The 54,224-nt window shown below is 67.7% G+C and carries 55 protein-coding genes and 1 pseudogene (2 of these 56 running past the window's edge); 26 read left to right on the forward strand and 30 right to left on the reverse strand.

Features of this window, described 5'->3' with window-relative positions:
- The 5 genes from BMZ17_RS17570 to BMZ17_RS17590 all read right to left on the reverse strand — a co-directional run.
- Positions 1-620, reverse strand: partial view of an alpha/beta hydrolase gene (locus BMZ17_RS17570; protein WP_093141847.1) — the beginning only. The gene continues 841 nt to the left of window position 1, outside the view; only the first 620 of its 1,461 coding nucleotides appear in the window; the start codon lies at positions 618-620; the stop codon falls past the left edge of the window.
- A 92-nt stretch (positions 621-712) separates the two neighbouring features.
- The gene (locus tag BMZ17_RS17575; RefSeq protein ID WP_093141852.1) at positions 713-907 is read right to left on the reverse strand and encodes a helix-turn-helix transcriptional regulator; all 195 of its coding nucleotides are present in this window, start codon (positions 905-907) and stop codon (positions 713-715) included.
- Complete coding sequence (locus BMZ17_RS17580; RefSeq protein ID WP_139202998.1) at positions 904-1,539, reverse strand: hypothetical protein; 636 nt, start codon at positions 1,537-1,539, stop codon at positions 904-906. The genes BMZ17_RS17575 and BMZ17_RS17580 overlap by 4 nt, the downstream gene beginning before the upstream one ends.
- A gap of 19 nt (positions 1,540-1,558) precedes the next feature.
- Positions 1,559-1,921 (reverse strand): hypothetical protein, encoded by a 363-nt coding sequence (locus BMZ17_RS17585; protein ID WP_093141861.1) that lies wholly within the window; start codon positions 1,919-1,921, stop codon positions 1,559-1,561.
- Between the two features lie 96 nt (positions 1,922-2,017).
- Positions 2,018-2,728, reverse strand: a complete 711-nt coding sequence (locus BMZ17_RS17590) for a ferredoxin--NADP reductase (protein WP_093142381.1) — start codon at positions 2,726-2,728, stop codon at positions 2,018-2,020.
- Positions 2,729-2,868: 140 nt separating this feature from the next.
- Between BMZ17_RS17590 and BMZ17_RS17595 the strand changes: the two genes are divergently transcribed.
- From BMZ17_RS17595 to BMZ17_RS17610, 4 genes are all read left to right on the forward strand, one after another.
- Complete coding sequence (locus BMZ17_RS17595) at positions 2,869-3,840, forward strand: ABC transporter ATP-binding protein (RefSeq protein WP_093141865.1); 972 nt, start codon at positions 2,869-2,871, stop codon at positions 3,838-3,840.
- Positions 3,837-4,640 carry an ABC transporter permease gene (locus BMZ17_RS17600; RefSeq protein WP_093141869.1) on the forward strand — a complete coding sequence of 268 codons (804 nt, stop codon included), beginning with the start codon at positions 3,837-3,839 and terminating at the stop codon, positions 4,638-4,640. The genes BMZ17_RS17595 and BMZ17_RS17600 overlap by 4 nt, the downstream gene beginning before the upstream one ends.
- A gap of 25 nt (positions 4,641-4,665) precedes the next feature.
- Positions 4,666-5,604: a 2-dehydropantoate 2-reductase gene (gene panE / locus BMZ17_RS17605; protein ID WP_093141874.1), complete on the forward strand. Its 939-nt coding sequence runs from the start codon at positions 4,666-4,668 to the stop codon at positions 5,602-5,604.
- A gap of 65 nt (positions 5,605-5,669) precedes the next feature.
- Complete coding sequence (locus BMZ17_RS17610) at positions 5,670-6,179, forward strand: hypothetical protein (RefSeq protein WP_093141878.1); 510 nt, start codon at positions 5,670-5,672, stop codon at positions 6,177-6,179.
- 20 nt (positions 6,180-6,199) lie between these two features.
- On the opposite strand, the gene BMZ17_RS17615 is transcribed toward BMZ17_RS17610, so the two are convergent.
- The gene (locus tag BMZ17_RS17615) at positions 6,200-6,991 is read right to left on the reverse strand and encodes a TatD family hydrolase (RefSeq protein WP_093141883.1); all 792 of its coding nucleotides are present in this window, start codon (positions 6,989-6,991) and stop codon (positions 6,200-6,202) included.
- 70 nt (positions 6,992-7,061) lie between these two features.
- Between BMZ17_RS17615 and hrpB the strand changes: the two genes are divergently transcribed.
- Positions 7,062-9,566 carry an ATP-dependent helicase HrpB gene (gene hrpB / locus BMZ17_RS17620; RefSeq protein ID WP_175485659.1) on the forward strand — a complete coding sequence of 835 codons (2,505 nt, stop codon included), beginning with the start codon at positions 7,062-7,064 and terminating at the stop codon, positions 9,564-9,566.
- Positions 9,567-9,765: 199 nt separating this feature from the next.
- Positions 9,766-10,185 carry a hypothetical protein gene (locus BMZ17_RS17625; protein WP_093141892.1) on the forward strand — a complete coding sequence of 140 codons (420 nt, stop codon included), beginning with the start codon at positions 9,766-9,768 and terminating at the stop codon, positions 10,183-10,185.
- Between the two features lie 145 nt (positions 10,186-10,330).
- Here BMZ17_RS17625 and BMZ17_RS17630 read toward each other — a convergent pair whose 3' ends face one another.
- On the reverse strand, positions 10,331-10,873 hold the full coding sequence (locus BMZ17_RS17630; RefSeq protein WP_093142386.1) for a pseudouridine synthase: 543 nt from the start codon (positions 10,871-10,873) through the stop codon (positions 10,331-10,333).
- Positions 10,874-11,217: 344 nt separating this feature from the next.
- On the opposite strand from BMZ17_RS17630, the gene BMZ17_RS17635 reads away from it, so the two are divergent.
- Positions 11,218-11,733, forward strand: coding sequence for a hypothetical protein (locus tag BMZ17_RS17635; protein WP_093141896.1), 516 nt, complete (start codon positions 11,218-11,220; stop codon positions 11,731-11,733).
- 32 nt (positions 11,734-11,765) lie between these two features.
- Positions 11,766-13,313, forward strand: coding sequence for a phospholipase effector Tle1 domain-containing protein (locus BMZ17_RS17640; RefSeq protein WP_093141901.1), 1,548 nt, complete (start codon positions 11,766-11,768; stop codon positions 13,311-13,313).
- A gap of 17 nt (positions 13,314-13,330) precedes the next feature.
- On the opposite strand, the gene BMZ17_RS17645 is transcribed toward BMZ17_RS17640, so the two are convergent.
- Positions 13,331-13,585 (reverse strand): DUF2164 domain-containing protein, encoded by a 255-nt coding sequence (locus tag BMZ17_RS17645; protein WP_093141906.1) that lies wholly within the window; start codon positions 13,583-13,585, stop codon positions 13,331-13,333.
- Between the two features lie 11 nt (positions 13,586-13,596).
- Positions 13,597-14,430, reverse strand: coding sequence for a class I SAM-dependent methyltransferase (locus tag BMZ17_RS17650; protein WP_093141911.1), 834 nt, complete (start codon positions 14,428-14,430; stop codon positions 13,597-13,599).
- A 140-nt stretch (positions 14,431-14,570) separates the two neighbouring features.
- Between BMZ17_RS17650 and BMZ17_RS17655 the strand changes: the two genes are divergently transcribed.
- Positions 14,571-15,533, forward strand: coding sequence for an aldo/keto reductase (locus tag BMZ17_RS17655; protein WP_093141915.1), 963 nt, complete (start codon positions 14,571-14,573; stop codon positions 15,531-15,533).
- A gap of 420 nt (positions 15,534-15,953) precedes the next feature.
- Positions 15,954-18,140 carry a glycoside hydrolase family 3 N-terminal domain-containing protein gene (locus tag BMZ17_RS17660; protein WP_093141920.1) on the forward strand — a complete coding sequence of 729 codons (2,187 nt, stop codon included), beginning with the start codon at positions 15,954-15,956 and terminating at the stop codon, positions 18,138-18,140.
- A gap of 60 nt (positions 18,141-18,200) precedes the next feature.
- Here the strand turns inward: BMZ17_RS17660 and BMZ17_RS17665 are convergent, their stop codons facing one another.
- The gene (locus BMZ17_RS17665; RefSeq protein WP_093141923.1) at positions 18,201-19,103 is read right to left on the reverse strand and encodes a LysR family transcriptional regulator; all 903 of its coding nucleotides are present in this window, start codon (positions 19,101-19,103) and stop codon (positions 18,201-18,203) included.
- Between the two features lie 123 nt (positions 19,104-19,226).
- On the opposite strand from BMZ17_RS17665, the gene BMZ17_RS17670 reads away from it, so the two are divergent.
- Together BMZ17_RS17670 and BMZ17_RS17675 are read left to right on the forward strand one after the other, a co-directional pair.
- Positions 19,227-20,441 carry an MFS transporter gene (locus BMZ17_RS17670; RefSeq protein WP_093141926.1) on the forward strand — a complete coding sequence of 405 codons (1,215 nt, stop codon included), beginning with the start codon at positions 19,227-19,229 and terminating at the stop codon, positions 20,439-20,441.
- A 374-nt stretch (positions 20,442-20,815) separates the two neighbouring features.
- Positions 20,816-21,718 carry an NAD-dependent epimerase/dehydratase family protein gene (locus BMZ17_RS17675; protein WP_093141929.1) on the forward strand — a complete coding sequence of 301 codons (903 nt, stop codon included), beginning with the start codon at positions 20,816-20,818 and terminating at the stop codon, positions 21,716-21,718.
- 10 nt (positions 21,719-21,728) lie between these two features.
- On the opposite strand, the gene BMZ17_RS17680 is transcribed toward BMZ17_RS17675, so the two are convergent.
- Entirely contained in the window at positions 21,729-22,118 is a 390-nt protein-coding gene (locus tag BMZ17_RS17680) for a MerR family transcriptional regulator (protein ID WP_093141933.1), read from the reverse strand.
- A 40-nt stretch (positions 22,119-22,158) separates the two neighbouring features.
- Here BMZ17_RS17680 and BMZ17_RS17685 point away from each other — a divergent pair, with 40 nt between their 5' ends.
- Positions 22,159-22,815 carry a cation efflux transmembrane domain-containing protein gene (locus BMZ17_RS17685; RefSeq protein ID WP_093141938.1) on the forward strand — a complete coding sequence of 219 codons (657 nt, stop codon included), beginning with the start codon at positions 22,159-22,161 and terminating at the stop codon, positions 22,813-22,815.
- A gap of 143 nt (positions 22,816-22,958) precedes the next feature.
- Here the strand turns inward: BMZ17_RS17685 and BMZ17_RS17690 are convergent, their stop codons facing one another.
- From BMZ17_RS17690 to BMZ17_RS17710, 5 genes are all read right to left on the reverse strand, one after another.
- Positions 22,959-23,657, reverse strand: a complete 699-nt coding sequence (locus tag BMZ17_RS17690; protein WP_093141942.1) for an alpha/beta fold hydrolase — start codon at positions 23,655-23,657, stop codon at positions 22,959-22,961.
- Entirely contained in the window at positions 23,654-24,043 is a 390-nt protein-coding gene (locus tag BMZ17_RS17695) for a tautomerase family protein (RefSeq protein WP_093141946.1), read from the reverse strand. Before BMZ17_RS17695 ends, BMZ17_RS17690 begins: the two co-directional genes overlap by 4 nt.
- A gap of 112 nt (positions 24,044-24,155) precedes the next feature.
- Positions 24,156-24,779, reverse strand: a complete 624-nt coding sequence (locus BMZ17_RS17700; RefSeq protein WP_254775420.1) for a flavin reductase family protein — start codon at positions 24,777-24,779, stop codon at positions 24,156-24,158.
- A gap of 229 nt (positions 24,780-25,008) precedes the next feature.
- The gene (locus BMZ17_RS17705) at positions 25,009-25,755 is read right to left on the reverse strand and encodes an anti-sigma factor family protein (protein WP_093141952.1); all 747 of its coding nucleotides are present in this window, start codon (positions 25,753-25,755) and stop codon (positions 25,009-25,011) included.
- Positions 25,752-26,282, reverse strand: a complete 531-nt coding sequence (locus tag BMZ17_RS17710) for an RNA polymerase sigma factor (protein ID WP_093141957.1) — start codon at positions 26,280-26,282, stop codon at positions 25,752-25,754. Before BMZ17_RS17710 ends, BMZ17_RS17705 begins: the two co-directional genes overlap by 4 nt.
- A 164-nt stretch (positions 26,283-26,446) precedes the next feature.
- Between BMZ17_RS17710 and BMZ17_RS17715 the strand changes: the two genes are divergently transcribed.
- A complete protein-coding gene (locus BMZ17_RS17715) occupies positions 26,447-27,544 on the forward strand; it encodes a catalase family peroxidase (RefSeq protein WP_093141962.1) in 1,098 nt (365 codons plus the stop codon).
- Positions 27,541-28,083 carry a cytochrome b gene (locus BMZ17_RS17720; RefSeq protein ID WP_093141967.1) on the forward strand — a complete coding sequence of 181 codons (543 nt, stop codon included), beginning with the start codon at positions 27,541-27,543 and terminating at the stop codon, positions 28,081-28,083. The genes BMZ17_RS17715 and BMZ17_RS17720 overlap by 4 nt, the downstream gene beginning before the upstream one ends.
- Before the next feature lie 110 nt (positions 28,084-28,193).
- Here BMZ17_RS17720 and queF read toward each other — a convergent pair whose 3' ends face one another.
- From queF to BMZ17_RS17745, 5 genes and pseudogenes are all read right to left on the reverse strand, one after another.
- Positions 28,194-29,012 (reverse strand): NADPH-dependent 7-cyano-7-deazaguanine reductase QueF, encoded by an 819-nt coding sequence (gene queF / locus BMZ17_RS17725; RefSeq protein ID WP_093141971.1) that lies wholly within the window; start codon positions 29,010-29,012, stop codon positions 28,194-28,196.
- 76 nt (positions 29,013-29,088) lie between these two features.
- The gene (locus BMZ17_RS17730) at positions 29,089-29,793 is read right to left on the reverse strand and encodes a DUF6624 domain-containing protein (RefSeq protein ID WP_093141975.1); all 705 of its coding nucleotides are present in this window, start codon (positions 29,791-29,793) and stop codon (positions 29,089-29,091) included.
- Between the two features lie 275 nt (positions 29,794-30,068).
- Positions 30,069-30,458: pseudogene (locus BMZ17_RS21345) on the reverse strand (glyoxalase superfamily protein).
- Positions 30,459-30,593: 135 nt separating this feature from the next.
- On the reverse strand, positions 30,594-31,589 hold the full coding sequence (locus tag BMZ17_RS17740) for an aldo/keto reductase (RefSeq protein WP_093141978.1): 996 nt from the start codon (positions 31,587-31,589) through the stop codon (positions 30,594-30,596).
- A gap of 126 nt (positions 31,590-31,715) precedes the next feature.
- Positions 31,716-32,438, reverse strand: coding sequence for an IclR family transcriptional regulator (locus BMZ17_RS17745; RefSeq protein ID WP_254775423.1), 723 nt, complete (start codon positions 32,436-32,438; stop codon positions 31,716-31,718).
- A 139-nt stretch (positions 32,439-32,577) separates the two neighbouring features.
- On the opposite strand from BMZ17_RS17745, the gene BMZ17_RS17750 reads away from it, so the two are divergent.
- Positions 32,578-33,330: an SDR family NAD(P)-dependent oxidoreductase gene (locus BMZ17_RS17750; protein ID WP_093141982.1), complete on the forward strand. Its 753-nt coding sequence runs from the start codon at positions 32,578-32,580 to the stop codon at positions 33,328-33,330.
- A 39-nt stretch (positions 33,331-33,369) separates the two neighbouring features.
- On the opposite strand, the gene BMZ17_RS17755 is transcribed toward BMZ17_RS17750, so the two are convergent.
- Positions 33,370-34,626: an aldo/keto reductase gene (locus BMZ17_RS17755; RefSeq protein WP_343124186.1), complete on the reverse strand. Its 1,257-nt coding sequence runs from the start codon at positions 34,624-34,626 to the stop codon at positions 33,370-33,372.
- A complete protein-coding gene (locus BMZ17_RS17760; RefSeq protein WP_093141992.1) occupies positions 34,509-35,570 on the reverse strand; it encodes an aldo/keto reductase in 1,062 nt (353 codons plus the stop codon). The genes BMZ17_RS17755 and BMZ17_RS17760 overlap by 118 nt, the downstream gene beginning before the upstream one ends.
- A 97-nt stretch (positions 35,571-35,667) precedes the next feature.
- On the opposite strand from BMZ17_RS17760, the gene BMZ17_RS17765 reads away from it, so the two are divergent.
- The gene (locus tag BMZ17_RS17765) at positions 35,668-36,558 is read left to right on the forward strand and encodes a LysR family transcriptional regulator (protein WP_175485660.1); all 891 of its coding nucleotides are present in this window, start codon (positions 35,668-35,670) and stop codon (positions 36,556-36,558) included.
- Positions 36,559-37,326: 768 nt separating this feature from the next.
- On the opposite strand, the gene BMZ17_RS17775 is transcribed toward BMZ17_RS17765, so the two are convergent.
- Genes BMZ17_RS17775 through BMZ17_RS17790 form a run of 4 tightly spaced genes read right to left on the reverse strand, consistent with a single transcriptional unit; the run spans position 37,327 to position 44,365 of the window.
- Positions 37,327-38,538 carry a multidrug effflux MFS transporter gene (locus BMZ17_RS17775; protein WP_093142000.1) on the reverse strand — a complete coding sequence of 404 codons (1,212 nt, stop codon included), beginning with the start codon at positions 38,536-38,538 and terminating at the stop codon, positions 37,327-37,329.
- Positions 38,535-39,995, reverse strand: a complete 1,461-nt coding sequence (locus tag BMZ17_RS17780) for an efflux transporter outer membrane subunit (RefSeq protein WP_093142004.1) — start codon at positions 39,993-39,995, stop codon at positions 38,535-38,537. The genes BMZ17_RS17775 and BMZ17_RS17780 overlap by 4 nt, the downstream gene beginning before the upstream one ends.
- Positions 39,992-43,129: an efflux RND transporter permease subunit gene (locus tag BMZ17_RS17785; RefSeq protein WP_093142008.1), complete on the reverse strand. Its 3,138-nt coding sequence runs from the start codon at positions 43,127-43,129 to the stop codon at positions 39,992-39,994. Before BMZ17_RS17785 ends, BMZ17_RS17780 begins: the two co-directional genes overlap by 4 nt.
- Positions 43,130-43,138: 9 nt before the next feature.
- Positions 43,139-44,365, reverse strand: a complete 1,227-nt coding sequence (locus BMZ17_RS17790) for an efflux RND transporter periplasmic adaptor subunit (protein ID WP_139203000.1) — start codon at positions 44,363-44,365, stop codon at positions 43,139-43,141.
- A gap of 148 nt (positions 44,366-44,513) precedes the next feature.
- Between BMZ17_RS17790 and baeS the strand changes: the two genes are divergently transcribed.
- The 3 genes from baeS to BMZ17_RS17805 are packed head-to-tail and all read left to right on the forward strand — an operon-like array spanning position 44,514 to position 47,977.
- A complete protein-coding gene (gene baeS / locus BMZ17_RS17795) occupies positions 44,514-45,896 on the forward strand; it encodes a sensor histidine kinase efflux regulator BaeS (protein WP_093142013.1) in 1,383 nt (460 codons plus the stop codon).
- Positions 45,893-46,582 (forward strand): response regulator, encoded by a 690-nt coding sequence (locus tag BMZ17_RS17800; RefSeq protein ID WP_093142018.1) that lies wholly within the window; start codon positions 45,893-45,895, stop codon positions 46,580-46,582. Before baeS ends, BMZ17_RS17800 begins: the two co-directional genes overlap by 4 nt.
- Before the next feature lie 60 nt (positions 46,583-46,642).
- The gene (locus tag BMZ17_RS17805; RefSeq protein ID WP_093142022.1) at positions 46,643-47,977 is read left to right on the forward strand and encodes an APC family permease; all 1,335 of its coding nucleotides are present in this window, start codon (positions 46,643-46,645) and stop codon (positions 47,975-47,977) included.
- A gap of 31 nt (positions 47,978-48,008) precedes the next feature.
- Here the strand turns inward: BMZ17_RS17805 and BMZ17_RS17810 are convergent, their stop codons facing one another.
- The gene (locus BMZ17_RS17810) at positions 48,009-48,539 is read right to left on the reverse strand and encodes a CGNR zinc finger domain-containing protein (RefSeq protein WP_217645839.1); all 531 of its coding nucleotides are present in this window, start codon (positions 48,537-48,539) and stop codon (positions 48,009-48,011) included.
- Between the two features lie 182 nt (positions 48,540-48,721).
- Between BMZ17_RS17810 and BMZ17_RS17815 the strand changes: the two genes are divergently transcribed.
- Entirely contained in the window at positions 48,722-49,657 is a 936-nt protein-coding gene (locus BMZ17_RS17815) for an alpha/beta fold hydrolase (protein WP_093142030.1), read from the forward strand.
- A gap of 64 nt (positions 49,658-49,721) precedes the next feature.
- Here BMZ17_RS17815 and BMZ17_RS17820 read toward each other — a convergent pair whose 3' ends face one another.
- A complete protein-coding gene (locus BMZ17_RS17820) occupies positions 49,722-50,618 on the reverse strand; it encodes a LysR family transcriptional regulator (protein ID WP_093142034.1) in 897 nt (298 codons plus the stop codon).
- A gap of 122 nt (positions 50,619-50,740) precedes the next feature.
- Here BMZ17_RS17820 and BMZ17_RS17825 point away from each other — a divergent pair, with 122 nt between their 5' ends.
- The 4 genes from BMZ17_RS17825 (at position 50,741) to BMZ17_RS17840 (ending at position 53,453) form a co-directional block, all read left to right on the forward strand.
- Positions 50,741-51,478 carry an SDR family oxidoreductase gene (locus BMZ17_RS17825; RefSeq protein ID WP_093142038.1) on the forward strand — a complete coding sequence of 246 codons (738 nt, stop codon included), beginning with the start codon at positions 50,741-50,743 and terminating at the stop codon, positions 51,476-51,478.
- A gap of 72 nt (positions 51,479-51,550) precedes the next feature.
- Positions 51,551-52,462 (forward strand): SDR family NAD(P)-dependent oxidoreductase, encoded by a 912-nt coding sequence (locus tag BMZ17_RS17830; protein ID WP_093142043.1) that lies wholly within the window; start codon positions 51,551-51,553, stop codon positions 52,460-52,462.
- Positions 52,463-52,515: 53 nt separating this feature from the next.
- Positions 52,516-52,731, forward strand: a complete 216-nt coding sequence (locus BMZ17_RS17835) for a tautomerase family protein (RefSeq protein WP_093142048.1) — start codon at positions 52,516-52,518, stop codon at positions 52,729-52,731.
- A 284-nt stretch (positions 52,732-53,015) separates the two neighbouring features.
- Complete coding sequence (locus BMZ17_RS17840) at positions 53,016-53,453, forward strand: hypothetical protein (RefSeq protein ID WP_093142053.1); 438 nt, start codon at positions 53,016-53,018, stop codon at positions 53,451-53,453.
- Between the two features lie 91 nt (positions 53,454-53,544).
- Here the strand turns inward: BMZ17_RS17840 and BMZ17_RS17845 are convergent, their stop codons facing one another.
- On the reverse strand, positions 53,545-53,745 hold the full coding sequence (locus tag BMZ17_RS17845) for an MBL fold metallo-hydrolase (RefSeq protein ID WP_093142057.1): 201 nt from the start codon (positions 53,743-53,745) through the stop codon (positions 53,545-53,547).
- A gap of 414 nt (positions 53,746-54,159) precedes the next feature.
- Between BMZ17_RS17845 and BMZ17_RS17850 the strand changes: the two genes are divergently transcribed.
- Positions 54,160-54,224, forward strand: partial view of a hypothetical protein gene (locus BMZ17_RS17850; protein ID WP_093142062.1) — the 5' end (the start) only. Its footprint extends 637 nt past the window's final position; 65 of the gene's 702 nt are visible here — the first part of the coding sequence; its start codon is at positions 54,160-54,162; its stop codon lies off the right edge, out of view.

Consider the following 54,224-nt stretch of genomic DNA (forward strand, 5'->3'; position numbering starts at 1 on the left):
GGATAGGTGGCCGCGTACTGCTGGGCCACGCGCGTGCCGTAGGACACGCCGACCAGGTCGACCTTCTCCGCGCCCAGTGCCTGGCGCACGGTGTCCAGGTCGGCGATGGCTTCGCCGGTGGTGTAGAAGCGCAGGTCGGCCTTCTTCTGCAGTTGCGCCATGCAGCCGCGCGCGTAGTCGCTGGCGGCCTGAGCCGAATCGGCGTCCATCCCTTCGGCCGGGTTGGCGCATTGCAGCGGGTTTGAGCCGCCGGTGCCGCGCTGGTCGACCAGGATGACGTTGCGCTTCTTCACCACCTCGGCGAAGGCCGGCTGCACCTGCGGATAGCTGTCCAGCGCCGACTGGCCCGGGCCGCCGGCGATCATGAACACCGGATCGGGCTCGGCCGCGTCATCGCGCCCGGCCGGGATCCAGCCGATGCGCAGGTCGATCTTGCGGCCGTCCGGGGCCTTGGGATTTTCCGGCACGGTTAGCGTGGCGCACTGCGCCTGCACGACCCCGGTCGAAAGCGGCGCGCTGAGCGCGCACGGTTTGAAATCGAGCGTCCCCAACGAGCGCGCCTGGGCCGCTGGCGCGCAGGCGGCCAGGAGCAGGGCGGGGAACAACCAACGTTGCTGCATGACGGAACTCCTTGAAGGACAGCGGTATTTCCTACGTGGATGCTGACATGACGGACCTGCCATGCGGATGTGACCGAAGGCAGGGCGGCCGATTACGTTTCGAACAGGAAGATCGCCTCGATCGGCTCGCCGAACAGCCGCGCGATCTGGAAGGCCAGCGGCAGGCTGGGGTCGTACTTGCCGGTTTCGATGGAATTGATGGTCTGGCGCGACACGCCCAGGCGCTCGCCCAGCGTGGCCTGCGACCAGCCCTGCACTTCGCGCAGTTCGCGCACGCGGCTGTTCACAGGTAGCGCCGCATCAACCAGACGTAAAAGCCAGTACGAACGATCAGCAACCAGACACCCAGCGATAGCAGCGCAAGGCTGGCGTCGATATGGACAAGTCCTGCCTGCATCACGACCCAGGCCACCAAGTACCCCTGCGAGACCACGAGTGTTGCCAGCGCCCAGCTTTCAAGCTCGATCTTGCGCATCAATTCGTCCAACTGGCGCAGGTGCAGCACGATGGACGCGCTGTAGAGCGTCACCGCCAGGATGGGCAAGAGGCCGATGGCGATGACCAGCGCGGGCGAAGCGTTTGTTGGCATGGCCCAATGGGCCAACGCCAGCGTTGCGAGGTAAAGCACCAGGGCGATCCCGGCCAGCCACAGGATGCGCTTGTCGCGGAAGATGTCCTGTTCGCGGACTTCGAGCAGCTGGAAGTAGGCGTTGCGTACCACCGGGATGGCGAGGAGGAGCAGGAAAACCGCGAGTGTTCCGCCCGCGCCGAGGGCCATGCCTTGCAGGACGCGCTGATGGGCCTGGCTGAGCTGTGGCAGTAGACCTGGCACCAGCCCCAATAATGCGGTCGCCAGGACGAAGGCGCCGATCAAAAGCAGGCGCCAGCGCAGCGAGCGCGGCGTGCGCGTGTCGTTCATGGTCTTGTCCATAAAGGTGTCAGGAGGCATTCCTGCGCCAGAGGCGCAGGAGCGAATGAGCTGCGCCGTACCAGCGTCCGGTCCGGCGCAGATGGATCAGTACCGGCAGCAGCACGATGACGCCGGCGAGCATGGCGCCCCAGCGCAGCGCATCTGCATGGTTTCCATCCAGCCACGCATCCACGAAGACGGCCAGAGCAAGCACCAGCGCCGACCATTTGCTGGCATGCGAGATGGTCACGCCACGAGAGGTCTGCATGAGTTGCGGCGCGCGCGCCGCATGGCGTACCAGATAGCCCGTCGAAGCAAGCTTGATGGCACCGGCGGCAAGCGCAAGCCCGACGAGGATTTGATGGAGATGGAGCGTGATGCCGAGAATCATGCGCGGAGGACTGTCGTGTCAAGGAAAGTTGACATCATCCTGCGCGTGATCAGCGCGCGCTGTCAAGCGTGCTTTACAAGCGCGATCCTGGAGCTCTCAGCGGCTGGAGATGTACTTCTCGCGCCGGATCTGGGCCGGGCCGAGGCCGGCGTTCTTCAAGGCCTCGAACGTGGCATCGACCATGTCCGGGTTGCCGCACAGGTAGGCGATTTCGCGGGCCGGGTCCGGTGCGATCTCGGGCAGCGCCTGCTGGACATAGCCGTGGCGCAGGTCCGGGTGGGCATCGTCGGGCAGGCCGCGCGACAGGCACGGCAGATAGCGAAAGCCCGGGTGCGCGTCGGCGAACGCACGAAATTCGTCGTGGTACAGCAGGTCACCCAGCGTGCGTGCGCCCTGCAGCAGCACCACTTCGACCGCGCGCGTATCGATCAGCGCGGCCAGCGCCGGCAGCATTGCGCGATACGGCGTGACGCCGGTGCCGGTGGCGACCAGCACGTAGCGCGCATTGGCATCGCTCGGCTGCAGGGTGAAGCGGCCGAACGGCCCGCTGGCCTGCACGGTATCGCCCATGTCCAGTGCTTCGAACAGCGCCGTCGCCGCGCCGCCCGGCACATAGCTCACCGCAATCTCCACCGTCGTCTCGGCCGGTGCATCCACCGCCTGCACGTTGGCAATCGAATAGCTGCGCCGCGTGGCGGTGCCATCGGCGTAGTCGAAATGGATCTGCAGGAACTGCCCGGCGATGAAGGCCAGCGGCTGGCCATCGTTGCGCTGGAAGACGTAATGGCCCACGGTCGGGGCGATCATGCGGCGTTCGACGAGCTGTAGCGGGAACTGGACGATGGCCAAGGGCGTAGAACGCTCTGATGCCCGAAGCGCGCAGGGCGGGGCGCCTATAATAGACAATCGCTTGTCATGCGGGCCCCGGCGCCCGCGAAAGGCCCATCATGACTTCTCTTTCCGCGGCGGCCGGCAACGTGCCGGCGCTGTCCATCGTTGACCTGAAGAAGCGCTACGACAACGGCGTCGAAGCGCTCAAGGGCGTCTCGCTGGATGTCGAACCCGGCGACTTCTTCGCCCTGCTCGGTCCCAACGGCGCCGGCAAGTCCACCACCATCGGCATCATTTCCTCGCTGGTGAACCTGACCTCCGGCTCGGTCAAGGTGTTCGGCGTGGACATCGCCACCCATCGCGATGCGGCGATGCGCCTGATCGGCCTGGTGCCGCAGGAAATCAACTTCAACCTGTTCGAGAAGCCCTACGACATCCTGGTGAACTACGCCGGGTTCTACGGCACCCCGCGCGACGAGGCCGGCCCGCGCGCCGAGGAAGAACTCAAGCGCGCCCAGCTGTGGGACAAGGCCTTCATGATGAGCCGCACGCTGTCCGGCGGCATGAAGCGCCGGCTGATGATCGCCCGCGCCATGATGACCCGGCCGCGCCTGCTGATCCTGGACGAGCCCACCGCGGGCGTGGACATCGAGATCCGCCGCGGCATGTGGAAGACGCTCAAGGAGATCAACACCGCCGGCACCACGATCATCCTGACCACGCACTACCTGGAAGAAGCCGAGAGCCTGTGTCGCAACCTGGCCATCATCAACCACGGCAGGATCGTGCAGCAGGGCCCGATGCGCGCGCTGCTGGCCCAGCTGGACGTGGAAGGCTTCCTGTTCGACATCGACGGTGAGCTGCCGGCCGAGCTGCCGGTGATCGAAGGCACCACGCTGATCGCCACCGATCCGCACACGCTGGACCTGGACATGCCGCGGGCGATGGACCTCAACCGCGTGTTCGAGGCGCTGGCCGCTGCCGGCATCCGCGTGCGCTCGATGCGCACCAAGTCCAACCGGCTGGAGGAGCTGTTCGTGCGCATGATCGCCGCGCCCGCCGCCACGTCCACGGAGGCTTCCGCATGAGCAACCCGACCCTGGTGCCGACCACCAGCAACACCCAGCGCAACCTCACCGCGCTGTGGACCATCGCCCGCCGCGAAGTGGCGCGCATCCTGCGGATCTGGGGCCAGACCCTGGTGCCGCCGGCGATCACCATGACGCTCTACTTCCTGATCTTCGGCGGCCTGATCGGCTCCAAGGTCGGCGACATGGGTGGCTACAGCTACATGCAGTTCATCGTGCCGGGCTTGGTGATGATGAGCGTCATCCAGAACAGCTACGGCAACATCAGCTCGTCGTTCTTCGGCGCCAAGTTCGGCCGCCACGTGGAAGAGCTGCTGGTCAGCCCGATGCCCAACTGGGTGATCCTGCTGGGTTACGTGGCCGGCGCGGTGCTGCGCGGCTTGATGGTGGGCGCGATCGTGCTGGTGATCGCGATGTTCTTCACCCCGGTGCGCGTGCCGCATCCGCTGGTGACGCTGACCACGGTGCTGCTGGGCGCGACGATCTTCTCGCTGGCCGGCTTCGTCAACGCGGCCTACGCACGCAAGTTCGACGACATCGCCATCGTGCCGACCTTCATCCTGACCCCGCTGACCTACCTGGGCGGCGTGTTCTATTCGGTCAAGCTGCTGCCGGGCTGGGCCGAGGCGGCTACCCACCTCAACCCGATCTTCTACATGGTCAACGCCTTCCGTTATGGCCTGCTGGGCAGCAGCGACGTGCCGCTGTGGATCGCCTACGCGTTGATGATCGGCTTCGTGGTGGCGCTGGGCGCGCTGGGCCTGTGGCTGCTCAAGCGCGGCGTTGGTCTGCGCAGCTGATCTTCCAAGAACGATAGGACTTTCGATGCGGATCCTGGTGTTGGGTGCCGGTGGCACCGGTGGGTATTTCGGCGGGCGCCTGGCGCAGGCCGATGTGGATGTGACCTTCCTGGTGCGTGACGCGCGCGCGGCGCAGCTGCAGCGCGACGGGCTGGTGATCAAGAGCCCGCTGGGCGATGCGCAGTTCCCGGTCGCGCATGTCACGGCCGATGCGCTGCCGGCGCTGGCCGCAGCGCAGCCGTTCGACGTGGTGCTGCTGAGCTGCAAGGCCTACGACCTGGACAGCTCACTCGACGCGATCGCCCCGGCCGTCGGCGCTAACACGACGGTCTTCCCGATCCTCAACGGCCTGCAGCATTACGCGGCGCTGGATGCGCACTTCGGCGCGGCCAACGTGCTGGGCGGGCTGTGCTTCATCAGTGCGATGAAGGGCGAGGGCGGCGAAGTGCTGCACTTGGGCAAGGCCGCGTCGATCACCTTCGGCGAGCGACGCGGCGAGGCCGATAGCCCGCGCACGCTGGCGTTGGCGGCGCTGTTCCAGCAGGCCGGCGTGCAGTTCGAGCACGCGCGCGACATCGCCCTGGCGCAGTGGAGCAAGTACAGCTTCCTCACCGCGCTGGCGGCGGCCACCTGCCTGATGCGCGGCAGCGTCGGCGCGATCGTCGCGGCCGAAGGCGGGCGTGATTTCATGATCGCCCTGTACCGCGAGTGCGTGGAGGTGGCCAAGGCCAGCGGCGTGGCCGTCCCTGAAACGGCGCAGGTCACCATGCTCGAACACCTCACCCGTCCCGGCTCGGACCTCACCGCCTCGATGCTGCGCGACCTGCAGTCGGGCCAGCGCGTGGAAGCCGCGCACATCGTCGGCGACATGGTTCATCGCGCGGCCCACGCCGGCCTGCGTGCGCCGCGCCTGGAGACGGCCTGGATCCATCTGCAGGTGTTCGAGGCCAACTCCGCCGGTTGAGCCTTCGCGCGGACGCGACGCCGCCCTGCCCATGCTCCGACGCCAAGACTGCGCGGAGCACGGCAATGAAGGCGTTCGAGAAGGTGTTCCTGGTCGGCCACATCGTGGTGATCTTGCTGTTCGTCCTGTGCGGCGCGGGCCTGATGTGGATGGCCGGCAGCGAACTGCTGCATGCCTTCCAACAGGAAGCGCAGGACACCCGCGCCCGCTTCAACCTGGTGCTGGAGTGCATCGGCCTGCTGACCATCGCGCTGGTGTCGATGGAGCTGGGCCAGACGATCTTCGAGGAAGAGGTGATGCGCGACGTCAAGGTCAGCGGGCCCACGCGCGTGCGCCGCTACCTGTCGCGCTTCATGGTGGTCATCGTGATCGCGCTGTCGATCGAAACCCTGGTGATGACCTTCGAGCTGGTCCACGAAGACCCGACCAAGCTGCCCTACGCCGGCGCCGCCGGCCTGACCGCCGCGGTGCTGCTGATCGCCTGGGGCGTGTTCGTCAAACTCAACCGTGCCGCCGAGGAGCTGGAACCCGAGGCGATGGAAGACGCCAAGCAGGAAGACGACAAGGTCGATTGACCTTGCCGAGCTGGCCAGACCTACGCCGGTAGCTTGAAGAACGCGCGCGCGGTGGCGGTGGTGGCCTGGGCGGTCACCGCCAGCGCTTCGTTGCGATCGCGCGCCACTTCCTCGGCGATATGCGACAGGAACGCCGGCTCGTTGCGGCGGTCCTTGGGCATCGGCTTAAGCGTGCGCGGCAGCAGGTAGGGCGCATCGGTTTCGATCATCAGCCGGTGGGCTGGGATGTGCGGCACCAGTTCGCGCAGGTGCGCGCCACGGCGTTCGTCGCACAGCCAGCCGGTGATGCCGATGTGCCAGTCCTGGTCCAGGTAATCGAACAGCTCCTCGCGCGTGCCGGTGAAGCAGTGCACCACCGCCGCCGGCAGCTGGCCGTCGAACTGCTTCATCACCGCCATGAAGTCCGCATGCGCGTCGCGCTGGTGCAGGAACAGCGGCTTGCCGGTATCGACCGCGGTCTGCAGCTGGCGTTCGAACGCCTTGCGCTGGGCCGGACGCGGCGAGAAGTCGCGGTTGTAATCCAGACCGCATTCGCCGACGGCCACCACCTCCGGTTGCGCCAACAACGCGCGCATTTCGGCATCGCATTCGTCGGTGTATTCGGTGGCGTGGTGCGGGTGCACGCCGGCGGTGGCAAACAGGAACCCCGGATGCGCGCGCGCCAGCTCCAGCGCCTTGGGCGAGTGCTCGCGACTGGCGCCGGTGATCACCAGCTGGCCCACGCCTGCCGCGCGCGCGCGCTGCAGCACCGCGTCACGGTCGCGGTCGAAGGAATCGTGGGTGAGGTTGGCGCCGATATCGATGAGCTGCATGGACCGTGGGGCATTGCGTGGGGCCTTACATTGTAGGGCGCGCCCGCCATGCGCCTTATCCTTGTGCGCAATGTCCGCGCCGAACTTCCCCATTTCCCCGCTCCTGCCGCAGATCACCGCGTCGCTTGCTGCTCATCCGCGCCTGGTGCTGGAAGCGCCGCCCGGCGCCGGCAAGACCACCCAGGTGCCGCTGGCGCTGCTGGATGCGCCGTGGCTGGCGGGCCGCAAGCTCGTGATGCTGGAACCGCGTCGCGTCGCCGCGCGCGCCGCCGCCGGGTTCATGGCCAAGCAGCTGGGCGAACCGGTCGGCGAGACCGTCGGCTACCGCATCCGCTTCGACAACAAGACCAGCGCGCGCACCCGGATTGAGGTGGTCACCGAAGGCATCCTCACCCGGATGCTGCAGGACGATCCGCTGCTGGAAGACGTCGGCGCGCTGCTGTTCGACGAGTTCCACGAACGCCACCTGGCCGGCGATCTCGGCCTGGCCCTGGCGCTGGACGTGCAGGGCGCATTGCGCGAGGACCTGCGCATTGTGGTGATGTCGGCCACGCTCGATGGCGCGCGCCTGTCGCAGTGGCTGGACGCGCCGCGCCTGAGCAGCGAGGGCCGCAGCTATCCGGTCGAGGTGTCGCATTTCCCTGCGCGCCGCGACGAAGCGCTGGAGCCGCAGACGCGCCGTGCCGTGGAAGCGGCTTTGGCCGCGCATCCAGGCGATGTGCTGGTGTTCCTGCCCGGCCAGCGCGAGATTGCGCGCGTGGATGCGGCTCTGCGCGACAGTCCCGCGCTAGCTGAGGTCAGCGTGCTGGCCTTGCACGGCGAGCTGCCGGTCGAACAGCAGTCGGCCGTGCTGCAGCCCGATCCCGACGGCCGCCGCCGCGTGGTGCTGGCCACCAACGTGGCCGAGTCGTCGGTGACCTTGCCCGGCGTGCGCGTGGTGATCGACAGCGGCCTGGCGCGCGAGCCGCGCTTCGATCCCAACAGCGGGTTCTCGCGGCTGGACGTGGTGCACATCGCCCAGGCCTCGGCCGACCAGCGCGCCGGTCGTGCCGGTCGTGTGAACGAAGGCGTGGCGTGGCGACTGTGGCCGGCCTCGCAGCGTCTGGAACCGCAACGCCGGCCGGAGATCGCCCAGGTCGAACTGGCCGGCCTCGCGCTGGAACTGGCGGCTTGGGGCAGCGACGACCTGCGTTTCGTCGACACCCCGCCGCCCGGCCCCTTGGCTGCCGCGCGCGATCTGCTGCAGCGGCTGGGCGCGCTGGACCAGCACCAGGCGATCACCCCGCTGGGCAAGCAGCTGCTGAAGCTGGGCACGCATCCACGCCTGGCCGCAATGCTGCTCACCGCCGACGCGGGGGCGATGCGCGCGCTGGCCTGCGATGTCGCCGCGCTGGTGGAGGCGCGCGATCCGCTACGCGGCGGTGGCGATGCGCTGGCCGCCCGCTGGCGTGCGCTGGCCGCGTTCCGACACGGCCGGGCACCGGCCGATGCGCATCGTTCCGCCTTGGCCGCGATCGATGCGGCGGCCAAGCAGTGGCGCCGTCGCCTGCGCGAGGACGCCATGCCACCGCGCGAGATCGAGGCGCATGCGCTGGGCGACCTGCTCGCGCTCGCCTTCCCCGATCGCATCGGCTATCGCCACGCCACCGATCCGCTGCGCTATGCGCTGGCCAATGGCCGCACCGCGCGGCTGTTCGACGACAGCGCGCTGCGCGGCGAGCCGTGGATCGTGGCCAGCGAGCTGCGTTTCGAGTCGCGCGATGGGCTGATCCTGCGCGGCGCGCCGGTGGACGAAGGCTTCCTGCGCGCGCGCTTCGCCTCGCACTTTTCCACCGGTGATCACGTGCGCTGGGATGGCGAACGGCGTGCGCTGGTGGCGCAGCGCGAGTCGCGTTTCGACGCGATCGTGTTGGACGCACGTCCGGCCGGGAAGATCGATCCGCAGCACGCCGCCGCCGCGCTCACCGACGCGGTGCGCGACCTCGGCTTGGACGCACTGCCCTGGACCGACAATCTGCAGCAGTGGCGCGCCCGCGTGCGCAACCTGCGCGCGTGGATGCCCGAACTCGACCTGCCCGACCTGTCCGATGACGCGCTGCTGGCGACGCTGGCGACCTGGCTCAAGCCCGCCTTCGCCGGCAAGACCCGGCTGGACGCATTGGACGAACAGGACCTGGGCGAAGCACTCAAGTCCTCGACCGACTGGTCCACCCGCCAGCGCATCGACACGTTGGCGCCCACGCGCATCACCGTGCCCTCGGGCATGGAGCGACGCATCGATTACGGCGTGGAGCACGATGGCAGTCCGCGCGCGCCAGTGCTGGCGGTGAAGCTGCAGGAGCTGTTCGGCCTGGCCGACACGCCACGCATCGCCGATGGCCGCATCGCATTGACCCTGCACCTGCTTTCGCCCGGCGGCAAACCGCTGCAGGTTACCCAGGACCTGCGCAGCTTCTGGGCCAATACCTATGCCGAGGTGCGCAAGGAGATGAAGGGGCGCTACCCGCGCCATCCCTGGCCCGAAGACCCGTGGACCGTTGCCGCGACCCATCGCGCCAAACCGCGCGGCACCTGATGCATCAGTAGGACTCGCGTTTGTGGGCGCCGCTTCAGCGGCGAAGAGGCACTACTGGGAAAGCGCCATCGCCACGAAGCAGCGCCTACCCGGGTGTCCCGTGTTCAGCCTGCGGACGGCCTCACGCCGCTGCGCACACACGCCGTCTACATGCCTGCCGGGAGACTGGCCCTCTTTCATCGGCCACGGGGTCTTTCCAATGAGCAAGTTCACTGACATCAGCGATCGCGCGCTGGAAACCGCCCTGGACCTGGTCCACCAGGCGGGCGACGGCCTGCGCAGCGCAGGCAGCAGCGTGCGTGATCTGGTGCCTTCGCGCCGGTCCAAGGCCAGCCAGCTGATCAAGAACAGCGCCGCGCTCGGCGCCGTGCGCACTGGCGGCAAGGCCACCGCGACGTTCGTCAAGCGCAACCCGATCGCCGTCGGCGCCGCGGCCGCCGTCGGCGTGGGCCTGATTGGCTACGCGGTGTTCCGCAAGTACAAGCAGAAGCAGGCCAGCGCCGCGATCGACAGCAGCGCGCGCAGGCTGGAACCGGCCACCACGCGTGGCAACGCGGGCGTGCGCTCGCGTGCCGGTCGCCACAGCCGCGTCGCCCCCAAGACACCCAGCGAAAGCTGAGTTTCCAACGCTGAGTCCTCGGCCTTCGCACGGATGCCACCGCAGCCGTGCGGCGGTCGAGCCAGCCTCTGGTTGAAGCCAACGCCCGGTCCTGCCGGGCGTTGCGCTGTCTGGCGCAGGCGATGTGCTTCTCAGACGACGTGCTTCAAGGCGACTGGATGCGCCACTGGCCGGGCTGCAGGCCATCCAGCGCAACCGCGCCCATCGATGCACGCACCAGGCGCAGCGTCGGCAGGCCGACGGCCGCGGTCATGCGCCGCACCTGCCGGTTGCGGCCCTCGCGCAGGGTCATTTCCAGCCAGGCATCGGGCACGGTCTTGCGCACCCGCACCGGCGGATCGCGCAGCCATAGCGACGGCGGGTCCTCCAGCAGGCGCGCGCGCGCGGGCAGGGTGGGGCCATCGTTCAAGGTCACGCCATCGCATAGCGCACGCAGTTGCTCGGGCTGCGGCGTGCCTTCGACCTGGACCAGATAGGTCTTGTCCTGCTTGTGGCGCGGATCTGTGAGCCGGTGCGCCAGCGCGCCGTCATCGGTGAGCAACAGCAGGCCCTCACTGTCGTAGTCCAAGCGACCGGCCGCATACACGTCCTTGGGCAAGCCGAACGCGGCCAGCGTGCGTCGCGGCGTCGCGCTGCGATCGGTGAACTGGCACAGCACGTTGAACGGTTTGTTGAAGGCAATCAGCACGGCGTTGACGGTGACGACAGTCGGGACAGGGATGGCCCGCACATTATCGGCCAAGCGCCCGCGCGTCATCGCGATGGCACGCTGCGCACAACGCGCAGGATGCACGCGGTGGCATTTGACGCATCGCCAGCGGCCGCCTAACGTGCGCCATTCAGCCGGGCCGAGATACGGTCCATGCCGGCCCGCAACGTGGGCAAGCGCAACGCGCGATTCCATGGATTCTGGAGAAGCCGATGTACAGCCCGCTTTCCGCACAGACCCCGTCGAGACCGCCTGCCAGGCGTGCGCCGACGATGGTGCTGATCGCTCTTTCCGTGTTCTTCCTTGCAGGGTGCCAAACCGCCATGTCTGCCCAGATGCAAACCAACGATGCGTCCACCACCAATGCGTGGCCGCTGCACTTCAAGCGCCATGGCTTCGATGCGTTCTGCTACAACACCGCATCGTGCACGGTGATCTACAACCAGCTTGATCTGACGCCGGAAGACAAGCAGCGTCCGTCTGGCGCGCCGCCATCGGGGGATTACCGGGCCAAGTGGGGCAAGGCCTCGCATATCGGAATCAATAATTTCCCCGAGCCGGCGATCGTGAAGTGGACCTCGGCCGATGGTCAGTCGCACGAGGCCAGCGTGGACATCGCGCAGATCTTCAAGGACGAACGCGTCCTGCACCACGTGAAGCAAAATGACTATCCCGAAGGCTCCTTCGGCGGCAGCGTCGATATCTTCCTTGAGGTCAACGACCGCACGCTGACGGTGTTCAGCAAGGCGCACGTCCCCACCAAGTCCGAGCAGGTGCCGGGGAACAAATACAGCTTCCATCGCAACGACCTCATCGAGGCGTGGAGCAAGACCTACTAAGGACGCGTGCATCCAGGGATCGGAGAGACGAGATGACCGAGCACCACAAACTTGAGAAGGATGGCGTCCTGGGCGATGGGGTCTCCCATTACCCGGCCAGCGCCGAAGACCTGGCGACCTACAGCCGCGCCAACACCGCGCTGTCGCAATTTCAGGCACCGATCCTGATCCACGCGGGCAATCCGAACGAAAAGCTGTTCATTGCGGCATTCGACGGAACCGGCAACGACGTGTTCTCCGATCCCGAACATGCCACCAACGTGGCCGGCATCCGCAGCCAGATCAAGCACCTCAACCGGGATGGCAACGACCAGATCGAAGTGGGCTACGTCATTGGCCCAGGCACGCAGAAGAACGCGCTGGCCAGGACGCTCGACGGTGCCGATGGGCATACCTACAACGAACGCCTGGAAGACATGTACCGGCAGTTCATCGAAAAGGCCTCGGAGTGGAAAGCGGAGAATCCCGATGCGCAGATCCGCGTCGCCGATGTCGGCTTCAGCCGTGGTGCGGAGCAGGCGGCGGGGTTTTCGCGCCTGGTGCATGAGCGCGGCATCCAGGACCCCGATGGCGCGGTGTACAAGCTGGGCTCGCATGGCGAGATCAAGAGCGTGGCCTACAACAAGGAGCCCATCGTCGAGCCCGGCCAGGTCGCGCAAGCCGTCGGGCTGTTCGATCCGGTCGGCACCGGCGATCCGGTCAAGCACCAGGACCGGCGGCTTCCGCCGTCGGTGATCTCCGGCGTGCAGATCATTGCCGAGGACGAGCGCCGCGGGCTGTTCAAATCCACGCACATTATCGATCCGGGGCAGACGTCGGACGGCCGCCTGCTGGGCGTGACCGTGGCCGGTGCGCATTCGGATATCGGCGGCAGTTACCACCGCGATGGCCTGGCCACGCGCAGCGGCAACCTGATGACCGATTACGTCAACGCGCTCAGCGACAAGCCGTTCCTGGACAAGCGCGCCGAGCCCAGCGATCCGCGCTTGAACGTGGTGCACCGCTCCGAAGAAGGGATGTTGCTCTACAAGTGGGGCTCCAAGGTCGATCGTTTGCAGCCGGAAGGCTACGTCGAGCGGCTCGTGCCCAAGCACATGGTCGACAAGGTGCTCGATCCGAACAACGCCGAGCCGATCGACCAAAGCCTGCGCGCGAAATTTCCACAGCACGCCGTGCAGATCGGCGCCGTGCCCGGCAACCCGCAGCCAACGCGCACCGAATCAATGGCCAATCCCGCCAGCGCACTGGGGCAGGGCGATGCCGCGCTTTACCAGGCGCTGCGCGACAAGCTGCCAGCCAGCATGGACAACGATCGGGTGATGCAGGCCACGCTGCGCGCGCGCCAGGAAGGCATCGCGCCCGGCGCGCTGGGCGGCGCGACCGAACATAACGGCAGCCTGTGGGTGGTCGGTACCACCACCGGCTATCGCGCGCAGATCGACCTGTCGCAACCGGCGCCGCCGATGCAGGATTCGATGCGCCAGCTGCAGTCGCTCAACGCCCCTTCGCAACAGCGACCAACGCCCACGCTGGCGCAGGAGCCGCCGAGCCAGCAGGCACCGGTGCGCGCGCTGCAATAGCGCGAAGCCGAACTGCGCTAGCGGCGCAGCTCGGTCGGCTTTTCCAGCTGGTAGATCGCCTCGCCCAGCTCATCCACCTTCGCCGCCAGCACGGCCTGCGCATCAGACAGGCCGCGGTTGTAGAAGTACGCGCCGACGTCCTTGGCGAAGAAATCCAGCAGGAACTCGGCATCGAACCGGCCGATCTCCTGCCGCAACTCCTGGTCGAAATACAGCTGGATCCGGCGCACGATCTGCGCCTTCTCGTCTTCGCTGAAACGGATCTCGGCCATCTGCAACGCGCTTAGGGCTTCACGAAGCGCAGCGTCATGCGGTCGCTTTCGCCGATGGCCTGGTATTTGGCGTCGTCGGCCTTGTCGTGGCTGTTGGTCGGCGGCAGCGTCCACACGCCGCCGGGGTAATCCTTGGTATCGCGCGGATTGGCGTTGATCTCGCTCTTGCCTTCCAGCTTGAAGCCGGCCGCGGTGGCCAGCGCGATCACCTGGGTCTCGCCGACGTAGCCGCTCTCATCGCCGTCGGCCACTTCACCCTTGGCGCGGTGTTCGACCACGCCCAGCGTGCCGCCGGATTTCAGCACGGCGAAGAAGCCCTTGAACATCGCCTCGGCGTTGTCGGCCATGCGCCAGTTGTGCACGTTGCGGAATGTCAGCACCACGTCGGCCGAATTGGCCGGGCCGAAGCTCGGCGTGGCCGGCGCGTAGCTGATGATCTTGGCCTTGCCGTAGTGGGCGGCGTCACTCTTGTAGAACGCTTCCAGGCTGTCCTTGGACTTCTGCTGGTAGGCGCGCGATTTCTCGGCGACGGCGGCCGGGTCGACGACCGCGGCGATGTACTGGCCTTCGGTCTTCAGGTACGGCGCCAGGATCGCCGAATACCAGCCGCTGCCCGGGGTGATCTCGATGACGGTGTCGTGCGGCTGCACGCCGAAGAAGGTCAGCGTCTGGCCCGGATGACGGTACTTGTCGCGGGCCACGTCGGCCGGCTTGCGCCACGCGCCGTCGATGGCCGACTGCAGCGGCGCGGGCACGGTGATCGCGGTGGTGGATTGCTGGGCGAAGGCGGGCGCCATCGGCACCAGGGCAGCACACAGGGCAAGCGTGACAAGGCAACGGCGCATGACGAAATCCCGGCAGGAAAAGTGGCGCCGAGCCTAGCACGCAGCCTGTCTGCAACTGCGCGTGCACGCAGGTTTAAACGCCTGGCGCCTAGGCTGGCGGGCGAAGATTTTCCTTACACGTTCGACCAGGAGACATCACCGTGACATCCATCCCACAGCGCCCGTTGGGCAAGTCCGGCATCACCGTCGCGCCGCTGGCCTTCGGCGGCAACGTGTTTGGCTGGAGCGTCAAGGATGCGGCCGGCACCGCGCGATTGCTGGACGCGTTCGTCGATGGCGGCTTCAACCTGATCGATACCGCCGACGTGTATCCGGCCTGGGTCCCGGGCAACCGTGGCGGCGAGTCGGAAGCACTCATCGGCCAGTGGCTCAAGTCCAGCGGCAAGCGCGAGCAGGTCGTGATCGCCACCAAGGTCGCCAAGTGGGCCGAGCGTCCGGGCCTGTCGCCGGAGAACATCGAGGCGGCGGTGGATGATTCGCTGCGTCGCCTGGGCGTCGAGACCATCGACCTGTACCAGGCGCACGAGGACGACGACTCGGTGCCGCTGGAAGCCACGCTCGGCGCGTTCGCGCGCCTGATCGAAAAGGGCAAGGTGCGCGCGATCGGTGCGTCCAACTACAGCGCCGAACGTTTGCAGCAGGCCTTGGCGGTCTCGGCCGACCAGGGCCTGCCGCGTTACGAAACCCTGCAGCCCGAATACAACCTCTACGACCGCGCCGGCTACGAGGCCGAGCTGGAGTCGCTGGTCGAGGGCGAAGGCCTGGCGGTGATCAGCTATTACTCGCTGGCCAGCGGCTTCCTCACCGGCAAGTACCGCGATGCGGCCGATGCGGCCAAGAGCGCGGCGCGCGGCACCAAGGTGGTCGCGCAATACCTCAACCCGCGCGGCAAGGCGATCCTGGACGCGCTCGATGGCGTGGCTTCCGAGCACAAGGCCACGCTGGCGCAGGTTGCGCTGGCCTGGCTGATGGCACGCGCGTCGATCACCGCGCCGATCGCCAGCGCCAGCAGCGTGGCGCAGCTGGAGGACATCCTGCAGGCCGCGCGCCTGCAGCTGACGCCGGCGCAGATCCAGGCGCTAGACCAGGCCAGCGAGCCGTAAACCGGCGGTGGGCGTGAAGACGGCAGACCGCGCCTGCACCGCGGCATTACCTGGGCAGGTGCACCGTGCGCCCGCGCCGCCCCCTCGACCGGGCGGCTGCCGCGGAGGCCGCCATGCACATCAACCTTCCCGCCGGGCCACGCCCAGGCCCCAGTCCCTGGCAGGACGAGGACGAACATCCGCCGCTGCCGCCTGGCGCGGCAGAACCGCCGTGCCCCGGGCAGGCCGGCGATCCGCCTTCGCACGATGCGGAGATGCCCAGGCAACTGGCCTGAGGTGGGTGACAGCGCTGTCGTGCTCAGCCGGGCTCGACAGACGCGCCGGCCCAGTGCAGCCTGCGTGGCTTCGTTCGACGCCGAGGGCTTGGCATCTGCCGGGCATGGCTTAGAATGCATGTAAACGTTTTCATGGCAGGGCCGGATGTCGAACTCGGAACGGATTGACACCCTCATCGCGCAGATGACGGTGGAAGAGAAAGTGGGCCAGCTGGGCATCTTTGCCGATGCGCTGCGCCCATTCGCACCTGACGTGAATCCCGAGGCCAACGCCCAGGGCGTGGCCGAGGTGCGCGCGGGCATCCGCGCCGGGCGGATCGGCGCACTGTTCAACGGCGTGGGCGCGGTCGAAGGCCGCGAGGCCCAGCGCCTGGCGGTGGAGGAATCAAGGCTCGGGATCCCGCTGCTGCTGGGCTCGGACGTGATCCACGGCATGCGCACGGTGTTCCCGATTCCGCTGGGAGAAGCGGCCAGCTTCGAGCCCGATCTGGCCCGCCGCACCGCCCGCGCCACCGCGGTCGAAGCCACCGCCGCCGGCATCCACTGGACCTTCGCCCCGGCCGTGGACATCGCGCGCGACCAGCGTTGGGGCCGTGGTGCCGAAGGCGCCGGCGAAGACGTCGTGCTGGGTTGTGCCTTTGCCGCCGCGCGTGTGCAGGGCTTCCAGGGCGATGCCGGCCTCACCGCCGACGATTGCCTGCTGGCCACGCCCAAGCACTTCGCCGCCTACGGCGCGGTCGGCGGCGGCCTGGAATACAACACCGTCGATATCTCCGAGCAGACCCTGCGCGACGTGCACCTGCCGCCGTTCAAGGCGGCCTTCGATGCCGGCGCCATCACCACGATGAGCGCCTTCAACGACATCAACGGTGTGCCGGCCAGCGCCAACCGCTGGCTGATGACCGACCTGCTGCGCGGCGCCTGGCAGTTTCCCGGCCTGGTCGTGTCCGACTACACCGCCGACATGGAACTGGTCGCCCACGGCTACGCGGCCGACGATCGCGATGCCACGCGCCGCGCGTTCACCGCGGGCCTGGACATCAGCATGCAGAGCGGCTTCTACGAGCAGCACCTCGCCTCGCTGGTGGAAAGCGGCGAAGTGACCATGGCGCAGCTGGATGAAGGCGTGCGCCGCGTGCTGTGGGTCAAGGAGCAGATTGGCCTGTTCGACAATCCGTACCGCTCGCTCGACCCGGTGCGCGAAGCCGACCAGAGCCACATCGCCGCCCACGAGGCGCTGTCGCGCGATGCGGCGCGTCGCTCGATCGTGCTGCTGAAGAACGATGGCGACGTGCTGCCGCTGAAGAAGACCGGGCAGAAGATCGCGCTGGTCGGGCCGTTCGTGCGCGACACCGAGAACATCGAAGGCTGCTGGACGCTGTTCGGCGACAAAGCGCGCTACGTCACTCTGGAAGCCGGCGTGCGGGCCGCCCTGGGCGATGCCGCGCAGCTGATCGTCGAGGACGGTTGCGGACTGGAAGCGCCGATCGACGGCGGCATCGCTGCCGCCGTGGCCGCGGCGCAGGCCAGCGACGTGGTGGTGCTGGCCATCGGCGAGCCGCAACGCTACAGCGGCGAAGCACAGTCGCGCACGCAGATCGTCGTGCCGCCGGCGCACCAGGCCCTGGCCGAGGCGCTGGCCGCCACCGGCAAGCCGCTGGTGGTGCTGCTGCGCAACGGTCGTGCGCTCGCGTTGCATGGCGCGGTACGCGATGCGGCCGCGATCGCGGTGACCTGGTTCCTGGGCAGCCAGACCGGTCACGGCGTGGCCGACGTGTTGTTCGGCGACTACAACCCGGCCGGCTGCCTGCCGGTGAGCTTCCCGCAGGATTCGGGCCAGCAGCCGCTGTTCTACAACCGTCCGCGTACCGGCCGCCCCGAGCTGCCGGACATGAGCGAATACAAGTCGCGCTGGCGCGAGATCACCGCCGATGCGCTGTATCCGTTCGGCCACGGCCTGTCGTACACCAGCTTCGATTACGGCACCCCGACCCTGTCGGCCACGCGGGTCGGCTGGGACGACACGCTCACGCTCACCACCACCGTGACCAACACCGGCGATGTGGCCGGCGAAACCGTCGTGCAGCTCTACGTGCACGATCGCGTCGCCAGCCGCGTGCGCCCGGTGCGCGAGCTGAAAGGCTTCAACAAGCTCACGCTGCTGGCCGGCGAATCGGCCCAGGTCAGCTTCCAGCTGGGCCGCAGCCTGCTGGGCTTCACCGGCACCGACCTGGTGTTCGGCGCAGAGCCGGGCGTGTTCGACGTGTGGATCACCGATTCGTCGGTGAACGGCACGCCGGTGCAGTTCGAACTGCTCGCGCCCAAGGGCTGACCGGAAGCGCGAAGCAACGATCAGGACGGTCGCCGCAAGGCGGCCGTCTTTCTTTGTGGCTCACGCAGTGAAGGGTGTGGGGCCAAGCTGTTCGACCAGGTAGTCCAGGAACGAGGTGATGCGCGTGGAGACGGCGGTGTTGCGGTAGTACACCGCGTTGATCGGCTCGCGGATGTCGACCGTGTCCTTGACCAGTAGCTCGACCAGGCGGCCGTCGGCGCGGTCGGCCGCGCACATGAAGTCCGACAGCCGCGCGATGCCGGTGCCGGCCAGGGCGAGCTGGCGCAGCGTTTCACCGCTGGAGGCGGCAATGGTCGGGGTGATGTGCAGCAGGCTGCCGTCGGCGTGGCGCAGCGGCCAGTCGTTGAGCACCTCGGGTTGGGTGAAGCCCAGCAGCACGTGCTGCTGCAGCTGGGCCACCGTCTTGGGTTTGCCGCGCCGGGCCAGATAGTCCGGGCTGGCAAGCAGGCGCATGCGGCTGCTGCCCAGGGGCCGCGCATGCAGGGTGGAATCGCGCAACGGGCCGATCCGGATCGCGACATCGGTGCGGCGTTCGATCAGGTCGACGATGCCGTCGTTGCTGCTCAGTTGCAGCGCCACCTCCGGATGGCGCGCGTGGTAGCCGGCGACCTGCGGCACGATCACATGCAGCATGAAGGGCGAGGCCGCATCCACGCGCAGGCGGCCGACCGGGCGCTCGCGCCGGTGCGCCATCTCGCTTTCGGCTTCCTCCATCGCCGCGATGATGCTGCGCGCCCGCAGCAGGAAGGCGCTGCCTTCTTCGGTCAGCTGCAGGCGCCGGGTGGTGCGGTGGAGCAGGGTGGTGCGCAGCTTGTCCTCCAGCCTGCCGAGCGTGCGGCTGGTGGCCGAGACCGTCAGCCCGAGCGCCTCGGCCGCGGCGGTGAGCGAGCCGGTATCGACGACGGCGATGAAGGCCTGCAGTTCGTCCAGGGTGGTCTGCATGTGGGCGCCGTCCTGAGGTTTTATTGTTGATACTAGATCAAAAGTGATTGATAGAAACGGCAGTTTTTCGCAAGGATCGCCCGGCGCAGACTGCGCGCCTTCTTCCTTCACCGGACTGGCCTCATGTCACGCGGCATCCCCTTGGCCTTGCTGGCCCTCACCCTCGGCGCGTTCGCCATCGGCACCACCGAGTTCGTCACCGTCGGGCTGATCCCGACCATCGCCGCCGACCTGCGGGTCAGCCTGCCCTCGGCCGGCCTGCTGGTGTCGCTGTACGCGCTGGGCGTGGCGATCGGCGCGCCGGTGCTGACCGCGCTCACCGGCAAGGTGCCGCGCAAGACCCTGCTGGTTGCGCTGATGGCGCTGTTCACCGCGGGCAACCTGGTGGCGTGGCTGGCACCGGGCTATGGCTCGTTGATCGTGGCGCGGGTGCTGACCGGGCTGGCGCACGGAGTGTTCTTCTCGATCGGCTCGATCATCGCCACCTCGGTGGTGCCCAAGGACAAGGCCGCCAGCGCGATCGCGATCATGTTCACCGGCCTGACCGTGGCGCTGGTGACTGGCGTGCCGCTGGGCACCTTCATCGGCCAGCACCTGGGCTGGCGCGCGACTTTCCTGGCGGTGGCCGGCCTGGGCGTGGTCGCGTTGTTGGGCGCGGCGCTCTTCGTGCCGAAGGACATCGCCCGCAGCGCGCCGGCGACCTTTGCCCAGCAGCTCGGCGTGCTGGCCCAGCCGCGGCTGCTGCTGGTCTATGCGATCACTGCGCTGGGTTACGGCGGCAGCTTCCTGGCCTTCACCTACCTGGCGCCGATCCTGCAGCAGCTGAGCGGGCTCTCCGCCAACGCGGTCAGCGGCGTGCTGCTGGTCTACGGCGTGTCGGTGGCGATCGGCAACCTGTGGGGCGGCCGCCTGGCCGACCGCCGCGGTCCGATTCCGGCATTGAAGCGGATCTTCCTCGGCCTGGCGGCGGTGCTGCTGGTGCTGACCTTCACCCTGGGCAACCCGTGGCTGGTGGTGCTGACGGTGCTGGCCTGGGGCGCGGTGGCCTTCGGCAACGTGCCCGGCCTGCAGGTCTACGTGGTCAAGCAGGCCCAGCGCTTCGCCCCGCAGGCGGTGGACGTGGCCTCGGGCCTGAACATCGCCGCCTTCAACGTCGGCATCGCCCTGGGCGCCTCGCTCGGCGGCCTGGTGGTCGAACACCTCGGCCTGCGCCACACCCCGTGGATCGGCGCGCTGGTGGTGCTGGGCGCGTTCGGCCTGACCGCCCTGGCCGGGCGCCTGGATCGTCGCGAAGGCATCGGCGCCAAGGCGGAAGGTATCGCCGTCGCTGCACACTGATCACACCAACACCCGCAAGCTCGCCGTGTTGCGGTTGCGGTTGCGGTTGCGGTTGCGGTTGCGGTTGCGGTTGCTGCTGCTATTGCGGTGCTCCTGATCTACCCGAGCCGTAAAGCGAGCCGAGCACCGCAGACTGAAATGGCCGAAGAGGCGCGGGTGTCTGAGCGCAGCGAGTTCCCGCGCCGTGCCATTTCAGACGAGGAGCGCAGGGCACCGATGCGGCTTCTCCGCATCGGATCGCGTCCCGGCGAAGACGGTTTTGCCTACTTTTGCCAAGACAAAAGTAGGACGCGCCAAAGGCGCGGAAGCCTTTGCATTTGATCCATTTCTGCGAACGCCAAGCGCACGAGCAGAAAACAAAAAAGAGGAACGTCATGAAACTCTTCATCACCGGCGCCAACGGATACATCGGCGGCTCCGTCGCCCATCGCCTGCTGGCTGACGGCCACCAGATCCGTGGCCTGGTGCGTCGTTCGGACGTGGCCGAACAGCTCGCCGCCCGCGGCATCACGCCGGTGCTCGGCACGTTAGACGACAGCGACGTGCTTGCCCGCGAGGCGCGCAAGGCCGATGCCGTCATCAACGCTGCCAGCAGCGACCATCGTGCCGGGATCAGCGCCCTGCTGGCCGCGCTGCAGGATTCGGGCAAGGCCCTGATCCACACCAGCGGCTCCAGCGTGATCGGCGACGACGTGCGCGGCGATGCGCTGTCGCCGCACATCTTCGACGAGGACACGCCCTTCATCGTCGAGGACAAGAAGCAGGCGCGTCATGCGCTGGACAACGCGATCCTGGCGGCCAGCGCGCACGGCGTGCGCAGCATCGTGCTGTGCAACACCATGATTTACGGTGCCGGGCGCGGCCTGCATCGCGACAGCGTGCAGATCCCGCCGCTGGTGAAGCAGGCGCAGAAGACTGGTGTCGTGCACGTGGTCGGGCAGGGCATCAACCGCTGGTCCAACGTCCATATCGATGACGTGGCGGATCTGTATGCGCTTGCCTTGAAGGACGCCCCAGCGGGCGCGTTCTACTTCGTCGAAAACGGCGAGGCTTCCTACGCGGAGATCGGCCAGGCCATCGCCACGCGACTGGGGCTTGGTCCGGTGCGGTCATGGACCGTGGAAGAAGCCTCGGCCGTGTGGGGCGAAGGCCATGCGCGCTATTCGTTCGGCTCCAACAGCCGGGTGCGCGCCAAGCGCGCACGGGCCGAGCTGGGCTGGAACCCGCAGCACGCATCGGTCACGCGCTGGATCGAAACCGAGATGCCGCTGGACTGAGCGCGCACACCTACGCGCGCTGCAGGGTCTGCAGGAGCGTGCAGTCGCGGCGCGTGTTGCGGCTGCAGCGCGCCAGCGTCTGCTCCAGTGCATCGGCGACGCGCTGCAGGTCGGCGATGCGTTGACGGACATCCTCAAGATGGCGGCGCGCCAGCACGTCCACCTCGGCGCAGGGCTGGCTGTCGTCGCGGGCGAGCGTCAACAAGCCGCGGATCTCGTCCAGCGAAAACCCGAGGTCGCGCGCACGATGGATGAAGCCCAGTCGGGCCACATCCTCATCGCCGTAATCGCGATAGCCGCTGGTGTGCCGCGCGGGTGTCGGCACCAGGCCGATGCGCTCGTAATAGCGGATGGTCTCCAGGTGGCAGCCGCTGGCGACGGCCGCTTCGGCGATGCGCATGCTTGACTCCGTAGTCGCTACGGACCCTAGCCTAGCGCGCATGGACAACTGCTGCGAAAACAAAGCCACCGCCCTGCAGGGCCGCGCCAACAGCGCGGCACATCGTCGCGTGCTGTGGACCGTGCTGTGGATCAATCTGGTGCTGTTCGCCGGTGAATTCGCGGTGGGTTGGTGGGCCGACTCCAGTGCACTCCAGGCCGATTCGCTCGATGGCCTTGGCGATGCACTTGTGTATGCGCTCAGCCTGGCCGTGGCGGCGCAGAGCCTGCGACGTCGAGCCGGCGCCGCGGTGGTCAAGGGCGCGTTGCAGGCCGTCTTCGGCGTGGCAGTGCTGGTCGAGGTGGTGAGACGCAGCGTGCTGGGTGCCGAGCCGGTGGCGCCGGTAATGATGCTCGCCGCCTGCGTGGCCTTCGTCCTCAACCTGGTCTGCTTCCGGCTGCTGACGCGCTTTCGCGCGGACGATATCAACATGCGCTCGGTGTGGCTGTGCTCGCGCAATGACTTGGTCAACAACGCCGGCGTGCTGGTGGCCGGTGCGCTGGTCGGCGTCACCGGCAGCCGCTGGCCGGATCTGGTGATCGGGGCGCTGGTAGCAGTGCTATTCCTGCAGACTGCGGTGCAGGTGCTGCGCGATGCCTGGATTCAGTACAGTGCGCCGGAGCCTGCGCCCTTGCCCAAGCGCGGCTGCTGCGGCTGATGTGTTATCGCCGGTGATTCCAAGGCCGTCGCTGCGTGCGGGCGTTGGCCTTGTGGGAGCCGCTTCAGCGGCGATGGACCTTTATGGTAAAAATCGATCGCTGCTGAAGCAGCTCCCACAATAAAAGAACTGCTTTGCAGTCGTCAGCGCAACAGCCATTCGCGCAAAGCGGCGCTGACCGCGGCGGGCTGCTCCATCGGGCTCAGGTGCCCGCAGTGCGGGACCTGCACCAGCACCGCGTCGGGCAGCAATGCCGCCATCTGTTCGTGCAGGGCCGGCGGGGTGATGCCGTCGTGCTCGCCGACCAGCACCAGCGCGGGGGCATCGAAGGCGCGCAGCACGTCGCTGCCGTCTTCGCGTTCGAACGCGCTCTGACGCAGGAACACCTCGGCGCCCAGGCGCTGGGTCATGCTGCGGATGCGGGTCATCAGCACCGCGTCATCGTGGTGCGAAGCGTCGGTATACGCTCGCATCAGCGCATCACCGAAGCCGTGGAACGCGCCTTTGCGCACGGCCGCTTCCTGCGCGCGCCGCTGCTGCGCACGGGCCGGCGTGTCGGGCTGGTATGAGGTATCCAGCAGCGCCAGGCGCTGCACGCGCTGCGGCGCGATCCGCAGGATGTCCTGTGCGACATAGCCGCCCAGCGAAAACCCGGCCAACGCGAACGTCGGCGGCGCGCGGTCCAGCACCTGCTGGGCGACCGCGTGCAGGCTGTCGCCCTGGGTCAGGTCGCCGACATGGCAGTCGGCCAGGTCGGCCAGGCCATCCAGCTGCGCGCGCCACAGCTCGGCATCGTTGAGCAGGCCCGGCAGCAGGACCAGGTCCGGTCGTCCCTGACTCATGCGGGATCGGCGTACTGCGCGATGCCGTTGCCGAAGGACCAGTTCTCCTTCGCCACTTCCACCAGGTTGATGACGACATCCTCGCGGCGCACGTCCAGACGCGCGTGCAGGCCATCGGCCACGGCCTTGTAGAAGGCCTGCTTCATCGCCACGGTGCGGCCGGCGTTGAGCGTCACCTGGATCACCAGGCATTCCTCGCTGCGTTCGATGCCGAGATAGGTCGCGTCGAGCATCAGCTCGGTGCTGGCGTGCTGGTGGAAGATCTGGAAGCGATCGTCCTCGGGCACGTTCAAGGTCGCGCGCATCGCGTCGTAGACCACATCGCCGACCGTGGCGCGGAAGGCGGACGTGGTGGCGGCGTGCAGATCGATCCGGACCAGGGGCATGGCGGCGCTCGTCTTGGGAAGGGACGCACAGGCTACGCCGCGCGCGCGTGCCGCGATGTCTTGTCAGGGCAATGCTGTGTGCGATGTCGCGCGTGGGCCGCTCACGCCGATGTCATGCGCGGGTGGGCCGGCGCATGTCGAACATCGCTTCCGGCGTGATCCGCGCATACGCCCCCGGGCCACCGGCGCGCAGGATCGGTCCGGCCGCGGCGGTGTCGTAGATGCCGTCGACCAGATAGCGCGTGTCGATGTGCACGCCGACCACTTCGCCCAGGACCAGCCACTGGTCCAGCGTGCCGCCGGCGGCATCGGTGAGCTGGAGCAGTTGGGTGAGCCGGCATTCGAACGCGGCCGGCGTGCCTTCGACAAACGGTGCATCGACGACATGGCCGGGGATTGCGGTCAGGCCGGTGCGCTCGAACTCGTCCACGTCCGCGGCGAACGGCGCCGAGCTCTGGTTCATCTGCGCGGCCTGCGCGTGCGTGGCCAGGTTCCAGGTGAACACGCCGGTCGCCTGGATATTGCGCACGCTGTCCTTCCAGCCCGAGCTGCTGAAGCCGATGATCGGCGGACTGTCGCCGAACGCGCCAAAGAAGCTGTACGGCGCCAGGTTGCGGACGCCTTCGGGCGAGCGCGAGCCGATCCAGCCGATCGGCCGCGGCGCGACGATGGACTTGAACGGGTCGTGCGGCAGGCCGTGGCCGTCGGCCGGGCGATAGGTATGCAGCTGGCTCACGCAGGTCATCCGGTGCTGGATCAGGCGCGCAGCATGCACGCCGGCGCGTGGCGATGCCGGCAACGCTGCTTTCCGCGCGGATTTACTCCAGGCACGAACGCAGCTCCTTGTTGACCGCGCTGACCTCGGCGCTGCGCTTGACGGGGTTTCTTCATCGGCCGCGTGTTCCTGGCGAGATCAACGCCGGACAAGCGGCCTGAACCTTCAGCACGATGTCGGGATCGCGGATTCAGCCGCGCGGTCCCAGCACCGACGCCACGTTGCGCGCGCGCCTGTCATCGAACGGGCTGACCACCGCGAAGCTGGTGTTGCCGCGCGACCAGTACTGCGCCAGCAGCTCGCCATCGCGGCGCTGGCCCGGCTCGGGAAACCAGCCGCCCGGCCGCAGGTACACGCCGATACGCGCGCCGTTGCGGTCGGCATAGACCAGCATCGCGGCCGCCCCCTGCTCGGTGGACAGGCGCTGCCCGCCGACCAGGGTGAAGCCTTGCGCCTGCAGGTCCGGCATCGCGCCGTTGCTGCCGAAATGCACTTGCAGCCAGTCCTGCAGCTCAGCGCGCTGGCGCGGATCGAGCGTGTCGCTGGCGTCGTTCACCGCGAACAACCGATACGCCGACACCGCATCGGCCATCGGCAGGCGTGCCGAAGCGACCTGCAGCTGTTTGGCCTGCCAGCCCACGCCGGTGCCCAGGCCCAGCGACAGCAACAGGCCGGCGGCGATCCCCAGCCGCGCGCGGCGCCGGGCGCGCACGCGACGACGCAAATGGGCCGGCTCCAGCATCGGATTGGTCGGCCAGTGTTCGGGCAAGGCCTGCTGGGTGCGCAGATGTTCGGCATCGCGCTTCCATTCGGCGACCACGGCCGCGCGCTCGGGATGCGCGGCCAGCCAGCGCTCGATCTCGGCGCGGGCGTCCGCGTCGAGCTGGCCGTCGACATAGGCGTGCAGGTCGGCTTCGCTGGGGGCCAGATGGATCATCGCAGCACCTTCAGCGCCGGGCGCGCGGGCTTGGGTTCGCCATCGCTTGCGGCGCGCAGCGCCTGCCGCGCACGGGCCAGGCGCGACATCACCGTGCCGATCGGCACGCCCAGCGTGTCGGCCACTTCGCGATAGCTGAAACCCTCGACGCTGACCAACAGCAGCAGCGCGCGCTGTTCGGCCGGCAGCGTGTCGAAGGCGGCCAGCGTCGCGCGCGTGGCGGCGACGCGTTCGGCCGAGGGCGCGTGCTCGGGCTCGGCCTGGCCGAACAGTTGCGCAAGCCGACGCCAGCGCTGGCTGCGGCGATGCTCGTCGACGAATTGCCGGTACAGGATCGAGAACAGCCAGCCTTGCAGCGCGTCAGGTGTGTGCCGGGTGCGGCCATGGGTGAGCGCGCGCTCCAGCGTGGCCTGGACCAGATCGTCGGCCGCGGCCGGTTCGTGCACCAGCGAGCGCGCGAACCGCCGCAGGCGCGGGATCAGCGCACGCAGCGTGGCGTCATCGAGGTCGGTGGCAGGGGCGGTCATGGGCGCGGGACAAAACGGGTCTGTGTGTGGGACGCGCGAGGCGACAGGGTATTCCATCGGCCTGACCTGGCCGTCACTGGCCACGTCGCAGGCTGCGGCGCAGGGCATGGAATAAATCCGCGCCGGCCGCGTCCCACCTTCGACTCCCAACGCCAGGAAGCTCCATGTCCCAGCCATCCCCCACACCCGCACCTCCGGGCAAACGCAGCCCGGTGCCCGCCCTGCTGGGCATCGCCGCGATTCTCGCCGTCATCGCTGGGGCCTTCGCCTGGGTGGGTGGCTGGTTCGGCGGCAAGCTCACGCCGCAGCAGATGACCAACACCATCGAGGCCGGCAAGCCGCATCCGGGCTTCCGCCGCGCCCATACCAAGGGCGTGTGCGTGGCCGGCAGCTTCGCCCCGAGCGCACAGGCGCCGTCGCTGTCCAAGGCGCGGGTGTTCACCCAGGCCAGCACGCCGATCCTGGGCCGGCTGTCGATTGCCGGCGGCGATCCGCACGGTGCCGACAGCAAGGCGCGGGTGCGCAGCGTCGCGCTGCTGCTCAAGACCGACGACGGCCAGGAATGGCGCACGGCGATGAACAGCTTCCCGTTCTTCGTGGTCGCCACGCCGGAAGGTTTCCAGGCGCAGAACCTCGCCTCCGCGCCGGACCCGGCCACCGGCAAACCCGACCCGGACAAGATGGCCGCGTTCGTGGCCAAGTATCCGGAGGCCAAGAAGTTCCTGGCCTGGGCCAAGTCCGCGCCGTGGTCCAACAGCTGGGCCAACACGCAGTTCAATGGCGTCAACAGCTTCTGGTTCACCAACGCGCAGGGCGAGCGGCACGCGGTGCGCTGGTCGCTGCGACCGCAGGCGCCGTTCGAAGACCTCAGCGAAGCGCAGCGCGCGCAGTCCGATGCGGATTTCCTCAGCGAGGAGTTCAACGCGCGCCTGGCCAAGGGACCGGTGAAGTGGGACCTGGTGGTGACCGAAGCGGGCGCCGGCGATCCCATCGACGATCCCTCGCAGCCCTGGCCGGACGACCGCACCCAAGTCGTGGCCGGCACCGTGACCTTCACCGGCACCACGCCGCAGGACACCGGCGGTTGCCGCGACATCAACTACGACCCGACCGTGCTGCCCGATGGCATGGAACCGTCGAAGGATCCGATCCTGGCCGCGCGCTCGGCGGTGTACTCGGTGTCGTTCAACCGACGCGAACATGAAATCGGCACCGGCAAGGCGCCCGAGGCCACCGGCGCGGCACAGGGAGAAGCGAAATGAACCGTCACGGACACTTCGACGCGCTGGCGCGCACGCTGCACTGGCTGATGGCCGCGATGATCCTGGCGATGCTGTTCATCGGCGCCGGCATGGTGGTGTCGCTGGCCTGGCGTCCGGCGCTGCTGGACCTGCATCGCCCGCTAGGCATCGCGATCCTGCTGCTGGTAGTCGTGCGCCTGATCAATCGCCTGCGCAGCCCGCCGCCGCCGCTGCCCGCCGACCTGCCGGCGATCCAGAAATTCGCCGCGCATGCCTCGCACTGGTTGCTTTACGGGCTGATGTTCGCCATGCCGCTGATCGGCTGGTCGATGCTATCGGCTGGCGGCTATCCGATCGTGCTGTTCGGCGGCGTGCACCTGCCGGCGATCGCGCCGCACAGCCCGGACCTGTATGCGCTGCTGCGCCCGGCGCATACGGTGCTGGCCTACGTGCTGTTCGCCACGGTGCTGGGCCACCTCGGCGCTGCGCTGTTCCATGCCTGGGTGCGCCGCGATGGCGTGTTTTCCAGCATGGCGCGGAGTGGGAAGTCCGCGCCGTAAGGCGGCAGCCTGGATCTTGTGGGAGCTGTTTCAGCAGCGATGGGGATTCACTGGGCAAGCCTCATCGCCGATGAATCGGCTCCCACAACAATGCAGCGCTTGCCGCGTGCTTACTGCCGCAGCTCGCGCAGCGGCGCCGGCGCCTGGCCTTCCCAGCCCGGCGTGACCCGCCAGGGATTGATGTCCAGCCCGCCGCGGCGCGTGTAGCGCGCTTCCACCGACAGCCTGGCCGGTGCGCAACGCGCCATCACGTCGGCGAAGATCCGCTCCACGCACTGCTCGTGGAAACCGGCGTGGTCGCGGAAGCTCACCAGGTAGCGCAGCAGGCCTTCGCGGCTCAGGCGTGGGCCTTCGTAACGCAGCACCACGCTGCCCCAGTCCGGCTGGCCGGTGACCGGGCAATTGGACTTGAGCAGATGCGAGACCAGGGTTTCGGTGACCACGCCGCCGTCCACCGCCAGGTGCGACGGATTGGGCGGACCGTAGTCGTCCACGTCCAGTTCCAGCGTGTCGATCAGCAGCGCGTCGCTGTCATGGCCGAACACCGGCAGGCCCAGCGCCACCGTCACCGGCGCACCGGCGCGCGCGGACAGGTCTGCCGCGACCTGTTCGCAGACCGCCTCGGCGCTGGCAAAGCGCGCGGCGTTGAGCGAATTCAGATACAGCTTGAGCGACTTGGATTCGATCAATGCCTGCGAGTCCTGCGGCACGGTCAGCGTGGCGGTGGCCACCTGCGGCTTGCCGCGCAGATCCAGCCAGCCCAGTTCATAGGCATGCCAGCGGTCGTGGCCGGTGAAGGGCAGCGCTGCGTTGTCCAGGCCGAGTTCCGCGCGCGCACCGGCGCGCGGAATGGGAAACAGCAGTTCCGGATCGTAGTGCGAGGGGTAAGCGACCTCGCGGCCGAGCAGGGAGTCTTGGGGCGTATTCATGTGGACATTTTAACGGCGGCCGCTTGCGTTGGATTGAATTGCTTTTCCTCCGCATTGCCACGTGCCCTCGTCCAAATCAGGACTCTTGTGAATGGCGGTTCGCTTCGTTGACCGAGATGTACTCGTTCAGTGGTCCAAGTCCTACGCCAGCACGGCGCGCATCCACTTGTTCGGGGGCCTGCAACGTCTCGGGGACGATCCTGTCGTTCACGATCTCAAGCTGGGTGCCATAAACCTGAGGTTCGTCGCGTGCTCTGCGCACACGGTCTGTCAGATAAGCCAGCTGATAGCCGAGCGCCTCGCGCTGAGTCACCAGCGGCGTCATGAGCGACAACACGCGTTCCTGAAAAGCGGGGTCGCTGTCTGCATGCTGGGCCAACAGCCAGAAGGAGCCCGCACCATCAGGGCCGACCTGGGTGATCGTAGGCCAGCCTTGGCGGTCCACCACCTGCTTTAGCCAGGCCAGATTGTCCGCATCGATCTCGGTGATTTCCTCGAGCAGCGCTTTGTTGCTCCGGTCCTTACCGAGACGATTGCGGATGTCCTGATCCTTGTTTACCCGGACCGCCAGCGCTTGCCGCAGCGCCTTGTCGTAATGCGCTTCGCGCACGGTCTGCTCAACTTCAAGTCGCTTCACTAGCGGTAACCAACGCGGATCCTGGTGCAGCGGATCCAGGGTGGGACTGGCCAGTAGTTCTGTGATGGGTTGGTCGAGTGCATCAAGGTCTACTACCGAAAGTCGCCCCAGTCTGAAGAGTGCAGCATCGCCATCCCCGGACATGGCCAAGCATTCCGCGGATCGAAACGATGCACCCGGCCGCGAGACCGGGAGATCTGCCAAAGCGACATAGAGGCGTGCGCAGGCTTGCCAGTCTTTGGCGTCATAGGCCGAACGTGCGGTAACTGGAGCCAGAGCTGGTGCCTGTAAGGAAGTGGCGAATATGAGAAGAGCGATCGATGGCAATCGGCGCGGCATACAACGTCCTTGTTGAGGGTGGTGGCATGAGCATGCGTTTCATGCCACCAGGCCGCAACCCACATAAGTCACGCAGTGTTTCAGCCCCGGTGTGGCGGCGTCTTCAACGCTTCATCGAAGCGGATGCGGTTGCCGAACGGGTCAATGACTTCCATGCCGATCGATTCGTGGAAGGTGGCTTCCACGCCGGGGCGTAGGTGGCCGTAGCCCTTGGCGCTGATTTAGGTGTGGAAGTCGCGTAGGCCGGTCACACGCACGAATACCGCCGATCCCGGACAGGCATCGCCGTGGTGTTCGGTCAGGTGCAGCACCAGGCCGGCGCGCGAGACTTGCATGTAAAGCGGCGCGGTCTCGTCGAACCGATGCTCCCAGTCGACGGTGAAGCCAAGGAAATCCACATAGAATTCCCGCGCTTTGGCCACATCGAAGATGCGCATCAGCGGAGCGGTTTCCAATATTTGCAGGGCCATGGCGCGTCACCAGCGTTGGATGGGCCAGTGTGCCGCGACCAAGGCGCGCTCGCATGCCAGCTAGCGCACACCTGGGCGAAAAGAAAAGACCGGACGCCTGCGCGCCCGGCCTGTGCCTACCTCGGATAGCGAATATCAGCGGTTGAGCTGGGCCATGCTGGCTTCGGGGTAGCGCTGGCCGGCGGCGGCGCCGGTGGGGAACACGGCTTCGATGGCGGCCAGGTCGGCGGCGGTCAAGGTGAGGTCGAGTGCGTCGAGATTTTCGTCCAGGTAGGGAATGCGCTTGGTGCCGGGGATCGGCACCAGGTCGTCGCCCTGCGCCAGCACCCAGGCCAGGGCGAGCTGGCCGGGGGTGACGTCGCGTTCGCGCGCAAGTGCGTTGACCTTGTCCACCAGGGCGAGGTTGGCGGCGAAGTTGTCGCCCTGGAAGCGCGGGTGGTTGCGGCGGTTGTCATCGGCGTCGAAGTCTTCCGGCGAGCGGATCGCACCGGTGAGGAAGCCACGGCCCAGCGGCGAATACGGCACGAAGCCGATGCCCAGCGCGCGCACCGTGGCCAGCACGCCGTCGGTTTCAGGATCGCGCGACCACAGCGAGTACTCGGTCTGCAGCGCGGTAATCGGATGCGTCGCATGCGCGCGGCGCAGCGTGGCCGGCGCGGCTTCGGACAGGCCCAGGAAACGCACCTTGCCCGCCTCGACCGCACGCGCCATTTCGCCCACGGTGTCCTCGATCGGCACGTTGGGATCGATGCGGTGCTGGTAGTACAGGTCGATGTGGTCCACGCCCAGACGCTTGAGGCTGGCGTCGACGCTGGCGCGCACGTATTCGGGCCGTCCGCTCACGCCGGTCGGGCGCGCGGCGCCGGGTTCGAACACGAAGCCGAACTTGGTCGCCAGGAACACCTGGTCGCGGCGGTCGGCGATCGCCTTGCCGACCAGCTGTTCGTTGGTGTGCGGCCCGTACATGTCCGAGGTGTCGAGCAGGGTGACGCCGCGTTCGAGCGCGTGGTGGATCACCGCGATGGCGCTGTCGTCGTCGACGCGATTGCCGTAGGACATGCTCATGCCCATGCAGCCCAGGCCGAGCGCGGAGACGGTGGGGCCGTTGCGGCCGAGGGTGCGGGTCTGCATCGTGACAACTCCTGTGGATCGAACGCGGGGATCGGCGCCTATTGTCTGCCGCGCATGCAGCGGATGACGTGCAGGGATCGCGTGATGTCGCGGACCGCACTGTTCCAGATGCGCTGCGCGCAGGCGTCAGTGCTTGAGCAGGTCGAACAGTCCGCGCATCGCACGGCCGGCGGTGCGCTGCATGCGTTCCGGGCGCAGACGCTGCGCCGAGCCGCTGGCGCTGAGCGCGGCGACCACCTGGCCGCGCAGGCGCAGCGGCAACGCCACGCAGTTGAGCCCGCGTTCGGAGGCCTGAAGATCCAGCGCGAAGCCGCGTTCGCGCACCTGCGCCAGATCGTGCAGCACCGCCGGATCCGGCGCGCGCTGGCGCAGCACCTGCGCGTGCAGGCGTTTGTCGTGCGCCAGGAAGATTTTGCCCGCCGCCGAGGTCGCAAGCGCATCGCGGGTCGGGTCCGGTGCCGGCAGGAAGGATTGGCCCTCGCGCGTCAGCGCATCGAGCACCAGATAGCTGTGCGTGCCACCGGGCACCGACAGGAAGCAGTCCTCGCCGCATAGCTCGCCGAACGCGCGCAGCGCCGGTGCGAAGGCGTGGCGCAATGCGTCGGCATCGTGCTGTGCGGCCGGCGCCAGGCGCGTGAGCCGCAGGCCGGGTGTGTAGCGATCCTGCTTGCGCACCACGTAGCCCTGGTCGGCCAGTGTGGCCAGCAGCGCATGCACGCTGGCCTTGGCCAGGCCGGTGGCACGCGCCAGTTCGCTCAGGCGCAGGCCGTCGGCATGCTGGCCGAGGTGCTGCAGCAAGGTCATGGCGTGTTCCACCGACTGGACGTGCCGATTGCGTGCAGGGGTCATGCGCGGGCGCTCCTGTAGCGAGTGGGGGCCAGTGTTCGGCTGTGCCGAACAAAGCATCGTCGATCGCGTGCGAAGCGCGCGTCCCGGCGATGACGCTGCCTATTCTCCCGCGTCTTCATTGCACACGAAAAGGACCCCCATGGATCTGCAACTTGCCGGCAAGCGCGTGCTGGTCAGCGGCGGCACGCGCGGCATCGGCCGCGCCATCGTCGAAGCCTTCCTTGCGGAGGGTGCGACGGTCAGCTTCTGCGCACGCAATGCGGACGGCGTCGCGCAAGCTGCGCAGACACTGGGCGAACGCGCCTTCGGACACGCCGTCGACATCAACGCACCGGAACAGGTCGCGCGCTGGGTCGAAGACAGCGCCGCGCAGCTGGGCGGCATCGATTGCATCGTGCCCAACGTCAGTGCGCTGGCCGGCGGCGGTGCGCTGGAGACCTGGCGCAGCGCATTCAACGTCGACCTGCTGGGCACGGTGAGCTTCTTCAACGCGGCATTGCCGCATCTACTGCAGTCGCCGGCTGCGTCGGTGGTGTTGATTTCCAGCGTGTCGGGCCGCGAAGTGGATCGCTTCGCCGAACCGTACGGCGTCATCAAGGCCGCCCTGATCCACTACGGCAAGGTGCTCTCGGCGCGTCACGCGGGCGAGGGCATCCGCGTCAACACGGTCTCGCCGGGCAACGTGTATTTCGCCGATGGCGTGTGGGGCCAGATCGAGCGCGAGACGCCGGACGTGTTTGCCCAGTGCCTGGCATCCAATCCGCTCGGGCGCATGGCGCGCCCGGACGAAGTGGCCACGGCCACGGTGTTCCTGGCCAGCCCGCGCGCGGGCTTCATCACCGGCACCAACCTGCTGGTCGATGGCGGCCTGACCCGCGGCGTGCAGTTCTGATCGTGCGCGACAGGCGGGGCGTCCTTGCCCCGCATGCACTCAGCCGCGGCTGAGCGAGGCCAGCATCGCTTCCGGGTAGCGCGTACCGGCGGCGACGTTGGTCGGGAACACCGCTTCGATCGCGGCCAGGTCGGCCTCGCTCAGCTGCACGTCCAGCGCGCCGAGGTTTTCTTCGAGGTAGGCGAGGCGCTTGGTGCCTGGAATGGGAACGATGTGAGGTTCGTTGCGGCCATCCATGGCGAGACCTGGCTGGCTTTCGGAGCCCCCGGCCCGGCCATCCATGGCCCGGCGTTCGCCAGCGCGGCGAGCAGTGCTCGCCCAGCGCGCAGGCTCACCCTGTGCCAGCACCCACGCCAGCGCGAGCTGGCCCGGCGTGCAGCCCTTGTCGGCGGCGATCGCATTGACCTTGTCCACCAGCGCCAGGTTGGCGGCGAAGTTGTCGCCCTGGAAGCGCGGACTGTTGCGGCGATAGTCGTCCGCATCGAAGTCTTCGACCGAACGGATCGCGCCGGTCAGGAAGCCGCGCCCCAGCGGCGAATACGGAACGAAGCCGATGCCGAGCTCGCGCACGGTCGCCAGCACATCGTTGTCCTCCGGGTCGCGCGACCACAGCGAGTATTCGGTCTGCACCGCGGTGATCGGATGCACGGCGTGCGCGCGGCGGATGGTGTCCGGGCCGGCTTCGGACAGGCCCAGGTAACGCACCTTGCCCTGTTCGACCAGGCGCGCCATCGCGCCGACGGTGTCTTCGATCGGCACATTGGGGTCGACGCGGTGCTGGTAGTACAGGTCAATGTGGTCCACGCCCAGGCGCTTGAGGCTGCCTTCGACGCTGGCCTGCACGTACTCGGGGCGACCGTCGACGCCGCGCACGGACGGATTGTTGGGATCGAGCTTGATGCCGAACTTGGTGGCCAGGAACACCTGGTCGCGCTTGCCGGCGATCGCCTGGCCGACCAGCACTTCGTTGGTGTGCGGGCCGTACATGTCGGCGGTGTCGAGGAAGTCCAGGCCGCGCTCCAGCGCGCGGTGGATGACGGCAATGGAAGCGGCATCGTCGCCGCGGCCGCCGTAGAAGGCGCTCATGCCCATGCAGCCCAGGCCGAGCGCGGAGACGGTGGGGCCGTTACGGCCGAGGGTTCGGGTTTTCATTGCGAGACTCCTTTGAGGAAGAAAGATCAAACGCGCGGTTGCAGCCGCGTGGTGCCGAAAAGATTGCGCACCACCAGCGGTGAGCGCAGGAAGTCGTGCGGGAAGGACGCCGTGCTGACGCTGGCATCGTCCAGCCGCGCGCATTGCGCAGCCGTGAGCTGCACCTCGAGCGCGCCGAGGTTGTCTTCCAGCTGGGCCAGCGTGCGCGCACCGATGATGGGGATCGCGCCGTGCCCCACGCGCTGCAGGGCCCAGGCGATGGCGACCTGCGCCGCGCTGTGGCTGGTCTCGGCGGCGACCGCGCGCACCACCTCGGCGATGTCCAGCGCGCGGGCGTTGAGCGCGCCGTTGGCGATGGCCACCTCGCGGCGCGTGCCGGTGGGCTTGGCTTCTGTCGGCGGCGCGAGATCGGCGTGGCCGTACTTGCCGGTCAGCACGCCGCTGCCCAGCGGCGACCAGGCCACGACACCGAGACCCAGCGCATCGGCCATCGGCAGCAGCTCGTGCTCGACGCTGCGCTGGAGCAGGCTGTATTCGATCTGCAGGGCCACCAGCGGGCTCCAGCCGCGCAGGTCGGCCAGGGTCTGCATGCGCGCGACCTGCCAGGCCGGCGTGTCGGAGATGCCGGCGTACATGACCTTGCCGGCGCGGACCAGGTCGTCGAAGGCGCGCATCACTTCCTCCACCGGCGTGGTGCCATCCCAGGCATGCAGGTAGAGCAGGTCCAGATAGTCGGTGTTGAGCCGCTTCAGGCTGGCCTCGACCCCGCGCAGCATCGCGCGGCGATGGTTGCCGCCGGCGTTGGGGTCGGCCGCGTCCATGCTCAGGCTGTACTTGGTGGCCAGCACCACGCGCTCGCGCCGGTGCTGCAGCAGCTTGCCCAGCAGCGCCTCGGAGCTGCCGAAGGTGTAGAAGTTGGCGGTGTCGATGAAGTTGCCGCCGCGCTCCAGGTAGGCATCGAGGATGCGGCCGGTCTCCGCTTCGTCCGCGCCCCAGCCCCAGTCCTGGCCGAAGGTCATCGTGCCCAGCGCCAGTGGACTGACGCGCAGGCCGGAGCGGCCCAGCAGGCGATAGTGGTCGAGCGACATGGCGGTCACCGGTTTGGGGGATGGCGGGCAGGATCGCGCTGCCGGCCATGTCGATAAACTAGGCAAATCCGAACCTGCCTTGAAGGTGAACTTCATAATGGCCGCCAGTCCGCTTCCTGCCGTGGTCGCCTTCACCCGCGTGGCCCACCACGCCAGCTTCAGTCGTGCCGCCGACGAGCTGGGTGTCAGTCCGTCCGCGCTCTCACAGACCGTGCGTGGGTTGGAACAGCAGTTGGGCGTGCGCCTGCTGCACCGGACCACGCGTCGGGTGGGCCTGACCGAGCACGGCGCGCGCTTCCTGGAACAGGTGCGGGTCGGGTTGGACCAGATCGACGCCGCGTTCCAGACCCTGGACGCCGTGCGCGACACCCCGGCCGGGCTGCTGCGCATTACCCTGCCGCGGCTGGTGGCCGAACGCCTGGTCATGCCGAGGCTGCCGGCGTTCCACGCGCGCTATCCGCAGGTGCAGGTGGAGCTGTTCGTCGATCGCTACATGGTCGACCTGGTGGCCGAGGGCTTCGATGCCGGCGTGCGCCTGGGCGAATCGCTGGCGCGCGACATGGTGGCGCTGCCGATCGGGCCGATGCACCGACAGGTGGTGGTGGGCACGCCGGACTACTTCGCCCGCCACGGCGTGCCGGCCACGCCGGCCGACCTGGTCCACCACGCCTGCATCCTCCATCGCCTCACCAGCGGCCGGCTGATGCCGTGGGAGTTCACCCGCGACGGACGCGACTTCGAGGTGGAAGTCCACGGACCACTGATCAGCAACGACAGCGAGGTCGCCTACCTGGCGGCTTGCAGCGGGCTGGGGCTGGTGCAGTGTTTCTCCGAGCTGGCGCAGGCCGATCTCGCCGAAGGTCGGTTGGTGAGCGTGCTGCAGGATTGGCAGCTGCCCTTCGCCGGTTTCCACATCTACTACCCGGCGCGCGAACACCTGCCGCCCAAACTGCGGGTGTTCGTGGATTTCATGCGCGAGGGGCTGTAGCGGCCGTTGCCTTTTCTGCTGTGAAGCAAGGGCAAAAGCTTCCGCGCCGCTACGCGGCACGTCTTCCTTTTGTCTTGGCAAAAGGAAGCAAAACCGCCAGCGCCTGTCCCCAAGAGGGGATTGAAAACACTCGCCGATGCTGCGCATCGGTACCCTGTGCTCCTCGCTGGAAACGGCACGGCGCGGGAACTCGCTGCGCTCAAACACTCGCGCCTCTTCGGCCGTTTCCAGCTCCGGTGCTCGGCTCGCTTTGAAGGCGCTGAAGATCAAGAGCCGAGCAAAAGCAGAAGCGGGGCAGGAGCAAAGCGACAGCAAGAGCGATGACTCCAGCAGCCGATAAACGTTGGTCATGAGCGAACGGCCTTTCGGGAACGCTGAGCGAGACTAGCTGCTTCGCCCTTCGCCCTTCGCCCTTCGCCCTTCGCCCTTCGCTCTCAAATCTCCGTAAGGCACGGCGAAGAGGCGAGGCAAAGACCCGCAGGGCACCGTGCATGGATGCACGGTGTTTTTGTAAGGGACAAGGATGTCCCTTACAAAAATCCCTCGCCGCGTAGCGAACCCGCGAAGCGGGCGTGCTGCCCGGTGTGTGTTTCTTTGCCTACCTTTCTTTGCACAAGCAAAGAAAGTAGGTCGTGGCGCGAAGCGCCGCGAAAGCTCTGCTTTCACCTCGAACGGCGAAGTCAATCAATCCTGATCGTCGAACGCCCCGTCAAGCACGAAAGCACTGCCTTTCAGCAAGAGCGTAGAAGCATCACAACGCAACCAACATCAAGCAGCGGCTTCAGCCCTCGGCCACCACGCCAGCACCGCGGCGGTGGCCGTGCATCCGACCATGACCGCCGTCATCGGCAATGCCGTCCCATCGTCCAACGCACCCACCAGCGCACTGGCACCGGCCGCCAGGCCGAACTGCAATGCGCCGACCAGCGACGACGCGCTGCCGGCCGCAAAGCGGCCCACGCCCATCGCCGTCGCCACGCTGTTGGCCGCCACCATCGGCACGCAGCCGATGCAGACGAACAGCGGCGCCACCAGCCACGGCAGCGCGCTGCTGTCGCGCAGCAGCAACAGCACGATTGCCGCCGCCGCCATCACGCACACCGCCATGCGCAACACCGCGGTCGGTGCCAGGCGGCGTAGCAGCAGCACGTTGATGCGCCCGGCGATCACCATGCCGATGCCGTTGAACGCGAACAGCCAGCCGTAGTGCTGCTGGCTGACGCCGTGCAGGCTCATGAACACATACGGCGAGCCGGCGATGTAGGCGAACATCGCCGCCATGCCCATCGCGCAGGTCAGCGCCGGCAGCAGGAAGTCTGGCATCCGCAGCAGCTGGCCGAAGGTGCGCAAGGTGTTGCCCAGGTGCAGCGGGCGACGGCGCGCGGCCGGCAGGGTTTCGGGCAGGCCGCGCCACACGGCGATCAGGCAGGCACTGCCGAACAGCGCCAGGAACACGAACACGCTCTTCCAGCCGGCAAGCGCCAGTAGCCAGCTGCCCAGCAGCGGCGCCAGCACCGGGCCCAGGCCCTGCACCATCATCATGGTCGAGAGCGTGCGCGCGGCTTCGCGCGGCTCCATCAGGTCCTGGATCACCGCGCGCGCCACGATCATGCCGGCGCAGCCACCGATGGCCTGCAACGCGCGCACGCCGATGAACAGCTGAACGTGCTGGCTCAGCACCAGCAGCAGCGAGGTCACCGTGAACAGCCAGATGCCGGCCAGCAGCGGGCCGCGCCGGCCCCAGGCATCGGTCATCGGCCCGTACAGCAGCTGGCCCACGCACAGCCCCAGGAAGAAGCTCGACAGGCTCAGCTGCACGTGCGCGACATCGGTGCGCAGGTCGTGGGCGATCGCCGGGAAGCCGGACAGGTACATGTCCGTGGCGAAGGGCGCGAATGCACTCAGCGCGCCCAGGATCAGCACCAGTCGCAGCGGCGCGTGATTGACGGCCTGCGCGTGCGGTTCGGCGACCTCGCTCATCGCGCGGCCTCGGCCACGGTCGTGCCGGCCTGCGCATCGGCGCCGCCGCCGAGCACCTTGTACAGCGTGACCCGGTTGCTGGCCTCGGTCAGGCGCAGGGTGATCTGGTCCTGCTGGGCGCTGTAGAGCGAGCGCTGCGAGGTCAGTGCCTCCAGGTAGCTGTCCACGCCGTTGCGGTAGCGCGCGTCGGCCAGGGTGTAGCTGCGCTGGGTGGCATCGACCAGGGCGTTCTGCGCATCCAGCTGCTCGGCCAGGTTGGCGCGCGCGACCAGCGCATCGGCGACCTCGGAAAACGCGGTCTGGATGGTTTTCTCGTAGGTGGCCACTTCGATGTTCTTCTCGATCTTGGCGACGTCCAGATCGCCCTTGAGCGCGCCGGCGTCGAAGATCGGGAGTGTAATCGAGGGTACAAAAGACCAGGTCCGGTTGCCGCTGTCGAACAGGCTCGATAGCGCATCGCTGCCCCGCCCCGTGGAAGCGGTGAGCGAAATGGTCGGAAAGAACGCCGCGCGCGCCGCGCCGATGTTGGCATTGGCGGCCTTGAGCGTGTGCTCGGCCGAGAGCACGTCCGGCCGCTGCAGCAGCACGCGCGAGTCCAGGTCGGCCGGCAACGGGGCCAGCGCGACCGAGACATCCAGCGCATCGACATCCGGCAGCAGCGCATCGCGCACCGGCGCGCCGACCAGCAGTTCCAGCGCGTTGCGATCCTGCGCCAGCTGGGTGGTGTAGCTGGCGACATCGGCGCGGGCGCTTTCCACCGTGCTCTGCATCTGGGCCAAGTCCACGCCGGACATCACGCCCTCGTCGTGCTGGGCCTGGGTGAGCTTGAGCGACTGACGCTGGCTGGCCAGAGTGTCTTGGGCCAACTTGAGGCGCTGCTGGTCGGCGGCCACGGTCAGCCAGTCGGCGGCCACTTCGGCCACCAGGGTCAGGCGCGTGCTGCGCTGGGTTTCGGACGTGGCCAGCCAGGTTTCCAGGGCATCGTCCTTGAGGCTGCGGATGCGGCCGAACAGGTCCAGCTCCCAGCTGCTGAAGCCCACTTCCGCACTGGCGCTCTGGTTCACGCCGCCACTGCCGCTGGTGCTGCCGCTGGCGCTGGTGCGCGCCCGCGACTGGCTGGCCGTGGCCTGCACCGTCGGGAACAGATCGGCGCGCTGGATCCGGTACTGCGCGCGCTGCTGCTCAATGTTGAGCAGGGCGATGCGCAGGTCGCGGTTGTTGTCCAGCGCCAGCGCGATCACCTGGCGCAGGCGCGGATCGATGAACACCTGCTGCCAGTCCAGCGACGCCACCGGCGTGCTGGTCGCATCGCTGGCGCCGGCCGCGGCGGTCTCGCGGAACTGGGTGGCCACCGGCGCATCGGGACGGGCATAGCGTGGCGCCATGCTGGCGCAGCCAGACAACGCGGCGAGGCAGGCCGCGGCCAGCACGGCGCGCGGCAGGAAGGAACGGATCATGGGGTCACCTCGATGGCGCGCGCCTTGGCCTTGCCCTTGCCGGGAAACAGGCTGCGCACGATCACGTAGAACAGCGGAACGAAGAAAATGCCCAGCACGGTCGAGGCCAGCGTGCCGCCCAGCACGCCGGTGCCCAGCGAGTGGCGACCGCCGGAGCCGGCGCCGCTGCTGATCACCAGCGGCAGCACGCCCAGCATGAACGCCAGCGAGGTCATCAGGATCGGGCGCAGGCGCATGCGCGCGGCGTGCAGGGTGGCCTTGATCAGCGATTCGCCCTTGTCTTCCAGCTCCTTGGCGAACTCCACGATCAGGATGCCGTTCTTGGCCGCCAGGCCCACGGTCGCCAGCAGGCCGACCTGGAAGTACACGTCGTTTTCCAGCCCGCGCACCGTGGTGAACAGCAAGGTGCCCAGCACCCCGATCGGCACGGCCAGCATCACCGAGAACGGGATCGACCAGCTCTCATACAGCGCCGCCAGGCACAGGAACACGAACAGCAGCGATACCGCGTACAGCAGCGGCGCCTGCGAGCCGGCCTGTTTTTCCTGGTAGGACAGGCCCGACCACGACGCCCCGTACTGGCCCGGCAACTGGGCGACCAGCTTGCTGACCTCGTTCATCGCCGCGCCCGAGCTGACGCCGCTGGCGGCCTGGCCGGTGATCTCCATCGAGGCGGTACCGTTGAAGCGCGACAGCGACGCCGGCGCGTAGCTCCAGCCCGAAGTCGAGAACGCCGAGAACGGCACCATGTCGTTGTTGCTGTTGCGCACCGACCAGCGGTTGATGTCCTGCGGCAACATGCGTGCGGACGCCTCGCCCTGCACGTAGACCTTCTTGACCCGGCCGCGATCGACGAAGTCGTTGACGTAGGTGCTGCCCATCGCGGTGGACAGGGTGCTGTTGACGTCGCTCTGCGCCAGGTCCAGCGCACCGGCCTTGGCATCGTCGATCTTGACGTCGAAAGTCGGCGCATCGTCCAGGTTGGAATAGCGCACCTGGCTGAGCAGCGGGTCCTGGTTGGCCAGCTGCAGCAGCTGATTCTTGGCCGCGACCAGCGCCTCGTGGCCGGCGCCGCCCACGTCCTGCAGCTCCAGCGTGAAGCCGCCGCTGCTGCCCAGGCCCTGGATGGACGGCGGCGACACGGCGAAGATCTCCGCGTCGCGGTACTTGGCCATCATCGCCATGGTGATGCGCGTGCCGATGTCGCTGGCGACGCTGTCGCGCTCGCTCCAGTCCTTGAGCTTGACGAAGCCCATGCCCGAGTTCTGGCCGCTGCCGCCCATGCTGAAACCGGCCACGGCCATGACCGAGTCGACTTCCGGCTGCTGCTGCACGTAGGCGCTGACTTCCTTGATGACCTTGACCGTTTGCTGCTGGGTCGCGCCCGAGGGCAGCTTGATCATCACCATCAACATGCCCTGGTCTTCCTCGGGCAGGAACGAGGTCGGCAGGCGCCAGAACAGCACGCCCATCAGCACGAGCGCGACCGCATAGCCGGCCATGCCCAGCTTGCGATGGGTGACGATCTTCTCCACGCCGCGGCCGTAGCGGTCGGCGTTGCGATCGAAGAAGCGGTTAAACCAGGCGAAGAACCGGCCCAGCGGGCCGCGCGGCGTGGTGTGCCCGCCCTGTTCGATCGGCTGCAGCAGGGTCGCGCACAGCGCCGGGGTCAGGGTCATCGCCACCAGTACCGACAGCACCATCGCCGAGGCGATCGTCACCGAGAACTGGCGGTAGATCGCGCCGGTGGCGCCGCCGAAGAACGCCATCGGCAGGAACACCGCCACCAGCACCAGCACGATGCCCACCAATGCGCCGGTGATCTGGCCCATCGATTTGCGCGTGGCCTCGTACGGCGACAGGCCCTCATCGCTCATCAGCCGCTCGACGTTCTCCACCACCACGATGGCGTCGTCCACCAGCAGGCCGATCGCCAGCACCATCGCGAACATCGACAGCGTGTTGATCGAGTAACCCAGCAGCGACAGCACGCCGAAGGTGCCCATCAGCACCACCGGCACCGCGATCGCCGGGATCAGGGTCACGCGCCAGTTCTGCAGGAACAGGTACATGATCGCCACCACCAGGATGATGGCCTCGATCAGGGTCTTGACCACTTCCTCGATCGAGATCTTCACGAACGGGGTCGTGCTGTAGGCGACGTGGTAGTTCAGACCGCTGGGGAAGTACGGCTTGAGCTCATCCAGCTTGGCCTGCACCGCCTCGCCCACGTCCATCGCGTTGGCGCCAGAGGCCAGCTCGATGCCCAGGCCCGCGGCGGGCTTGCCGTTGAACAGGCTGGTGGACGAATAGTCCTCGCTGCCCAGTTCGGTGGTGGCCACGTCCTTGAGCAGGATGCGCGCGCCGCTGGCGTCGGACTTGACCACGATGTTGTTGAACTGCTCGACCGTCTTCAGGCGGCTGCGCGCGGTGACCGTGGCGGTCAGCGACTGGCCTTCCACGGCTGGCAGCGCGCCGAGCGAACCGGCGGTGACGTCGCTGTTCTGCGCGCTGATCGCACTGGTGACGTCCGAGGGCATCAGCGAATAGGTGCGCAGCTTTTCCGGGTTGAGCCAGATGCGCATCGAGTATTGGGAGCCCATCACCTGGACCTTGCCCACGCCACTGACGCGGCTGAGCGGGTCCTGCAGCGAGGCCACCATGTAGTCGGAGATGTCGGTGCCGTTCATGCTCCCGTTGTCGGAGGTGAACGCGATCACCTGGAACATGCTGCCCGAGGACTTGGTCACCGTGACGCCGGTGCTCTGTACCGCGTCGGGCAGCAGCGACTGCGCCTGTTGCAGCTTGTTCTGCACCTGCACCTGGGCGATGTCCGGGTCGGTGCCGCTTTCGAAGGTCAGGGTGACCTGCGCACTGCCCGAGGACGTGCTGCTGGAGGACATGTACATCAGGTTGTCCAGGCCCGTCATGTTCTGCTCGATGATCTGGGTCACCGAGGCTTCCGTGGTCTCGGCCGAGGCACCGGTATAGGTGGCGCGGATGGACACGCTGGGCGGCGCGATATCGGGGTACTGCTCGATCGGCAGGGAAAACACGGCCAGCGTGCCGGCCAGGGTGATGACGATGGCGATGACCCAGGCAAAGATGGGCCGGTCGATGAAGAAACGTGACATGGCGGTGCCTTACTCGGCCGTGCGGCTGGCGGCCGCGGTGTGGCCGGCCGGCGCGGCCTGGTCGTCGTCGGCCGTGGCGGTCTCAGCCGTCGCCGCGGCCTTGACCGCCTGCGCGGTGACCGTCTGTCCGGCGCTGACCTTGCTGCCGCCTTCCACCACCAGCTGCTCGCCGGCCTTCAGGCCACCGGTGACCACCCACTGGTCCTTCATCGCGCTGCCGGTCTGGACCACGCGCTCGACGATCTTCTTGTCGGCGCCGACCAGCTTCACCGTGGCCTCGCCCTTGGTGTTGCGGGTCACCGCGGTCTGCGGCACCAGGATGGCGGTGTCGTCGATCGCCATCGGCAGCACGGCGTTCACGTACATGCCTGGCAGCAGCAGGCCATCGGGATTGGGGATGACCGCGCGCAGGGTGACGTTGCCGGTGCCGGTGTCGACCGAGGTGCCGACGAATTCCAGCGTGCCGGTGTGGGCGTAGGTGCTGCCGTCTTCCAGGGTGACGCTGACCTGGGCCTTGCCGTCGACGGACTTGAGCGCGCCGCTGTCCATCTGCTTGCGTAGTGCCAGCAGCTGCGCGCTGGACTGGCTCACGTCCACGTAGATCGGGTCCAATTGCTGGATCGTGGTCAGCGCGGTGTCCTGGCTGGCGGTGACCAGCGCGCCGGGCGTGTAGGTGGAGGTGGCAATGCGGCCGCTGATCGGCGCGGTGATGCGGGTGTAGTCCAGGTTGATCTTCGCCGTCTGCAGGGCGGCCTTGGCCGCGACCACGGCCGCTTCGTCCTGGCGCAGCGTGGCGATGGCGTCGTCGCCATCCTGCTTGCTCACCGCGTCCAGCTTGACCAGGTTTTCATAGCGCGCCGCCTTGGGCTTGGCCGAGAGCACCGCGGCTTCGGCCTGCGCCAGGTCGCCCTTGGCGCTGTCGTATGCGGCCTGGTAGGTGGCCGGATCGATCTGGTAGAGCACCTGGCCCGCTTTGACTTCCTGGCCTTCGGTGAACAGCCGCTTCTGGATCAGGCCACCGATCTGCGGGCGCACGTCCGAGGTCATGTAGGCCACGGTGCGGCCGGGTAGGGTCTGGTCCATCGCCAGGCGCTGGGTGGACACGGCCTGCACGCTGACCGCGGCCTGCGGCTGTACGGGCGCTTGCGACTTGGAACACGCGGCCAGGCAGGCGGCCAGCATCAGCGGCAGCACCAGCGGGCGCAGGGCGGGACGAGAAGACAGGGAGGAAGACATGCAGGCGGCACTCAGGTTTTTTCCAGGCCTGCCACGCTGCGCGCCAAATGTGCAGCAAATATGGAGATTGCCGTGGCGGGGTTGCGTTGCCGGCCGCCGGCGCCACTAATGGCCCGGTCTTCCCGTCTCCCGGCTGCGCCTGCGTCCCATGAAATTTGGAATCACCGCCAAGTTGTTCTGCGCCGTGCTGGCCGCGTGCGCGGTGGTGCTGGTGGTCAACGGCGTGGCCACGCGCATCGCCTTCGAGCGCGGCTTCATGGGCTATCTCAACGACCAGGGCACCGGCCGCATGGAGCACCTGCTGCCGCGGCTGCAGGCCGAATACGCGCGCCACGGCAGCTGGGACTTCGTGCGCGGCAAGCCGGACGTCTGGTTCACCCTGATGCGCCCGAGCGAGGTCGAGATCGGCGACTTCGATCTGCGCGCGCCGCCGGTCTCGGACCAGAGCGGCGCGGTGTTCCGCTTCGCCCTGCTGGATGCGGACGGCAAGCGCGTGATCGGCAATCCCAATGTCGATGCCGATGCGGTGCGGCGCGCGATCCTCGTGCAGGGCCGCACCGTGGGCTGGATGGCGATGGTGCCGTTCCAGCGCGTGCTGGCCGCCAACGAGCAGCGCTTCATCGAACAGCAGCAGCGCCGCTGGTGGATGATCGGCATCGCCTCGGTGCTGGTGGCCGCCACGCTGGCCTGGTTGCTGTCGCGCGCGCTGTTGCGCCGGGTGCGCGGGCTGGCGTCTGCCACGCATCGGCTCGCAGCCGGCGACTACACCACGCGCATCGCCCCGGGCAGCGATGACGAAGTCGGACGGCTGGCGCAGGACTTCAACCGCATGGCCGATGCGCTGGAACACACCGAGCAGAATCGGCGCGCCTTCATGGCTGACATCTCGCACGAGCTGCGCACGCCGCTGGCGGTACTGCGCGCGGAACTGGAGGCGATCCAGGACGGCATCCGGCCGATGACCTGGACCACGCTGTCGCCGCTGCAGGGCGAAGTGCAGCAGCTGGGCAAGCTGATCGATGACCTGCACGACCTGGCGCTGACCCAGTCTGGTGCGCTGGCCTACCGCCGTGCCACGCTGGACCTGGGCGCGGTGTTGCAGGCCACGCTGGACGGCATGCGCGGGCGCTTCGCCGATGCGGGGCTGAACCTGATGGCGCCGCATTCGGCAGCAGCGCTGATGGTGCTGGGCGATGAGCGCCGCCTGCAGCAGCTGTTCGCCAACCTGCTGGAAAACGCGCTGCGCTACACCGACGCCGGCGGCGTGGTCGCCGTCCAGGCGCAGGCGGTCGATGGCCAGGCGCGGATCGTGATCGAGGACAGCGCGCCGGGCGTGGAGCCGGACAAACGCGCGCGGTTGTTCGAACGCTTCTACCGCGTGGATGCCTCGCGCAACCGCGCCAGCGGCGGCAGCGGCCTGGGCCTGGCGATCTGCCACAACATCGTGCTCGCCCACGACGGCGCCATCGCCACCGAGGCGTCCGCGCTGGGCGGCTTGCGCCTCGTGCTGACCCTGCCGCTGCAGGCATGAACGCGCCCACTGACAATGCCGGCACCGTGCTGGTGGTCGAGGACGAACCGCGCCTGGCCGCGGTGCTGCGCGACTACCTGCATGCGGCCGGTTATCGCAGCGACTGGATCGCCGATGGCGCGCAGGTGATAGACGCCTTCAACGCCCAGCGCCCGGACCTGGTGCTGCTGGACGTCATGTTGCCGGGTCGCGATGGCGTGGACCTGTGTCGTGCGATCCGCGCGGCCAGCGACGTGCCGGTGATCATGGTCACCGCGCGGGTGGAAGAGATCGACCGCCTGCTCGGCCTGGAAGTCGGCGCCGACGACTACATCTGCAAGCCCTTCAGCCCGAAGGAAGTCATCGCCCGCGTGGGCGCGGTGCTGCGCCGGACGCGTCATGGCCAACCCGATCCGCCGGTGGCCGGCCTGGCCATCGACGCGCACGGCGGCCGCGCGTTGCTGCATGGCCAGGCGCTGGACCTGACGGCGGTGGAGTTCCGCCTGCTGCGCACGCTGCTGGGGAGTCCGGGGCGGATCTGGTCGCGCGAGCAGCTGCTGGACCATCTCTACGCCGACCATCGCATCGTCACCGACCGCACCGTCGACAGCCACGTGCGCAACCTGCGTCGCAAGCTGCACGAAGCCGGCCTGGCCGACGACCCGATCCGCTCGATCTACGGCATGGGCTACCGCCTGGAAACCTGAGCGCTCGCTTTCGGCGGCGTGCGCGTGCGACGCTGCGGTGTCCTTTCTTGCGCGCCCTCCATGTCCGCACCCACGCCGACCAAACCCTTGCAGGGCGACGCCGCCCTGATCCGCGCCGTCGGCGCCTTCGCCCTGACCGCAGCGGTGATCAACATCATCGTCGGCGGCGGCATCTTCCGCATGCCGGCCACGCTGTCGCTGCAGATGGGCGCGGCTGCGCCTTTGGCGCTGCTGGCCGGCGCGCTGGCGATCATCCCGGTGACGCTGTGCTTTGCCGCCATCGGCAGCCGCGCCAGCGCGACCGGCGGGCCGTACACCTATGTTGGCACCGCGTTCGGGCCGTTCGCCGGTTTCATCGCCGGCGCACTGATGTGGATCGGCAATGTCGCGTCCAGCGCGGGCGTGGCCGCGGCCTTCGCCACCCAGGTCGCCAACCTGGTGCCTTCGCTGGGCACGCCGACGGCGCGCATCGCGCTGATCACCGCCCTGTACGCGGTGCTGTTTGCGCTCAACGCCTTCGGCGTGAAGCTGGGCGCGCGCGCGATCGCGGTGCTGGCCACGGTCAAGCTGACGCCCCTGTTTATCCTGGTGGCGTGCGGGATCTGGTTTGTGGACTGGAGCCAGGTCAGCTTCCTGCCGGGCGAAGTGCCGTCGTGGAGCGCGCTGGGCATGTCGATGGTGCTGGTGATCTTCGCCTACTCGGGCGTGGAGACCGCGCTGATTCCTTCTGGCGAAGTGCGCGATCCCTCGCGCAACGTGCCGCGCGCCACGCTGGTGGCGATCCTGCTGGTGGTGGCGCTGTACTTGGGCCTGCAGATCGTCGGCCAGGGCCTGCTGGGCCCGATGCTGGCCAAGAGCGGCGTGCCGCTGGCCGACACCGCCGCCGCGTTGTGGGCGCCGGCGCGCGTGCTGCTGCTGATCACCGCGTGCGTGTCGATGGCTGGCTTCGTGCTGGGCAACCTGCTGGCATCCTCGCGCTCGCTGTTCGCGCTGGGCCGCGATGGCTTTCTGCCGTCGGCCTTCGCCAAGGTCAGCCCGCGCTATCGCGTGCCGCTGCTGGCGCTGGTGGTGCACGCGCTGCTGGCGTGGATGCTGGCGCTGGGCGGCAGCTTCGATGCGCTGGCGCTGGTGTCCGGCGGCTCCAACTGCCTGGTCTACCTGCTGGTCTCCATCGCCGCCTGGCAGGCCCAGCGCCTGGACCTGCGCGAGCGCGGTGAGCCTTTCTTGCTGTGGGGCGGCCCGCTGATCCCGCTGCTGGCCGTGGCCGCGATGGTCGCCATCGTCACCACCCTGACCTCGAAGGAATGGCACGCCATCGGCGTCGCCCTGATTGCGTTGGTGCTGATCTACGGCGTGCTGCGCATGACTGGGCGCAAGGTGCGCGTGGGCGACTGACGCACCACGCCAGCCGCTGCAAGCGGCGTCCTTACGGAGCGTCGCTGTTGCGCTTCCTGAACTGCGCGGCCTTATGCCGGTTGCCGCACTGGGCCATGCTGCACCAGCGGCGCTTGTGCGACTTGGTGCGGTCGTAGAACCAGAGGATGCAGTCGGGGTGTTCGCACTGTTTGACGAGCGCGAAATCCCCCTCCACCAGTAGCGAGGCCACGGACTCGGCGACCGGGCCAAGCCGCGCCTCAGCGTCGTCATTTGCCGCCCGTCGTTGCAGCACGAAGTGGCCATCCACGTCGCGCGCCAAATGCGGCGTACTGCGGTAGGCATGCAGGTGCTGATTGAGTGCATCCAGTTGCACGGGCTCGCCCGCCTTGCGGCTGGCGACCAGCCCGCGCGCCAGCGCCCGCAATGCCTTGGCTTGCGCCAGCAGCGTCTCGGGCGTGCCGACGCCCGAGTCCGCGCCATCCAGCCCCAATCGCGCCATCCAGGCTGCCACGTCTTCGCCCGTGCGCCAGAGATCGACGTCCTCCCCGTTGCTGCGGACCTGGGTGTTGAGCAGATCCATGGCCAGGTGATCGCCGATCAGGGGCGGCTCGCCGGGATGGGGCGCGGCTCGGTCCGTTGCCATCGAAGTAACCTCTTAATTGATGTTTGACAGGTTATCACGGGCATGCCTAAACTGGGATCAAGTAACCTGTGAAATGATATTTATCAGGTTACTTTTAGCCCGTTGACGGAGGATTTCCCATGAACATCAAGCACACGCTCGCCGCAACCGCCTTGCTGGGCAGCGCCTTCCAGGCTGCTGCGTTCGACGCTGCCCCCCAGGTCCACCACGACACCATCGAGATCCAGGGCGTGCGCGTCTTCTATCGCGAGGCCGGCCCTGCAGATGCGCCCACCGTCTTGCTGCTGCACGGCTTCGGCGCCTCGTCCTACATGTTCCGCAACCTGATCCCCGTGCTGGCGCAGCGCTACCACGTCGTCGCGCCGGACCTGCCGGGCTTCGGCCAGACCGAGGTCGCGGCCGGGACGCACTTCGACTACACCTTTGATCGGCTGACCTCGGTCATCGATGCCTTTACCGTCGCCAAGGGCATCGACCGCTATGCGATGTACGTCTTCGACTACGGCGCGCCGGTGGGCTGGCGGCTGGCGGTGAAGCATCCGGAAAAAATCACCGCGATCGTCAGCCAGAACGGCAATGCCTACGAGGCGGGCCTGAGCGCGGGCTGGGCCGACGCGCGTAAGGCCTGGGCGCATCCGACCGCCGAGAATCGCGAGGCGCTGCGCCACTTCAATTCGCCCGAGATGATCCAGTGGCAGTACCAGGAAGGGGTCAAGGATCCTTCGCTGATCGCGCCGGAACCCTACCAGCTGGCCTCGGCAGCGATCGCCCGCATCGGCGAGACGCCGCAGATCGACCTGCTCGCCAATTACGGCGAGAACATCAAGCAGTACCCGCAGCTACATGCGTACTTCCGCCAATACCAGCCACCGTTGCTGGCGATCTGGGGTGAGCACGATCCGTTCTTCGTGCCCGCAGGCGCGGAAGCGTTCAAGGGCGATCTGCCGAAGGCGGACGTGCAGTTCGTGGACACGGGGCACTTCGCGATCGAAACGCATGGGGATGCCATCGCCAAAGCGATGCTGGAATTCCTGGATCGCAACCTCAAGCGCTGACCGCTGCCGCCGCCGTGTCATTGCACATGGCGGCGCGCTTCTACGCGCTCAAACGATGTGCTGCTCAGCCCAGCGCATCGGCATACACCTGCGTCACCCAGTCGACGAAGGCCCGCACGCGTGGCGGGGGATGTCGGCTGGGCAGCAGCAGGTGCACGGGGATCGGCGGCGGCGCCCACTCGGCGAGCACCTGCACCAGCGCGCCGCTGGCCAGTTCGTCGGCCACGCCCAGCGGCGGGATCTGGATCAGGCCGTGGCCCTGCACCGCGGCAGCGACGTAGTTGCGCGACTCGTTGACCTTGAGCCAGCCACCGATAGGGAAGTCGCGCGGCTTGCCGTCGATGAGGAACGCGAACGGATAGTCGATGTCGTGGTTGGGCGCGAAGAAACCGACCGCCTGGTGCTGCGCCAATTGCTCCGGATGCGTGGGCGTGCCATGCGTGGCGAGGTAACCGGGGCTGGCGCAGACCACTTCATGCAGCGTGCCCACGCGCCGCGCCACCAGCGACGAATCGCGCAGCGGCCCGCTGCGCAGCGCGCAGTCCACGCCCTCGCGCACCAGGTCCACCAGCCGGTCGCCGCTGCTGATCACCAGCGCGATGTCCGGATAGCGCGCATGGAACTCGTGCAGCCGCGGCAGCACCAGCTGCACCGCGTGACTGCCGTGCATTTCCACGCGCACGCTGCCGCGCGGGCGGGCGGCGACATTACGCAGCGCGCCTTCGGCTTCCTCCAGCTCGGCGAGCAGGTGCACGCAACGCTCGTAGAAGGCCTGGCCGTCGGCGGTGGTGCGGACCTGGCGGGTCGTGCGCTCCAGCAGGCGGCTGCCCAGGCGCGCTTCCAGCTGCTTGATCGCGTGGGTGGCGGTGGCGCGCGGCAGCGCCAGCTCGGCGGCCGCACGGGTGAAGCTGCCCAGCTCCACGATGCGGACGAACAGGTGCAGGGAATCGAAGCGGTCCATGCTGCCATTGTTGTCCCAGATTGAATGGTTCTGGCAACTGGCACTGGTTTATCCAGTCACGCTCAATAGCCAGACTGTGCCCATCCCGCCGGCCCAGCCGGCACACGATGAGGACTTTCCCCATGAGCACTTCGAACAAGACTGCGCTGGTCACCGGCGCTTCCCGCGGCATCGGCCGCGCCATCGCCCATCGCCTGGGCGCCGACGGCTTCAACGTGGTGGTCGGCTATGCCGGCAACGCCGCCAAGGCGGCCGAGACCGTGGACGCCATCACCGGCGCCGGCGGCCAGGCCATCGCGGTTCAGGCCGATGTGGCCGACGCGGCGGCGGTGGAAGCGCTGTTCGCCAAGACGCTGGAGCGCTTCGGCCGCCTGGACGTGGTGGTCAACAGCGCCGGTGTGATGGACATGGCGCCGATCAAGGCCGACAGCCTGGACAAGTTCGACGCGATGGTCGCCACCAACTTGCGGGGCGCCTTCCTGGTGCTGGCCCAGGCCGCGCAGCACGTGGCCGAAGGCGGCCGCATCGTCGCCGTGTCCACCAGCGTGATCGCCAAGTCCTTCCCGAACTACGGGCCGTACATCGCGACCAAGGCCGGCGTCGAAGGCCTGGTGAAAGTGCTGGCCAACGAGCTGCGCGGCCGCAACATCACCGTCAACGCGGTGGCGCCCGGCCCGACCGGCACCGAGCTGTTCCTGACCGGCAAGAGCGAGGAGCAGATCGCCCAGTTGGCCACGCTGCCGCCGCTGGAGCGCCTGGCCACGCCGGATGACATCGCCGCGGTGGTCGCCTTCCTCGCGGGCCATGACGGTGGCTGGGTCCACGCTCAGGTGCTGCGCGCCAACGGCGGCTTCGCCTAAGCCGCACCCCGCCGTCCCGTTTGTATCCACACAGGCGTGGCCCGCGGGCCGCGTCGACGGAGAAGTCATGCCATGAACACGCAGCACGACAAGAAAATCGTCCTGATCACCGGCGCGTCCAGCGGCTTCGGCGCACTCGGCGCCCGCGCGCTGGCCGCGGCAGGCCACACCGTCTACGCCAGCATGCGCGACACGCTGGGTCGTAATGCAGCGCAAGTGCAGGCCGCGCACGAGCACGCCATCCAACACGGCGTCGACTTGCGCACTTTGGAATTGGACGTGCAATCGCAGGATTCGGCCGATACCGCCATCGCCCAGATCATGGCCGACCACGGCCGCCTGGACGTGCTGGTCCACAACGCCGCGCACATGGTGTTCGGCCCGGCCGAAGCGTTCACGCCCGAGCAGTACGCGCAGCTCTACGACGTCAACGTGCTCGGCACCCAGCGCGTCAACCGCGCCGCGCTGCCGCAGCTGCGCCGCCAGCGTAGCGGCCTGCTGCTATGGGTCGGCAGCTCCAGCACACGCGGCGGCACGCCACCGTTCCTCGCGCCGTACTTCGCGGCCAAGGCGGCGATGGACGCGCTGGCGGTGAGCTATGCGAGTGAGCTGGCGCGCTGGGGCATCGAGACCAGCATCCTGGTGCCCGGTGCCTTCACCCAGGGCACCAACCACTTCGCCCACAGCGGCACGCCGGCCGATGCCGCGCGCGCCGCCGAATACGCCGAGGGCGCCACGCGTGGGCTCGCACAGCAGGCCAACGACGGCCTCGCCGCGGCCGAACCGCCTGATGCAGACGTGGCCGAGGTCGCCAGCGCGATGGTCGGCATCGTCAACACACCGGCCGGGCAGCGCCCGTTCCGCGTGCATGTCGATCCGTCCGACGACGGCGCCGCCGTGGTCAACGCCGTGGCCGACCGCGTGCGCGCCGAGTTCCTGCGCCGCGTCGGCCTGGGCGACCTGCTGCAGCCCGCTATTAGCTGATTGCTTCATCCGTCGCGCATCCTGCGCGGCGCTCAAACCGAAGGAGACATGTCATGCCGTTCGCCAACTACAAGTTCCCCGAGGGCATCCTCGATGCCGCCCGCAAGGAAGAGATCATCCACCGCACCACCGCGATCTTCGTCGAGTACTTCGGCGAAGGCGTGCGCCCCTACAGCATGGTCCTGGTCGAAGAGGTCGCCGACGGCGGCTGGGGCCGCGCGGATGAAACTCTCACGCTGGAGAAGATGGGCTTGACGGCGAAGCTTTAGGCCCATCAATGCTGGATGAGTTGGGATTCGCGCCTTCATCCAGCCTGAAAATCCGTTATGGCTAACAGTCGCTGTGCCATCATCTGATGGTGGTCGACTTAAGGTGGACGCAGATTATTCGTCGCGTGGCCACATCGATGTTTAAGACCCGCTCATCGCGCGAATCACCACCTGATGGGTTCATCAAACATTGATTAGTGATTGCGACGCAAGCTGTCTGTCGACCAAAAGCCGCGTTTGGCTTTTGGTCACTGCCAATGGAGCGTAGTCCAGAGACTCAAGTGATGATTCTTCGCCTGCTGCTAGCTCTGACATTCGTGCTCGCGTGCTTTGCCGCGGAGGGGCAGGCCCGTCGTCCACTTGATGTGGACGCGATCATGCGAGCCAAGGCTGCCACAGACAACGCGCTGTTTCTAACTGCACGTGGAGCGGATCTTCAGAGTGGAATCTCTAAATACGAAGCCGACGCCATCGCCAAGTTGTACTTCGCTACTTACATCGTGGGTTGCGGAACCGCGTATGGCGCAGCGGACGAGGGAGCGGTTTGGAAAGTCACGCCTTTAATTGGAGTGGCTGCTGTTCCGGACAAGAGTCCCATCATCATCAACAAGCACTCTGGTGCGATCTCTTGGGGGGACGGTCCTGCGTTCGCCTCGCTTGCAAAGTTCTTGAGCGAAATATCCAGGATCAGATCCGAATTACATAAGGGCGTCGAACGCTAACTTCACCTTCAGCCGAATTTGGACAGCAAGTTATCTTGCTGCTAGGGGTTTCTGAGCCAATGACATCTTCGCGGCGATCTACCACGCCGAACTATACGAACGCCCAAGCCTCTTCCTCACCTGCGGCGTCATGCCGCACGACCGACGTATCGGCGAAATGCGAGCTGAAATAAAGCGCGCGCTCCTTCTCGATGTAATCCCGCACCCACGCGCGTGAGCGACGCGCCTGGAGCGGGTCGGCGCAGAAGACGGAGTTCCAGTCCGGCTGCGCGAGTTGCACCGGGTGGTGCATGACGTCGCCGCCGAACAGTGCGGTCTCGCTAGCCGAAGACAGGGCGATAAAATCGTGCTCCAGCCGATGTGATCGACATGCAGTCGGGTCGGCAGCACAAGATCGGCGTCTTCGGGCGTGACGTCGGCGCGCGCCAGTCGCCGCACTTCATCTTGCGCCATGCCATCGTCCCAGCCAGAGCCACACGCGCGCACCTGGTGACCTCCCCAGCGCGCAGCCGGCGATATGGGTGATCTCCGCATCGCCGACCGATGGCGGCTTGGGGGGCGCGCCGATGAAACCCTCACGCTGGAGAAGATGGGGTTGCCGGCGAAAAGATGAAACGGCGCCCAGCGCCGGACGAACGCGCGGCTGGGTTCTCGGTGCCCTCTGTAAGCTTGCTAAGCTGAGGGGGCCGATCAGGATCTCCATCCCATGATCGCGTCGCTGAGCTTGGAGCCCTGGCGCATGGATCTGATCCGCTTGCTGCGTTCACTCGA

The organism is Pseudoxanthomonas sp. GM95 (genome assembly GCF_900109775.1).
Taxonomy (GTDB): Bacteria; Pseudomonadota; Gammaproteobacteria; order Xanthomonadales; family Xanthomonadaceae; genus Pseudoxanthomonas_A.

Excerpts from the sequence above, each read along its gene's own strand:
- BMZ17_RS17670 (WP_093141926.1), top strand. The coding sequence starts at position 19,227 with ATGTCACGCGGCATCCCCTTGGCCTTGCTGGCCCTCACCCTCGGCGCG.
- BMZ17_RS17645 (WP_093141906.1), bottom strand. The coding sequence starts at position 13,585 with ATGGCCGAGATCCGTTTCAGCGAAGACGAGAAGGCGCAGATCGTGCGC.
- BMZ17_RS17580 (WP_139202998.1), bottom strand. The coding sequence starts at position 1,539 with ATGAACGACACGCGCACGCCGCGCTCGCTGCGCTGGCGCCTGCTTTTG.
- BMZ17_RS17720 (WP_093141967.1), top strand. The coding sequence starts at position 27,541 with ATGAACCGTCACGGACACTTCGACGCGCTGGCGCGCACGCTGCACTGG.
- BMZ17_RS17625 (WP_093141892.1), top strand. The coding sequence starts at position 9,766 with ATGAGCAAGTTCACTGACATCAGCGATCGCGCGCTGGAAACCGCCCTG.
- BMZ17_RS17835 (WP_093142048.1), top strand. The coding sequence starts at position 52,516 with ATGCCGTTCGCCAACTACAAGTTCCCCGAGGGCATCCTCGATGCCGCC.
- BMZ17_RS17830 (WP_093142043.1), top strand. The coding sequence starts at position 51,551 with ATGAACACGCAGCACGACAAGAAAATCGTCCTGATCACCGGCGCGTCC.
- BMZ17_RS17595 (WP_093141865.1), top strand. The coding sequence starts at position 2,869 with ATGACTTCTCTTTCCGCGGCGGCCGGCAACGTGCCGGCGCTGTCCATC.
- BMZ17_RS17760 (WP_093141992.1), bottom strand. The coding sequence starts at position 35,570 with ATGTCGCTCGACCACTATCGCCTGCTGGGCCGCTCCGGCCTGCGCGTC.
- BMZ17_RS17590 (WP_093142381.1), bottom strand. The coding sequence starts at position 2,728 with ATGATCGCCCCGACCGTGGGCCATTACGTCTTCCAGCGCAACGATGGC.
- BMZ17_RS17740 (WP_093141978.1), bottom strand. The coding sequence starts at position 31,589 with ATGCAGACCCGCACCCTCGGCCGCAACGGCCCCACCGTCTCCGCGCTC.
- BMZ17_RS17820 (WP_093142034.1), bottom strand. The coding sequence starts at position 50,618 with ATGGACCGCTTCGATTCCCTGCACCTGTTCGTCCGCATCGTGGAGCTG.
- baeS (WP_093142013.1), top strand. The coding sequence starts at position 44,514 with ATGAAATTTGGAATCACCGCCAAGTTGTTCTGCGCCGTGCTGGCCGCG.
- BMZ17_RS17805 (WP_093142022.1), top strand. The coding sequence starts at position 46,643 with ATGTCCGCACCCACGCCGACCAAACCCTTGCAGGGCGACGCCGCCCTG.
- BMZ17_RS17585 (WP_093141861.1), bottom strand. The coding sequence starts at position 1,921 with ATGATTCTCGGCATCACGCTCCATCTCCATCAAATCCTCGTCGGGCTT.
- BMZ17_RS17705 (WP_093141952.1), bottom strand. The coding sequence starts at position 25,755 with ATGATCCATCTGGCCCCCAGCGAAGCCGACCTGCACGCCTATGTCGAC.
- BMZ17_RS17715 (WP_093141962.1), top strand. The coding sequence starts at position 26,447 with ATGTCCCAGCCATCCCCCACACCCGCACCTCCGGGCAAACGCAGCCCG.
- BMZ17_RS17780 (WP_093142004.1), bottom strand. The coding sequence starts at position 39,995 with ATGATCCGTTCCTTCCTGCCGCGCGCCGTGCTGGCCGCGGCCTGCCTC.
- BMZ17_RS17635 (WP_093141896.1), top strand. The coding sequence starts at position 11,218 with ATGTCTGCCCAGATGCAAACCAACGATGCGTCCACCACCAATGCGTGG.
- BMZ17_RS17650 (WP_093141911.1), bottom strand. The coding sequence starts at position 14,430 with ATGCGCCGTTGCCTTGTCACGCTTGCCCTGTGTGCTGCCCTGGTGCCG.
- panE (WP_093141874.1), top strand. The coding sequence starts at position 4,666 with ATGCGGATCCTGGTGTTGGGTGCCGGTGGCACCGGTGGGTATTTCGGC.
- BMZ17_RS17800 (WP_093142018.1), top strand. The coding sequence starts at position 45,893 with ATGAACGCGCCCACTGACAATGCCGGCACCGTGCTGGTGGTCGAGGAC.
- BMZ17_RS17810 (WP_217645839.1), bottom strand. The coding sequence starts at position 48,539 with ATGGATCTGCTCAACACCCAGGTCCGCAGCAACGGGGAGGACGTCGAT.
- BMZ17_RS17695 (WP_093141946.1), bottom strand. The coding sequence starts at position 24,043 with ATGCCCCTGGTCCGGATCGATCTGCACGCCGCCACCACGTCCGCCTTC.
- BMZ17_RS17665 (WP_093141923.1), bottom strand. The coding sequence starts at position 19,103 with ATGCAGACCACCCTGGACGAACTGCAGGCCTTCATCGCCGTCGTCGAT.
- BMZ17_RS17730 (WP_093141975.1), bottom strand. The coding sequence starts at position 29,793 with ATGTCCGGGGATGGCGATGCTGCACTCTTCAGACTGGGGCGACTTTCG.
- BMZ17_RS17840 (WP_093142053.1), top strand. The coding sequence starts at position 53,016 with ATGATTCTTCGCCTGCTGCTAGCTCTGACATTCGTGCTCGCGTGCTTT.
- BMZ17_RS17640 (WP_093141901.1), top strand. The coding sequence starts at position 11,766 with ATGACCGAGCACCACAAACTTGAGAAGGATGGCGTCCTGGGCGATGGG.
- queF (WP_093141971.1), bottom strand. The coding sequence starts at position 29,012 with ATGAATACGCCCCAAGACTCCCTGCTCGGCCGCGAGGTCGCTTACCCC.
- BMZ17_RS17815 (WP_093142030.1), top strand. The coding sequence starts at position 48,722 with ATGAACATCAAGCACACGCTCGCCGCAACCGCCTTGCTGGGCAGCGCC.
- BMZ17_RS17600 (WP_093141869.1), top strand. The coding sequence starts at position 3,837 with ATGAGCAACCCGACCCTGGTGCCGACCACCAGCAACACCCAGCGCAAC.
- BMZ17_RS17745 (WP_254775423.1), bottom strand. The coding sequence starts at position 32,438 with ATGACCCCTGCACGCAATCGGCACGTCCAGTCGGTGGAACACGCCATG.
- BMZ17_RS17785 (WP_093142008.1), bottom strand. The coding sequence starts at position 43,129 with ATGTCACGTTTCTTCATCGACCGGCCCATCTTTGCCTGGGTCATCGCC.
- BMZ17_RS17615 (WP_093141883.1), bottom strand. The coding sequence starts at position 6,991 with ATGCAGCTCATCGATATCGGCGCCAACCTCACCCACGATTCCTTCGAC.
- BMZ17_RS17755 (WP_343124186.1), bottom strand. The coding sequence starts at position 34,626 with ATGCGCGCGGCTGGACGATGCCAGCGTCAGCACGGCGTCCTTCCCGCA.
- BMZ17_RS17690 (WP_093141942.1), bottom strand. The coding sequence starts at position 23,657 with ATGAGTCAGGGACGACCGGACCTGGTCCTGCTGCCGGGCCTGCTCAAC.
- BMZ17_RS17675 (WP_093141929.1), top strand. The coding sequence starts at position 20,816 with ATGAAACTCTTCATCACCGGCGCCAACGGATACATCGGCGGCTCCGTC.
- BMZ17_RS17775 (WP_093142000.1), bottom strand. The coding sequence starts at position 38,538 with ATGAGCGAGGTCGCCGAACCGCACGCGCAGGCCGTCAATCACGCGCCG.
- hrpB (WP_175485659.1), top strand. The coding sequence starts at position 7,062 with ATGTCCGCGCCGAACTTCCCCATTTCCCCGCTCCTGCCGCAGATCACC.
- BMZ17_RS17845 (WP_093142057.1), bottom strand. The coding sequence starts at position 53,745 with ATGCACCACCCGGTGCAACTCGCGCAGCCGGACTGGAACTCCGTCTTC.
- BMZ17_RS17660 (WP_093141920.1), top strand. The coding sequence starts at position 15,954 with ATGTCGAACTCGGAACGGATTGACACCCTCATCGCGCAGATGACGGTG.
- BMZ17_RS17790 (WP_139203000.1), bottom strand. The coding sequence starts at position 44,365 with ATGTCTTCCTCCCTGTCTTCTCGTCCCGCCCTGCGCCCGCTGGTGCTG.
- BMZ17_RS17825 (WP_093142038.1), top strand. The coding sequence starts at position 50,741 with ATGAGCACTTCGAACAAGACTGCGCTGGTCACCGGCGCTTCCCGCGGC.
- BMZ17_RS17765 (WP_175485660.1), top strand. The coding sequence starts at position 35,668 with ATGGCCGCCAGTCCGCTTCCTGCCGTGGTCGCCTTCACCCGCGTGGCC.
- BMZ17_RS17710 (WP_093141957.1), bottom strand. The coding sequence starts at position 26,282 with ATGACCGCCCCTGCCACCGACCTCGATGACGCCACGCTGCGTGCGCTG.
- BMZ17_RS17610 (WP_093141878.1), top strand. The coding sequence starts at position 5,670 with ATGAAGGCGTTCGAGAAGGTGTTCCTGGTCGGCCACATCGTGGTGATC.
- BMZ17_RS17750 (WP_093141982.1), top strand. The coding sequence starts at position 32,578 with ATGGATCTGCAACTTGCCGGCAAGCGCGTGCTGGTCAGCGGCGGCACG.
- BMZ17_RS17685 (WP_093141938.1), top strand. The coding sequence starts at position 22,159 with ATGGACAACTGCTGCGAAAACAAAGCCACCGCCCTGCAGGGCCGCGCC.
- BMZ17_RS17680 (WP_093141933.1), bottom strand. The coding sequence starts at position 22,118 with ATGCGCATCGCCGAAGCGGCCGTCGCCAGCGGCTGCCACCTGGAGACC.